This is a genomic window from Actinomyces ruminicola (assembly GCF_900103885.1).
Taxonomy (GTDB): domain Bacteria; phylum Actinomycetota; class Actinomycetes; order Actinomycetales; family Actinomycetaceae; genus Actinomyces; species Actinomyces ruminicola.
In genome coordinates this window covers 642,193-698,013 of sequence record NZ_FNIM01000001.1, presented here as the reverse complement: position 1 = coordinate 698,013, position 55,821 = coordinate 642,193, and the positions used below count along the sequence as shown (strand labels likewise).

The 55,821-nt window shown below is 69.7% G+C and carries 60 protein-coding genes (1 of these 60 only partly in view); 52 read left to right on the top strand and 8 right to left on the bottom strand.

Annotation, left to right across the window (positions count from 1 at the left end):
- The first annotated feature begins 868 nt into the window (after positions 1 to 868).
- The 35 genes from tpx to rplQ all read left to right on the top strand — a co-directional run bounded on the left by tpx (position 869) and on the right by rplQ (position 24,817).
- Positions 869 to 1,366, top strand: a complete 498-nt coding sequence (gene tpx / locus BLR49_RS03000; protein WP_092533035.1) for a thiol peroxidase — start codon at positions 869 to 871, stop codon at positions 1,364 to 1,366.
- Between the two features lie 365 nt (positions 1,367 to 1,731).
- Positions 1,732 to 2,106, top strand: coding sequence for a 30S ribosomal protein S12 (gene rpsL / locus BLR49_RS02995; RefSeq protein WP_073327562.1), 375 nt, complete (start codon positions 1,732 to 1,734; stop codon positions 2,104 to 2,106).
- The gene (gene rpsG, locus BLR49_RS02990) at positions 2,106 to 2,576 is read left to right on the top strand and encodes a 30S ribosomal protein S7 (protein WP_073327560.1); all 471 of its coding nucleotides are present in this window, start codon (positions 2,106 to 2,108) and stop codon (positions 2,574 to 2,576) included. Before rpsL ends, rpsG begins: the two co-directional genes overlap by 1 nt.
- A gap of 78 nt (positions 2,577 to 2,654) precedes the next feature.
- Positions 2,655 to 4,790, top strand: coding sequence for an elongation factor G (gene fusA / locus BLR49_RS02985; RefSeq protein ID WP_092533032.1), 2,136 nt, complete (start codon positions 2,655 to 2,657; stop codon positions 4,788 to 4,790).
- A gap of 201 nt (positions 4,791 to 4,991) precedes the next feature.
- On the top strand, positions 4,992 to 6,182 hold the full coding sequence (gene tuf, locus BLR49_RS02980; protein WP_092533030.1) for an elongation factor Tu: 1,191 nt from the start codon (positions 4,992 to 4,994) through the stop codon (positions 6,180 to 6,182).
- A gap of 422 nt (positions 6,183 to 6,604) precedes the next feature.
- Positions 6,605 to 6,913: a 30S ribosomal protein S10 gene (gene rpsJ, locus BLR49_RS02975; protein WP_003786051.1), complete on the top strand. Its 309-nt coding sequence runs from the start codon at positions 6,605 to 6,607 to the stop codon at positions 6,911 to 6,913.
- Between the two features lie 11 nt (positions 6,914 to 6,924).
- Positions 6,925 to 7,587 carry a 50S ribosomal protein L3 gene (gene rplC / locus BLR49_RS02970; RefSeq protein WP_092533027.1) on the top strand — a complete coding sequence of 221 codons (663 nt, stop codon included), beginning with the start codon at positions 6,925 to 6,927 and terminating at the stop codon, positions 7,585 to 7,587.
- Between the two features lie 4 nt (positions 7,588 to 7,591).
- Positions 7,592 to 8,239: a 50S ribosomal protein L4 gene (rplD, locus tag BLR49_RS02965; RefSeq protein ID WP_092533024.1), complete on the top strand. Its 648-nt coding sequence runs from the start codon at positions 7,592 to 7,594 to the stop codon at positions 8,237 to 8,239.
- Complete coding sequence (gene rplW, locus BLR49_RS02960; RefSeq protein WP_092533022.1) at positions 8,236 to 8,541, top strand: 50S ribosomal protein L23; 306 nt, start codon at positions 8,236 to 8,238, stop codon at positions 8,539 to 8,541. Before rplD ends, rplW begins: the two co-directional genes overlap by 4 nt.
- 21 nt (positions 8,542 to 8,562) lie before the next feature.
- A complete protein-coding gene (gene rplB / locus BLR49_RS02955) occupies positions 8,563 to 9,399 on the top strand; it encodes a 50S ribosomal protein L2 (protein ID WP_092533019.1) in 837 nt (278 codons plus the stop codon).
- Between the two features lie 11 nt (positions 9,400 to 9,410).
- A complete protein-coding gene (rpsS, locus tag BLR49_RS02950) occupies positions 9,411 to 9,689 on the top strand; it encodes a 30S ribosomal protein S19 (protein ID WP_092533016.1) in 279 nt (92 codons plus the stop codon).
- Positions 9,690 to 9,721: 32 nt separating this feature from the next.
- Positions 9,722 to 10,099 (top strand): 50S ribosomal protein L22, encoded by a 378-nt coding sequence (rplV, locus tag BLR49_RS02945; RefSeq protein ID WP_092533013.1) that lies wholly within the window; start codon positions 9,722 to 9,724, stop codon positions 10,097 to 10,099.
- Complete coding sequence (gene rpsC / locus BLR49_RS02940; protein ID WP_092533010.1) at positions 10,099 to 10,899, top strand: 30S ribosomal protein S3; 801 nt, start codon at positions 10,099 to 10,101, stop codon at positions 10,897 to 10,899. The genes rplV and rpsC overlap by 1 nt, the downstream gene beginning before the upstream one ends.
- A 3-nt stretch (positions 10,900 to 10,902) precedes the next feature.
- The gene (gene rplP, locus BLR49_RS02935; protein ID WP_092533007.1) at positions 10,903 to 11,322 is read left to right on the top strand and encodes a 50S ribosomal protein L16; all 420 of its coding nucleotides are present in this window, start codon (positions 10,903 to 10,905) and stop codon (positions 11,320 to 11,322) included.
- Entirely contained in the window at positions 11,322 to 11,570 is a 249-nt protein-coding gene (gene rpmC, locus BLR49_RS02930) for a 50S ribosomal protein L29 (RefSeq protein ID WP_092533004.1), read from the top strand. Before rplP ends, rpmC begins: the two co-directional genes overlap by 1 nt.
- Positions 11,567 to 11,872 (top strand): 30S ribosomal protein S17, encoded by a 306-nt coding sequence (gene rpsQ, locus BLR49_RS02925; RefSeq protein WP_092533000.1) that lies wholly within the window; start codon positions 11,567 to 11,569, stop codon positions 11,870 to 11,872. The genes rpmC and rpsQ overlap by 4 nt, the downstream gene beginning before the upstream one ends.
- Positions 11,873 to 12,713: 841 nt before the next feature.
- Positions 12,714 to 13,085 carry a 50S ribosomal protein L14 gene (gene rplN / locus BLR49_RS02920; RefSeq protein WP_092532997.1) on the top strand — a complete coding sequence of 124 codons (372 nt, stop codon included), beginning with the start codon at positions 12,714 to 12,716 and terminating at the stop codon, positions 13,083 to 13,085.
- Positions 13,086 to 13,088: 3 nt separating this feature from the next.
- The gene (gene rplX, locus BLR49_RS02915; RefSeq protein ID WP_092532994.1) at positions 13,089 to 13,433 is read left to right on the top strand and encodes a 50S ribosomal protein L24; all 345 of its coding nucleotides are present in this window, start codon (positions 13,089 to 13,091) and stop codon (positions 13,431 to 13,433) included.
- 2 nt (positions 13,434 to 13,435) lie between these two features.
- Positions 13,436 to 14,026: a 50S ribosomal protein L5 gene (gene rplE / locus BLR49_RS02910; protein WP_092532991.1), complete on the top strand. Its 591-nt coding sequence runs from the start codon at positions 13,436 to 13,438 to the stop codon at positions 14,024 to 14,026.
- 1 nt (position 14,027) lies between these two features.
- Positions 14,028 to 14,213, top strand: coding sequence for a type Z 30S ribosomal protein S14 (locus tag BLR49_RS02905; protein WP_092532989.1), 186 nt, complete (start codon positions 14,028 to 14,030; stop codon positions 14,211 to 14,213).
- Between the two features lie 58 nt (positions 14,214 to 14,271).
- Positions 14,272 to 14,670, top strand: a complete 399-nt coding sequence (gene rpsH, locus BLR49_RS02900; protein ID WP_092532986.1) for a 30S ribosomal protein S8 — start codon at positions 14,272 to 14,274, stop codon at positions 14,668 to 14,670.
- Positions 14,671 to 14,691: 21 nt separating this feature from the next.
- A complete protein-coding gene (gene rplF, locus BLR49_RS02895; RefSeq protein ID WP_092532983.1) occupies positions 14,692 to 15,231 on the top strand; it encodes a 50S ribosomal protein L6 in 540 nt (179 codons plus the stop codon).
- Positions 15,232 to 15,233: 2 nt separating this feature from the next.
- Complete coding sequence (gene rplR, locus BLR49_RS02890) at positions 15,234 to 15,608, top strand: 50S ribosomal protein L18 (RefSeq protein WP_092533447.1); 375 nt, start codon at positions 15,234 to 15,236, stop codon at positions 15,606 to 15,608.
- Positions 15,609 to 15,639: 31 nt separating this feature from the next.
- Positions 15,640 to 16,347 carry a 30S ribosomal protein S5 gene (gene rpsE, locus BLR49_RS02885; protein ID WP_092532980.1) on the top strand — a complete coding sequence of 236 codons (708 nt, stop codon included), beginning with the start codon at positions 15,640 to 15,642 and terminating at the stop codon, positions 16,345 to 16,347.
- A complete protein-coding gene (gene rpmD / locus BLR49_RS02880) occupies positions 16,347 to 16,562 on the top strand; it encodes a 50S ribosomal protein L30 (protein WP_092532978.1) in 216 nt (71 codons plus the stop codon). The genes rpsE and rpmD overlap by 1 nt, the downstream gene beginning before the upstream one ends.
- A gap of 1 nt (position 16,563) precedes the next feature.
- A complete protein-coding gene (gene rplO, locus BLR49_RS02875) occupies positions 16,564 to 17,037 on the top strand; it encodes a 50S ribosomal protein L15 (protein WP_092532975.1) in 474 nt (157 codons plus the stop codon).
- Positions 17,038 to 18,321: 1,284 nt separating this feature from the next.
- Positions 18,322 to 19,614, top strand: coding sequence for a preprotein translocase subunit SecY (gene secY / locus BLR49_RS02870; RefSeq protein ID WP_092532972.1), 1,293 nt, complete (start codon positions 18,322 to 18,324; stop codon positions 19,612 to 19,614).
- On the top strand, positions 19,611 to 20,195 hold the full coding sequence (locus BLR49_RS02865) for an adenylate kinase (protein ID WP_245690336.1): 585 nt from the start codon (positions 19,611 to 19,613) through the stop codon (positions 20,193 to 20,195). The genes secY and BLR49_RS02865 overlap by 4 nt, the downstream gene beginning before the upstream one ends.
- Positions 20,196 to 20,216: 21 nt before the next feature.
- On the top strand, positions 20,217 to 21,098 hold the full coding sequence (gene map, locus BLR49_RS02860; protein WP_092532966.1) for a type I methionyl aminopeptidase: 882 nt from the start codon (positions 20,217 to 20,219) through the stop codon (positions 21,096 to 21,098).
- Positions 21,099 to 21,507: 409 nt separating this feature from the next.
- Complete coding sequence (gene infA / locus BLR49_RS02855) at positions 21,508 to 21,729, top strand: translation initiation factor IF-1 (RefSeq protein WP_092532963.1); 222 nt, start codon at positions 21,508 to 21,510, stop codon at positions 21,727 to 21,729.
- Positions 21,730 to 21,762: 33 nt separating this feature from the next.
- Positions 21,763 to 21,876, top strand: a complete 114-nt coding sequence (gene rpmJ, locus BLR49_RS02850; protein ID WP_009748913.1) for a 50S ribosomal protein L36 — start codon at positions 21,763 to 21,765, stop codon at positions 21,874 to 21,876.
- 158 nt (positions 21,877 to 22,034) lie between these two features.
- The gene (rpsM, locus tag BLR49_RS02845) at positions 22,035 to 22,409 is read left to right on the top strand and encodes a 30S ribosomal protein S13 (RefSeq protein ID WP_092532960.1); all 375 of its coding nucleotides are present in this window, start codon (positions 22,035 to 22,037) and stop codon (positions 22,407 to 22,409) included.
- A 59-nt stretch (positions 22,410 to 22,468) separates the two neighbouring features.
- Positions 22,469 to 22,870, top strand: a complete 402-nt coding sequence (gene rpsK, locus BLR49_RS02840) for a 30S ribosomal protein S11 (RefSeq protein WP_092532957.1) — start codon at positions 22,469 to 22,471, stop codon at positions 22,868 to 22,870.
- A gap of 153 nt (positions 22,871 to 23,023) precedes the next feature.
- Positions 23,024 to 24,025 carry a DNA-directed RNA polymerase subunit alpha gene (locus BLR49_RS02835; protein WP_092532954.1) on the top strand — a complete coding sequence of 334 codons (1,002 nt, stop codon included), beginning with the start codon at positions 23,024 to 23,026 and terminating at the stop codon, positions 24,023 to 24,025.
- 30 nt (positions 24,026 to 24,055) lie between these two features.
- Positions 24,056 to 24,817, top strand: coding sequence for a 50S ribosomal protein L17, sunset domain variant (gene rplQ, locus BLR49_RS02830; RefSeq protein ID WP_092532951.1), 762 nt, complete (start codon positions 24,056 to 24,058; stop codon positions 24,815 to 24,817).
- Between the two features lie 79 nt (positions 24,818 to 24,896).
- Here the strand turns inward: rplQ and BLR49_RS02825 are convergent, their stop codons facing one another.
- Positions 24,897 to 25,655: an ROK family protein gene (locus BLR49_RS02825; RefSeq protein ID WP_092532947.1), complete on the bottom strand. Its 759-nt coding sequence runs from the start codon at positions 25,653 to 25,655 to the stop codon at positions 24,897 to 24,899.
- A gap of 240 nt (positions 25,656 to 25,895) precedes the next feature.
- Here BLR49_RS02825 and BLR49_RS02820 point away from each other — a divergent pair, with 240 nt between their 5' ends.
- From BLR49_RS02820 to BLR49_RS02795, 6 genes are all read left to right on the top strand, one after another.
- Positions 25,896 to 26,450: a hypothetical protein gene (locus BLR49_RS02820; protein ID WP_092532941.1), complete on the top strand. Its 555-nt coding sequence runs from the start codon at positions 25,896 to 25,898 to the stop codon at positions 26,448 to 26,450.
- A 119-nt stretch (positions 26,451 to 26,569) separates the two neighbouring features.
- A complete protein-coding gene (truA, locus tag BLR49_RS02815) occupies positions 26,570 to 27,517 on the top strand; it encodes a tRNA pseudouridine(38-40) synthase TruA (protein ID WP_218121287.1) in 948 nt (315 codons plus the stop codon).
- Positions 27,518 to 27,755: 238 nt separating this feature from the next.
- Entirely contained in the window at positions 27,756 to 28,199 is a 444-nt protein-coding gene (gene rplM, locus BLR49_RS02810; RefSeq protein WP_092532935.1) for a 50S ribosomal protein L13, read from the top strand.
- Positions 28,200 to 28,239: 40 nt separating this feature from the next.
- Positions 28,240 to 28,731 carry a 30S ribosomal protein S9 gene (rpsI, locus tag BLR49_RS02805; RefSeq protein ID WP_092532931.1) on the top strand — a complete coding sequence of 164 codons (492 nt, stop codon included), beginning with the start codon at positions 28,240 to 28,242 and terminating at the stop codon, positions 28,729 to 28,731.
- Between the two features lie 137 nt (positions 28,732 to 28,868).
- Positions 28,869 to 30,227 carry a phosphoglucosamine mutase gene (gene glmM, locus BLR49_RS02800; RefSeq protein ID WP_092532928.1) on the top strand — a complete coding sequence of 453 codons (1,359 nt, stop codon included), beginning with the start codon at positions 28,869 to 28,871 and terminating at the stop codon, positions 30,225 to 30,227.
- Positions 30,224 to 33,475, top strand: coding sequence for an AfsR/SARP family transcriptional regulator (locus BLR49_RS02795; RefSeq protein WP_092532926.1), 3,252 nt, complete (start codon positions 30,224 to 30,226; stop codon positions 33,473 to 33,475). Before glmM ends, BLR49_RS02795 begins: the two co-directional genes overlap by 4 nt.
- Positions 33,476 to 33,525: 50 nt before the next feature.
- Here the strand turns inward: BLR49_RS02795 and BLR49_RS02790 are convergent, their stop codons facing one another.
- From BLR49_RS02790 to BLR49_RS02775, 4 genes are all read right to left on the bottom strand, one after another.
- The gene (locus tag BLR49_RS02790) at positions 33,526 to 34,359 is read right to left on the bottom strand and encodes an ABC transporter permease (protein WP_245690335.1); all 834 of its coding nucleotides are present in this window, start codon (positions 34,357 to 34,359) and stop codon (positions 33,526 to 33,528) included.
- Positions 34,356 to 35,510 (bottom strand): ATP-binding cassette domain-containing protein, encoded by a 1,155-nt coding sequence (locus BLR49_RS02785; protein ID WP_092532923.1) that lies wholly within the window; start codon positions 35,508 to 35,510, stop codon positions 34,356 to 34,358. Before BLR49_RS02785 ends, BLR49_RS02790 begins: the two co-directional genes overlap by 4 nt.
- A gap of 442 nt (positions 35,511 to 35,952) precedes the next feature.
- A complete protein-coding gene (locus tag BLR49_RS02780) occupies positions 35,953 to 37,425 on the bottom strand; it encodes an NAD(P)(+) transhydrogenase (Re/Si-specific) subunit beta (RefSeq protein ID WP_092533441.1) in 1,473 nt (490 codons plus the stop codon).
- Positions 37,426 to 37,465: 40 nt separating this feature from the next.
- The gene (locus tag BLR49_RS02775) at positions 37,466 to 39,025 is read right to left on the bottom strand and encodes a Re/Si-specific NAD(P)(+) transhydrogenase subunit alpha (protein ID WP_092532920.1); all 1,560 of its coding nucleotides are present in this window, start codon (positions 39,023 to 39,025) and stop codon (positions 37,466 to 37,468) included.
- Positions 39,026 to 40,008: 983 nt separating this feature from the next.
- Here BLR49_RS02775 and BLR49_RS13220 point away from each other — a divergent pair.
- Positions 40,009 to 40,605, top strand: coding sequence for a hypothetical protein (locus BLR49_RS13220; RefSeq protein ID WP_176765745.1), 597 nt, complete (start codon positions 40,009 to 40,011; stop codon positions 40,603 to 40,605).
- 7 nt (positions 40,606 to 40,612) lie between these two features.
- Here BLR49_RS13220 and coaA read toward each other — a convergent pair whose 3' ends face one another.
- The gene (coaA, locus tag BLR49_RS02760) at positions 40,613 to 41,596 is read right to left on the bottom strand and encodes a type I pantothenate kinase (RefSeq protein WP_092532911.1); all 984 of its coding nucleotides are present in this window, start codon (positions 41,594 to 41,596) and stop codon (positions 40,613 to 40,615) included.
- 190 nt (positions 41,597 to 41,786) lie between these two features.
- Here coaA and glmS point away from each other — a divergent pair, with 190 nt between their 5' ends.
- From glmS to BLR49_RS02715, 9 genes are all read left to right on the top strand, one after another.
- Entirely contained in the window at positions 41,787 to 43,724 is a 1,938-nt protein-coding gene (gene glmS, locus BLR49_RS02755; RefSeq protein ID WP_092532908.1) for a glutamine--fructose-6-phosphate transaminase (isomerizing), read from the top strand.
- Between the two features lie 52 nt (positions 43,725 to 43,776).
- Complete coding sequence (locus tag BLR49_RS02750; protein ID WP_245690333.1) at positions 43,777 to 45,633, top strand: bifunctional ADP-dependent NAD(P)H-hydrate dehydratase/NAD(P)H-hydrate epimerase; 1,857 nt, start codon at positions 43,777 to 43,779, stop codon at positions 45,631 to 45,633.
- Between the two features lie 193 nt (positions 45,634 to 45,826).
- The gene (gene alr / locus BLR49_RS02745; RefSeq protein WP_425425747.1) at positions 45,827 to 47,170 is read left to right on the top strand and encodes an alanine racemase; all 1,344 of its coding nucleotides are present in this window, start codon (positions 45,827 to 45,829) and stop codon (positions 47,168 to 47,170) included.
- On the top strand, positions 47,167 to 47,733 hold the full coding sequence (gene tsaE, locus BLR49_RS02740; RefSeq protein ID WP_092532902.1) for a tRNA (adenosine(37)-N6)-threonylcarbamoyltransferase complex ATPase subunit type 1 TsaE: 567 nt from the start codon (positions 47,167 to 47,169) through the stop codon (positions 47,731 to 47,733). Before alr ends, tsaE begins: the two co-directional genes overlap by 4 nt.
- Positions 47,734 to 47,788: 55 nt before the next feature.
- Complete coding sequence (tsaB, locus tag BLR49_RS02735) at positions 47,789 to 48,604, top strand: tRNA (adenosine(37)-N6)-threonylcarbamoyltransferase complex dimerization subunit type 1 TsaB (RefSeq protein ID WP_092532900.1); 816 nt, start codon at positions 47,789 to 47,791, stop codon at positions 48,602 to 48,604.
- 53 nt (positions 48,605 to 48,657) lie between these two features.
- Complete coding sequence (rimI, locus tag BLR49_RS02730; RefSeq protein WP_092533437.1) at positions 48,658 to 49,125, top strand: ribosomal protein S18-alanine N-acetyltransferase; 468 nt, start codon at positions 48,658 to 48,660, stop codon at positions 49,123 to 49,125.
- Between the two features lie 299 nt (positions 49,126 to 49,424).
- On the top strand, positions 49,425 to 50,171 hold the full coding sequence (locus BLR49_RS02725) for a succinate dehydrogenase cytochrome b subunit (protein ID WP_176765763.1): 747 nt from the start codon (positions 49,425 to 49,427) through the stop codon (positions 50,169 to 50,171).
- Between the two features lie 17 nt (positions 50,172 to 50,188).
- Positions 50,189 to 52,189 (top strand): fumarate reductase/succinate dehydrogenase flavoprotein subunit, encoded by a 2,001-nt coding sequence (locus BLR49_RS02720; protein WP_092533435.1) that lies wholly within the window; start codon positions 50,189 to 50,191, stop codon positions 52,187 to 52,189.
- On the top strand, positions 52,186 to 52,959 hold the full coding sequence (locus BLR49_RS02715) for a succinate dehydrogenase/fumarate reductase iron-sulfur subunit (RefSeq protein ID WP_086614064.1): 774 nt from the start codon (positions 52,186 to 52,188) through the stop codon (positions 52,957 to 52,959). Before BLR49_RS02720 ends, BLR49_RS02715 begins: the two co-directional genes overlap by 4 nt.
- Before the next feature lie 47 nt (positions 52,960 to 53,006).
- Here BLR49_RS02715 and BLR49_RS02710 read toward each other — a convergent pair whose 3' ends face one another.
- Positions 53,007 to 53,525 (bottom strand): hypothetical protein, encoded by a 519-nt coding sequence (locus tag BLR49_RS02710; RefSeq protein WP_092532894.1) that lies wholly within the window; start codon positions 53,523 to 53,525, stop codon positions 53,007 to 53,009.
- A gap of 296 nt (positions 53,526 to 53,821) precedes the next feature.
- Here BLR49_RS02710 and BLR49_RS02705 point away from each other — a divergent pair, with 296 nt between their 5' ends.
- Positions 53,822 to 55,309 (top strand): L,D-transpeptidase family protein, encoded by a 1,488-nt coding sequence (locus BLR49_RS02705; RefSeq protein WP_092532891.1) that lies wholly within the window; start codon positions 53,822 to 53,824, stop codon positions 55,307 to 55,309.
- 326 nt (positions 55,310 to 55,635) lie between these two features.
- Here the strand turns inward: BLR49_RS02705 and BLR49_RS02700 are convergent, their stop codons facing one another.
- A protein-coding gene (locus BLR49_RS02700; protein ID WP_092533433.1) for a TetR/AcrR family transcriptional regulator crosses the window boundary here: on the bottom strand, positions 55,636 to 55,821 show its 3' end. The gene runs 531 nt beyond the window's last position; 186 of the gene's 717 nt are visible here — the last part of the coding sequence; its start codon lies beyond the right edge, outside the window; its stop codon occupies positions 55,636 to 55,638.

Below are 55,821 nucleotides of genomic sequence, written 5' to 3'. Positions count from 1 at the left end.
GCTGAGCTTTGGGGCCGGGCGCTCCTCGCGCCTGTGGTCGGTGTCGTCTACTACGCCGGAATGCGCTCTGGTACGCCACAAAGGTGTGTGCTGAAGGCCTCGGAAGCCTTCAGCACACACCTAACCGGCGTCGCAGACGTCGAAGTGGCGTCCCCAATGTCTTCCTGAGGGACCGTGTCCGAAAGGCCCCTCGGTAACGCCCCGGCTCAGCGCCCCGCCACCCACCGTATCCCCACATGCACGAAGAGCCGGGCACTAAGGATGTCTCCGGCTCCGCAGTAGCCACCACACTCTCACGCCAGAAGCGCCACATAAGCGGCTGCTTCGATTTGGGGGTGTGGTGGTGGAGGTTGGTGTTGTGCCTGGGGTGTGTGGGTGCTTGTGGTTCGGTCGGCCGGCCCGCGCCTGGTTCTAGTTGGACCGCCCAGCCCTGCTTGGACCGCCTGGCTCTGCTTGGACCGTCCTAGACGCTGTCTCAGGCGGTCCAACTGGAGGGACGGGGTCCATCCAGGCAAACGGGGTCCAACTGGAGGGACCCGGTCCAAGCAGGGGGCCGGGACGGGCACGGGCGCCGGGTCCCGAGGAGCTCCCCGCTGCCGGCCGCTGGCGCCTGCTCCCGTGCGCGTCGGCCCAAAGTGTCCGAGATCGGCACAAACGGCTCCGGCGCCGCCGCCAGCGGCAGGCAGAGCGTTGGTATCATGCGGTTTCTCGATCGGCACTAGGGGCTGCCGACAGCCTTTGTGCCGAACTCGGACACCCCCGCGGGCGCCTGGGCCCACACCCACCCCACCACGTCGGCAAACCTAAGGCGCCACATAAGCTGCATCGGGCACTGTTCGCAGAACCGAAAAGATGCCACTATTATTTCATGGCTACGATCACGCTTGAAGGCAACCCGATCAACACCGTGGGAACCCTGCCCGCGGTCGGGAGCAAGGCCCCTGACTTCGAACTCGCCGGCGCGGACCTGGCTCCGGTCACCTCGGCGCAGCTCGCCGGTCGCCGCGTAGTGCTCAATATCTTCCCGTCGGTGGACACCGGCATCTGCGCCACCTCCGTGCGCCAGTTCAACCAGCTGGCCGCGGGCCTGGGGAACACGACCGTAGTGTGCGTCTCTGCCGATCTGCCCTTTGCCGCCGCCCGCTTCTGCGGCGCCGAGGGCCTGGACAATGTGATCACCGGTTCCACCTTCCGCTCCAGCTTCGGCACCGACTACGGCGTCGCCCTGGCGGACGGACCCATGGCCGGCCTCATGTCCCGCGCGGTCATCGTGCTCGACGCCGACGGCACCGTCCTGTATGCGCAGCAGGTGCCTGAGATCCGCCAGGAGCCCGACTACGACGCCGCCGTCGCCGCACTCGCATAGCGCTGCCACAGCTACCGATCTGGGCGCGTGACTTCTACCGATGTCGGCGTACGTGGCCGGGAACACCCTCGCAAGGGATGGCGACGAGCACTGCGGCCCGGTAGGCTTCACCCTCGGTGCCCGCGTGCGGGCCACCGTTCTCCATTCCGTTCCCAGCCGGTCGGCGTCCAGATGCCGGTCAGGTGACGCGGGTCTGCCGCGGCGGGAACCGACGGGCCCCGTCACGGGGCTCCGGACGCATCGCCGTCGGCCGCGCCGACGCCGGGCGGGCCGGCCCTCACCGTGGCGGTCTGCGCCGTCTCGGGGGAGCGGGCCGGCACGTGGGCAGCGATAGCCCGCAAGCACTTCAAGATGGAGAATCAGTAGTGCCCACGATTCAGCAGCTGGTCCGCAAGGGCCGCTCGACCAAGCGCGCAGCGTCCAAGACGCCGGCGCTCAAGTCCAGTCCGCAGCGCCGTGGCGTATGCACCCGCGTGTACACCACGACCCCGAAGAAGCCGAACTCCGCCCTGCGTAAGGTCGCCCGTGTGCGCCTGTCGACCGGCATCGAGGTCACGGCGTACATCCCCGGTGAGGGCCACAACCTCCAGGAGCACTCGATCGTGCTCGTCCGCGGCGGTCGTGTGAAGGACCTTCCCGGTGTCCGCTACCACATTGTGCGCGGCTCCCTCGACACCCAGGGTGTCAAGGGGCGTCAGCAGGCACGCTCCAAGTACGGCGCCAAGAAGGAGAAGAACTAATGCCCCGTAAGGGTCCCGCCCCCCGGCGCCCCCTGGCCGTCGACCCGGTCTACGGCTCACCGGTCGTCACCCAGCTCGTCAACCGCGTACTGCTCGATGGCAAGAAGGCGACCGCTGAGCGCATCGTCTACGGCGCCCTCGAGGGCGTGCGCTCCAAGACCGACCAGGATCCGGTCTCGGTGCTCAAGCGCGCCCTGGACAACATCCGCCCCTCCCTGGAGGTCCGTTCCCGCCGCGTCGGTGGTGCGACCTACCAGGTTCCGGTCGAGGTACGTCCGAACCGCGCCACCACTCTCGCGCTGCGCTGGCTCGTCGACTTCTCCCGCCAGCGGCGTGAGAACACCATGACCGAGCGGCTCATGAACGAGATCCTGGACGCCTCCAACGGCCTCGGCGCCGCCGTCAAGCGGCGCGAGGACATGCACCGAATGGCCGAGTCCAACAAGGCCTTCGCTCACTACCGCTGGTAATCATCCGCACGCCGTCCGGGCCCCGCCGGGTCCGGACGGAGCCCATCTCCCTCACCACACGAACGAAGGACATCTCTAGTGGCACTAGACGTGCTGACTGACCTCACCAAGGTCCGCAACATCGGCATCATGGCTCACATCGATGCCGGCAAGACGACCGTGACCGAGCGCATCCTGTTCTACACGGGCATCAACTACAAGATCGGCGAGACGCACGACGGCGCCTCCACGATGGACTGGATGGAGCAGGAGCAGGAGCGCGGTATCACCATCACCTCCGCGGCCACCACCTGCTTCTGGAAAGACAACCAGATCAACATCATCGACACCCCCGGCCACGTCGACTTCACGGTCGAGGTCGAGCGCTCGCTGCGCGTGCTCGACGGCGCGGTCGCCGTCTTCGACGGCAAGGAGGGCGTCGAGCCCCAGTCCGAGACGGTGTGGCGCCAGGCGGACAAGTACAACGTGCCCCGCATCTGCTACATCAACAAGATGGACAAGCTGGGCGCGGACTTCGACTTCTCCGTGCAGACGATCCGCGACCGGCTCCACGCCACCCCGATCGTCGTGAACTTCCCCATCGGTGCCGAGAACGAGTTCTCCGGCGTCGTCGACGTGCTGGAGATGCGGGCGATCCGCTTCCCCGAGAAGGACGCCGACGGCAAGGAGACCCGCGGCAGCGTCGTCGAGTACGAGGAGATCCCGGCCGAGCTCGTGGCCAAGGCCGAGCAGCTGCGGAGCGAGCTCATGGAGACGGTCGCCGAGGCCGACGACGAGCTGATGGAGAAGTACCTGGAGGGGGAGGAGCTGTCGGTCGCCGAGCTCAAGCGCGGCATCCGCAAGCTCACCATCGCCGGGCAGGCCTTCCCGGTCTTCGCCGGGTCCGCCTTCAAGAACAAGGGCATCCAGCCCGTCCTCGACGGCGTGCTCGACTACCTGCCCTCCCCGCTGGACGTGCCGGACGTCGAGGGCCACGCCCCCGGCGATGAGGAGAAGGTGCTCACCCGCAAGGCGGACGAGAGCGAGCCGTTCTCCGCGCTGGCCTTCAAGGTCGCCACGCACCCCTTCTACGGCAAGCTGGTTTACGTACGCGTGTACTCCGGCAAGGTCTCGCAGGGCGACACGGTCTTCAACGCCACCAAGGCGCGCAAGGAGCGGGTCGGCAAGCTCTTCCAGATGCACTCCAACAAGGAGAACCCGGTCGAGCAGGCCCACGCCGGACACATCTACGCGTTCATCGGGCTGAAGGACGTCACCACCGGTGACACCCTGTGCGCCCAGAGTGATCCGATCATCCTGGAGTCGATGACCTTCCCGGACCCCGTGATCCACGTGGCCATCGAGCCCAAGACCAAGGGCGACCAGGAGAAGCTGGGCGTCGCCATCCAGAAGCTCTCCGAGGAGGACCCGACCTTCACGGTCGAGCTCGACGAGGAGACCGGCCAGACCGTCATCGGCGGTATGGGCGAGCTGCACCTGGACGTGTTCGTCGACCGCATGCGGCGCGAGTTCAAGGTCGAGGCGAACGTCGGCAACCCGATGGTCGCCTACCGCGAGACCATTCGCAAGAAGGTCGACAAGGTCGAGTACACGCACAAGAAGCAGACCGGTGGCTCCGGCCAGTTCGCGAAGGTGCTCATGTCCTTCGAGCCGCTGGTGGCCGATGAGACGGACGAGGAGAGCGAGAACAAGCACTACGAGTTCGTCAACGCCATCACCGGCGGTCGCGTGCCCCGTGAGTTCATCCCCAGCGTCGACGCCGGCGTGCAGGAGGCCATGACCACCGGCGTGCTCGCCGGCTACCCCATGGTGGACGTCAAGGCGACGCTGATCGACGGCGGCTACCACGAGGTCGACTCCTCCGAGATGGCCTTCAAGATCGCCGGGTCCATGGCCTTCAAGGAGGGCGCGAAGAAGGCCAAGCCGGTTCTGCTCGAGCCGGTCATGGCCGTCGAGGTGCGCACCCCCGAGGAGTACATGGGCGACGTCATCGGCGACCTCAACTCCCGTCGCGGCATGGTTCAGTCCATGGAGGACGCGCAGGGCGTCAAGGTCATCCGGGCCTCCGTCCCGCTGTCGGAGATGTTCGGCTACGTCGGCGACCTGCGTTCCAAGACGCAGGGCCGCGCCGTGTACTCCATGGAGTTCGACTCCTACGCCGAGGTTCCCAAGAACGTCGCCGACGAGGTCATCGCCAAGGCCAAGGGCGAGTAGCCCGCAGGCCACCGGGCCCGGGGGCGTGGCGGCCGCTGCCGACTCGCTCCCGGGCCCCCAGGCCCCGGAATTGCACCCGGGGCATCCCATCCAAGTAAGATTTCCAACAATTCACCCGTAGACACTCTGGCAGTCGGTACGGCTAACATGTGCTAGTCGACTCCCGACGAAGAGAACTACCCGAGTCCCAGGAGGACACCAGTGGCCAAGGCCAAGTTCGAGCGGACCAAGCCGCACGTCAACATCGGAACGATCGGTCACGTCGACCACGGTAAGACGACGCTGACCGCCGCGATCTCCAAGGTCCTGCACGACGAGTACCCGGACCTCAACCCCTTCACCCCCTTCGACGAGATCGACAAGGCTCCCGAGGAGCGCCAGCGCGGTATCACCATCAACATCGCGCACGTCGAGTACGAGACCGCCAAGCGTCACTACGCGCACGTCGACGCCCCCGGTCACGCCGACTACATCAAGAACATGATCACCGGTGCCGCGCAGATGGACGGCGCCATCCTGGTGGTCGCCGCCACCGACGGTCCCATGGCCCAGACCCGCGAGCACGTGCTGCTCGCCCGCCAGGTCGGCGTCCCCGCCCTGCTGGTCGCCCTCAACAAGTCCGACATGGTCGACGACGAGGAGCTCCTCGAGCTGGTCGAGATGGAGGTCCGCGAGCTGCTGTCCTCCCAGGACTACGACGGCGACGAGGCTCCGGTTGTGCGCGTCTCCGCCCTCAAGGCCCTCGAGGGTGACCCCGAGTGGACCGCCAAGATCAAGGAGCTCATGGACGCGGTCGACGAGTACATCCCGACCCCCGAGCGCGACATGGACAAGCCGTTCCTCATGCCGATCGAGGACGTCTTCACCATCACCGGTCGCGGCACCGTGGTCACCGGCCGCGTCGAGCGCGGCAAGCTGCCGATCAACTCCGAGGTCGAGATCCTCGGTATCCGCGAGCCGCAGAAGACCACCGTCACCGGCATCGAGATGTTCCACAAGTCCATGGACGAGGCCTGGGCCGGTGAGAACTGCGGTCTGCTGCTGCGCGGTACCCGCCGCGAGGACGTCGAGCGCGGACAGGTCGTCTGCAAGCCCGGCTCCATCACCCCGCACACCGAGTTCGAGGGCCACGTCTACATCCTGACCAAGGACGAGGGTGGCCGCCACAACCCCTTCTACTCGAACTACCGCCCGCAGTTCTACTTCCGCACCACGGACGTCACCGGCGTCATCACGCTGCCCGAGGGCACCGAGATGGTCATGCCCGGCGACACCACCGAGATGTCGGTCGAGCTGATCCAGCCCATCGCCATGGAGGAGGGCCTCGGCTTCGCCATCCGTGAGGGTGGCCGCACCGTCGGCTCCGGCCGCGTCACCAAGATCATCAAGTGACTCGGCTCCAGCGCCCCGTGCGCTGACCTCCCGGCGGGCTCCGGCCCGCGGTGAGGCTCGCAGGAGGCCCGCCACCCGACCGGTGGCGGGCCTCCTCGCTTGTGTCTCGGCGCGTGGGGCGGTCGCCGCGAGCGCGACACGCCCGAGCGCGTGGACCGGGTGCGCGGTCTCACAGTCCCGGGGGCCCGGTTCGGCTTTCACCGGCGGGCGGGGCGCTGATAACGTAGGCCAGCCGACGGGCGCCAGCCCGCCCGGCCGCACCGGGGGCCCACCCCGGAATCCAGTCTGACGGACCCGATCGCCATCGGGCTTCCGTGTGTCCAGACCGGCTCACCAGCCCTTCACCGGGCCGAGGTGCGCGTCGCCAAGCGACACGCCCGAGCGCGTGGACCGGTCACCGAAAGCAAGAGAGGTTAGGCGCCATGGCGGGACAGAAGATCCGCATCCGGCTCAAGTCCTACGACCACGAGGTCATCGACTCCTCGGCGCGCAAGATCGTCGACGTCGTGACCCGCGCGGGCGCGACGGTCGTGGGCCCGGTGCCGCTGCCGACCGAGAAGAACGTGTTCTGCGTCATCCGGTCGCCCCACAAGTACAAGGACAGCCGCGAGCACTTCGAGATGCGCACCCACAAGCGGCTGATCGACATCGTCGACCCGACGCCGAAGGCCGTCGACTCGCTCATGCGGCTCGACCTGCCGGCCGACGTCAACATTGAGATCAAGCTCTGAGGACTGAAGCCATGACAACCAACCAGCGGTCCGCCGCGCCCACGAAGGCGCTGCTCGGCACCAAGCTCGGCATGACTCAGGTCTGGGACGAGAACGGCGTCCTGCGCCCGGTCACGGTCGTGCGCGTCGACACCAACGTCGTTACCCAGGTCCGCACCGTCGAGAACGACGGCTACGAGGCCGTCCAGCTCGCCTTCGGCGACATCGACGAGCGCAAGGTCACCAAGCCGCTCGCCGGCCACTTCGCCAAGGCCGGGGTCACTCCCCGCCGCCACGTCGCCGAGGTCCGCACCTCGCTCGCCGGAGACTTCACTCCCGGCCAGGAGTTGAACGTCGACACCTTCGAGGTCGGCCAGCTCGTCGACGTCACCGGCACCTCCAAGGGCAAGGGCTTTGCCGGCACCATGAAGCGTCACGGCTTCTCCGGCGTCGGCGCCTCCCACGGTGCCCACCGCAACCACCGCAAGCCCGGGTCCGTCGGCGCCTGCGCCACTCCGGGCCGCATCTTCAAGGGCCTGCGCATGGCCGGCCGCATGGGCCACGCCACCACGACCGTACAGAACCTGAAGGTCCGCGGTGTAGACACCGACAAGGGCGTGCTGCTCATGGGCGGCGCCATCCCTGGCCCCAAGGGCTCGGTGGTCGTCATCCGCACCGCCGTGAAGGGAGCCTGACACCATGGCCGAGACCATCACCGTCGACATCGTCGACTCCAAGGGCGCCAAGACCGGCACTGCCGAGCTCCCCGGCGAGATCTTCGACGTCGAGCCCAACATCCCCCTGATGCACCAGGTCGTCGTCGCCCAGCTGGCCGCGGCCCGCCAGGGCACGCACGCGACCAAGACCCGCGGCATGGTCCGCGGCGGTGGCCGCAAGCCCTACCGTCAGAAGGGCACCGGCCGCGCCCGTCAGGGCTCCATCCGCGCTCCGCAGTTCGCCGGCGGCGGCACCGTGCACGGCCCGCAGCCGCGCGACTACTCCCAGCGCACGCCCAAGAAGATGAAGGCCGCCGCCCTGCGCTCGGCCCTGTCGGACCGCGCCCGCAACGGCCGGATCCACGTCATCACCGAGTTCGTCACCTCCGAGAAGCCGTCCACCAAGTCGGCCCTCGCCGCCCTGCGCAACCTCACGGACCGGCCCCGGTCCCTGATCGTGGCCACCAGGGCCGACGAGCTCACCCGCCTCAGCCTGCGCAACGCCCCCGAGGCGCACGTGCTCCAGGCCGACCAGCTGAACACCTACGACGTCCTCAACTGCGACGACGTCGTCTTCACCGCCGCTGCCCTGGACGCCTTCCTCGGCAAGGGTGAGGAGGAGTCCAAGTGAGCCTCGAGAAGAGCAAGAACCCCCGCGACGTCATCGTCGCCCCGGTCGTATCCGAGAAGTCGTACACCTGCATGGACCGTGGGCAGTACACCTTCCTGGTCGACCCGGCGGCCAACAAGACCGAGATCAAGATCGCCATTGAGGCCATCTTCGGCGTCAAGGTCGGGTCGGTGAACACGATCAACCGCCGCGGCAAGACCCGCCGCACCCGCACGGGCATCGGCAAGTCGAAGGACACCAAGCGCGCGATCGTAACGCTGCGCGAGGGCACCATCGACATCTTCGGCGACGTGACGGAATGACACGGAAGGTAGAAGATCGACATGGGAATCCGTAAGTACAAGCCGACGACCCCCGGTCGTCGCGGCTCCTCCGTCGCCGACTTCAGCGAGCTGACCCGCAACCGGCCCGAGAAGTCGCTGGTGCGGCCGCTGAGCAAGTCCGGTGGGCGCAACTCCTCCGGGCGCATCACCACCCGCCACAAGGGCGGTGGCCACAAGCGCGCCTACCGGCTGATCGACTTCCGCCGGCACGACAAGGACGGCGTGCCCGCCAAGGTCGCGCACATCGAGTACGACCCCAACCGCACCGCCCGCATCGCGCTGCTGCACTACCTGGACGGCGAGAAGCGTTACATCCTCGCCCCCAACGGGCTGCGTCAGGGCGACCGCATCGAGTCCGGCCCCGGGGCCGACATCAAGCCCGGCAACTGCCTGCCGCTGCGCAACATCCCCACCGGTACCGTGGTGCACGCCGTCGAGCTGCGCCCCGGCGGCGGTGCGAAGATCGCCCGCAGCGCCGGCACCTCGGTGCAGCTGGTCGCCAAGGAGGGCAAGTACGCGCAGCTGCGCATGCCCTCCGGCGAGATCCGCAACGTGGAGGCCGCCTGCCGCGCAACCGTCGGCGAGGTCGGCAACGCCGAGCAGTCCAACATCAACTGGGGTAAGGCCGGCCGCATGCGCTGGAAGGGCGTGCGCCCGACCGTCCGCGGTGTGGTCATGAACCCCGTCGACCACCCGCACGGTGGTGGTGAGGGCCGTACCTCCGGCGGTCGCCACCCCGTCTCGCCCTGGGGCAAGCCTGAGGGCCGTACCCGCCGTCCCAACAAGTCCAGCGACCGGCTCATCGTGCGTCGTCGTCGGACCGGCAAGAAGCGCTGATAGGAGCCATCATGTCGCGAAGCCTGAAGAAGGGCCCCTTCGTCGACGACCACCTGCAGAAGAAGGTGGACGTCCAGAACGAGAAGGGCACCAAGAACGTCATCAAGACCTGGTCCCGTCGTTCGGTCATCACGCCGGACTTCATCGGGCACACGTTCGCTGTCCACGACGGCCGCAAGCACGTCCCGGTGTTCGTCACCGAGTCGATGGTGGGGCACAAGCTCGGTGAGTTCGCCCCCACCCGGACCTTCCGTGGGCACGTCAAGGACGACCGCAAGGCGCGTCGCTGACGGGCGCCGGAGAGTTTGAGAGGCTGAAGAACATGGAAGCCAAGGCGCAGGCCAAATACGTGCGCTGCACGCCGATGAAGGCACGCCGGGTCGTGGACGTCGTCCGCGGCAAGCGCGCCGTCGACGCCGTGGGCGTGCTGCGTTTCGCACCGCAGGCCGCTGCGGTGCCCGTCCGCAAGGTCATCGAGTCCGCCATCGCCAACGCCCGGTACCAGGCCGAGCGTGACGGCGAGCGCTTCGACGAGAACGACCTGTTCATCACCGAGGTGTACGCAGACGAGGGCCCGACCCTCAAGCGGTTCCGCCCGCGCGCCCAGGGGCGCGCCGGCCGGATCCTGAAGCGCACCAGTCACATCACCGTCGTCGTCGGCGACAAGGCCGACGCCCAGAAGCAGGAAGGAGCCCGGTAATGGGGCAGAAGGTCAACCCGACCGGGTTCCGCCTGGGCATCACCACGGACCACCGTTCGCGCTGGTTCGCCGACTCCACCAAGCCCGGTCAGCGCTACCGCGACTTCGTGGACGAGGACGTCAAGATCCGCCGCCTCATGGAGGACGGCATGGAGCGTGCCGGCATCTCCAAGGTCGACATCGAGCGCACCCGCGACCGGGTCCGCGTCGATCTGCACACGGCGCGCCCCGGCATTGTCATCGGCCGTCGCGGTGTCGAGGCCGAGCGGCTGCGCGGCTCGCTGGAGAAGCTGACCGGCAAGCAGGTCCAGCTCAACATCCTCGAGGTCCGCAACCCCGACCTCGACGCCCAGTTGGTCGCCCAGGGCATTGCCGAGCAGCTCGCCAGCCGCGTGTCCTTCCGCCGCGCCATGCGCCGCGGACTGCAGTCGGCCATGCGCGCCGGCGCCAAGGGCGTGCGCGTGCAGTGCTCCGGCCGTCTTGGCGGCGCCGAGATGAGCCGCAGCGAGTTCTACCGCGAGGGTCGCGTGCCGCTGCACACCCTGCGGGCGAACATCGACTACGGCTTCTACGAGGCCAGGACCACCTTCGGCCGCATCGGCGTGAAGGTGTGGATCTACAAGGGCGACATGACCGAGCGCGAGTTCGCCCGCCAGCAGGCCGAGTCCGCCCCGCGCGGCCGCGGTCGTGGCGAGCGCCGCGGTCGTCGTGGCGAGCGCGCCCCGCGCCAGAACGAGCAGCAGGCCGAGCAGGCGCCGGCCACCGAGAACGCTGCCCCTGATCAGGGAACGGAGGCCTGAGCCGTGCTCATCCCCCGCCGGACCAAGTACCGCAAGCAGCACCGTCCGCACCGTTCGGGCATGTCCAAGGGCGGCAACCAGATCGCCTTCGGTGACTACGGCATTCAGGCCCTCGAGCCGGCCTACGTCACCAACCGGCAGATCGAGGCGGCCCGTATCGCCATGACCCGCCACATCAAGCGTGGCGGCAAGGTGTGGATCAACATCTTCCCGGACCGCCCGCTGACCAAGAAGCCCGCCGAGACCCGCATGGGTTCCGGTAAGGGTGCACCGGAGTGGTGGGTCGCCAATGTCAAGCCCGGACGCGTCATGTTCGAGCTGGGCGGCGTTGACGTCGACCTCGCTCGTGAGGCCATGCGACGCGCTCAGGCCAAGCTTCCGATGAAAACCCGTTTCGTGACTCGTGAGGGTGGTGACGTCTGATGGCTATCGGATCCAAGGGGCTGACCCCCGCCGACCTCGACGCCATGGACAATGAGCGACTCGCAGAGGAGCTCTCCAAGGCCAAGGCGGAGCTGTTCAATCTCCGGTTCGCTTCCGCGACCGGGCAGCTCGAGGACCACGGCCGTCTGAAGGCCGTGCGTCGCGACATTGCCCGCATCTACACCATCGTGCGCGAGCGTGAGCTCGGTATTCGCACCGCGCCGAGCACTCAGGAGGAGGCCAAGTGAGCGAGCAGACCACTCAGAACGAGAACGTCGAGACCCAGACCGGTGCGCCCGAGCGCAACCACCGCAAGGTGCGCCGCGGCTACGTGGTCTCGGACAAGATGCAGAAGACCATCGTCGTCGAGGTCGAGGAGCGCTACAAGCACTCCCTGTACGGCAAGGTGCTGCGTCGTTCGAAGAAGTACAAGGTGCACGACGAGCACAACGACGCCCACCCCGGCGACCTCGTGCTCATCATGGAGACCCGCCCGCTGAGCGCCACCAAGCGCTGGCGGCTGGTGGAGATCATCGAGAAGGCCAAGTGACCTCTCGCCGGATCCGGCAGGTCGGCTGATCCGGTCCGCCGAAACCGAGTACGACGACGCCGCAGCCCGGGTTCGCCCGCGACTGCGGCGTCGTCGTTTGCCGTGAAGGCGGCGGATCCAGGGGGACAGCGGTGCGAAATCCCCGGCTGGACCGCCGTAGCCGTCGGTTACAGCGGTCGGTGCGCGCAAGGGGTTCGAGTAGGGATACGCGGTTGTCCCGGTTTGGGTTGTGTTGGCGGGGCGGACGGGGCGGTGTAGTACGCCGGTTCGTCGTCTAATACGCCGGTTGGCGGTTGGTTGTATGGCTGCTGGGCGTTCAATCAACTGCTAACCGGCGTACCCAACGTCGAAGTGGCGTAATAGAGGAAGCGGACTACGAGACCCGCCCGGCGCAAGTGTGCCCCGCCACCTGACAAGGGCGAGGCACCCCCGCTGACTGACATCGCGGTCCGAGGCATTGAGCGGAAGCTCCGGCCCCCAGCGACCGGTCGACTGATTCTGCTGTGGCCGGGGCCTTGAGGACGCGGGGCGGTACGCGCAGAACATCTCACCCTCGGGATCGGTTTCGATGTCGTCCCTCGTCGTGGTGAGCAAAGGCACAGGGGTGGGGATCCCGCTCGACTACCGGCGATTCCCCGCGTTGCACTAGGGTTGGGGAGTTGCGCGCGCCCTCGGTGCGCCCGACAGAGACCTCGCGCCCGTGCGCCTGTGTCTGTCGGGGCCCGCGTGCCGGGGTCGGCTCGCCGTCGGCGGCCCGTGCGCACATGAAGAAAGAACGTTCGGCCAGGCTCGCGTCGCCCAGTGCGGGGTGAGAACCGGCTCGACGACAGGAGAACACTCAATGATCCAGCAGGAGTCGCGACTAAAGGTCGCCGACAACACCGGTGCCAAGGAGATCCTGTGCATCCGTGTGCTCGGCGGCTCGGGTCGGCGCTATGCGGGCATCGGCGACCAGATCGTCGCCACTGTCAAGGACGCCATCCCCGGCGGCAGCGTCAAGAAGGGCGAGGTCGTCAGGGCGGTCGTCGTGCGCGCCGCCAAGGAACGTCGCCGCCCGGACGGCTCGTACATCCGCTTCGACGAGAACGCGGCCGTCATCATCAAGAACAACGACGGCGAGCCGCGCGGTACGCGCATCTTCGGCCCCGTCGGCCGTGAGCTTCGTGACAAGAAGTTCATGCGCATCGTCTCACTCGCCCCGGAGGTGATCTGACCCATGGCTCGCGTCAAGAAGGGTGACCAGGTCATGGTCATCGCCGGCAAGGACAAGGGCAAGACCGGCCGCGTCCTGCGGGTTATCCCGAAGGAGGACCGCGTCGTGGTCGAGGGCGTTCAGCGTGTCACCAAGCACACGCGCCCCCGCCAGACCGCCCAGGGCGCCCGCGCCGGCGGCATCGAGACCGTCGAGGCCCCCATCCACATCTCCAACGTCATGCCGATCGACCCCAAGACCAAGCAGCGCACCCGCGTCGGCTTCCGGGTCGAGGAGGGCGTGCGTCCCAACGGCCGCAAGCGCACCGTCCGTGTGCGCTACGCCAAGAAGTCCGGGGAGGATCTGTGACCATGGCTGAGAACGCTGAGAACACAGCCGCCACCACCGGGGTCGCCGTTGCCCCCCGGCTGAAGGCCAAGTACAACGAGGAGGTGCGCCCCGCCCTCCAGGAGGAGTTCAACCACTCCAACGTCATGGAGGTCGGGCGCGTCGTCAAGGTCGTCGTCAACATGGGAGTGGGTGAGGCCGCCCACGACTCCAAGCTGATCGAGGGCGCCGTCCGCGACCTCGCGGCGATCACCGGCCAGAAGCCGCAGATCACTCGGGCCCGCAAGTCGATTGCTCAGTTCAAGCTGCGCGCGGGCCAGCCCATCGGTGCCCACGCCACGCTGCGCGGTGACCGCATGTGGGAGTTCCTCGACCGGCTCATCTCGATCTCGCTGCCGCGTATCCGCGACTTCCGCGGGCTCAGCCCCAAGCAGTTCGACGGCAACGGCAACTACACCTTCGGTCTCACCGAGCAGTCGGTGTTCCACGAGATCGACCCCGACGCCATCGACCGCGTGCGCGGCATGGACATCACCGTTGTAACCACGGCCAAGACCGATGAGGAGGCCCGCTCGCTGCTCAAGCAGCTCGGCTTCCCCTTCAAGGAGAAGTGACATGGCAAAGACCTCTCTGATCGCGAAGGCGAACCGCAAGCCCAAGTTCGGCGTCCGGGCCTACACGCGCTGCCAGCGCTGCGGCCGGCCGCGCTCGGTGTACCGCAAGTTCGGCCTGTGCCGCATCTGCCTGCGCGAGATGGCCCTGAGCGGCCAGCTCCCCGGCGTGAGCAAGTCCAGCTGGTAAGAACTTACGTCGCAGGTCCGAGGAGGAAACCGCGACGAGGAAGGGCGCAGGCCCACTAATGACAATGACAGACCCGATCGCAGACATGCTGACTCGTCTGCGTAACGCAAACAACGCATACCACGAGACCGTCTCCATGCCCTCCAGCAAGCTCAAGGTGAACATCGCCAAGATGCTGCAGTCCGAGGGCTACATCGACGGCTACGAGGTCACCGACGCACAGGTCGGCAAGACGCTCACCCTGAACCTGAAGTACGGTGCCAACCGGCAGCGTGCCATCCAGGGCCTCAAGCGCGTCTCCAAGCCCGGTCTGCGCGTGTACGCGAAGTCCACGAACCTGCCCAAGGTCCTCGGCGGCCTGGGGGTGGCCATCCTGTCCACCTCCTCCGGCCTCCTGACCGACCGGCAGGCGGAGTCCCGGGGCGTAGGCGGCGAAGTGCTCGCCTACGTCTGGTGAGAGAAGGAGCGGAGGAGAACCATGTCTCGTATTGGACGCCTTCCCGTTCCGGTCCCCGCCGGAGTGGACGTCACCATTGAAGGAAACGAAGTGACGGTCAAGGGCCCCAAGGGCACCCTGACCCGCACCATCGCCCAGCCGCTGACGGTCGCCCGCCAGGAGGACGGCTCCATTCTGGTGTCCCGTCCCGACGACGAGCGCCGCTCGCGCTCGCTGCACGGCCTCTCCCGGACGCTGATCCACAACATGGTTGTCGGCGTCACCGATGGCTACTCCAAGCAGCTGGAGATCGTCGGCACCGGTTACCGGGCCATGCAGAAGGGCAGCAGCATCGAGCTGTCGCTCGGCTTCTCCCACACCGTCGTCGTCGACGCCCCCGAGGGCATCGAGCTGAAGGTGGACGGTCCCTCCAAGGTGATCGTCTCGGGCATCTCCAAGGAGCAGGTCGGCGAGGTCGCCGCGAACATTCGCAAGATCCGCCCGCCGGAGCCCTACAAGGGCAAGGGCGTGCGCTACGCCGGCGAGAACGTGCGCCGCAAGGTCGGAAAGGCTGGTAAGTGACCATGGCTTACGCGATCAAGAGGGACAAGACCAAGAGCGTCGCCCGCAAGATCCGCCACCAGCGCGTGCGCAAGCACGTGTCCGGTACGGCCGAGCGCCCCCGGCTGGTCGTCAGCCGCTCCAACCGTCACATGGTGGCGCAGGTTATCGACGACACCATCGGGCACACGCTCTGCTCCGCCTCCACCCATGAGGCCGCGCTTCAGGGCGTTGAGGGCCACAAGGTCGGCGCGGCCCGCCGCGTCGGCGAGCTGGTTGCCGAGCGCGCCAAGGCGCTGGGCATTGACAAGGTCGTGTTCGACCGCGGCGGCCACAAGTACCACGGTCGCGTCGCGGCCGTAGCCGAGGGCGCCCGCGAGGGCGGCCTGGAGTTCTGAGCCAGACGACGAGAAAGCTAAGGAGTTTCTGATGGCTGCACCGCAGCGAGACAGGTCCGCGTCGTCCGACGGCTCGGCCCGGCGCGAGAGCGACCGCGGCGAGAGCCGCGGCCGCCGTGACCGCAACACTGACCGCCGCGACCGCAACGGCGGTCGGGGCAACGACGACAAGTACATCGAGCGCGTCGTCACCATCAACCGCGTGTCCAAGGTCGTCAAGGGCGGCCGCCGCTTCACCTTCACCGCGCTGGTCGTGGTTGGTGACGGTGAGGGCACTGTCGGCGTCGGCTACGGCAAGGCGAAGGAAGTTCCCGCCGCCATTGCCAAGGCCGTCGAGGCGGCGAAGAAGGAGTTCTTCCACGTCCCGATGATCCGCCGCACCATCCCGCACCTGGTGCAGGGCGAGGACGCCGCCGGCGTGGTGCTGCTGCGCCCGGCCTCACCCGGTACCGGTGTTATTGCCGGCGGCCCGGTGCGCGCCGTCCTCGAGTGCGCGGGCGTGCACGACATTCTGTCGAAGTCGCTCGGCTCCTCGAACGCGATCAACATCGTCCACGCGACGGTGGCCGCGCTCAAGCAGCTCGAGCAGCCCGAGTCGGTCGCGGTCCGCCGTGGCCTGCCCCTGGAGGAGGTCGCGCCGCAGTCGCTGCTGCGCGCCCGCGCCGAGGGTGAGGCCGCCAAGCGCGCCGAGGCCGAGAAGAAGGAGGCCGAGAAGGCCGCTGAAGGAGTGGGTGCGTGATGGCTGACGCCGCTACCGACAAGACACAGCAGGACGCGGGGCAGATCAAGGTGACCCAGGTTCGCTCCGGTATCGGGGGCACGCGCCGTCAGCGCGAGACCCTGAAGGCCCTCGGCCTGCGCCGGATCCGCCAGTCCGTGGTCCGCGAGGACAACCCGTCCGTGCGCGGCATGATCGCCAAGGTGGCGCACCTCGTCACCGTTGAGGAGGCCTGAGATGGCTGACACGAAGAAGCACGAGGAGGCCGGCCAGATCATTCGCCTGCACGACCTCCGGCCCGCCCCGGGCGCCAAGAAGGCCAAGACCCGCGTCGGCCGTGGTGAGGCCTCCAAGGGCAAGACCGCCGGCCGCGGTACCAAGGGCACCAAGGCCCGTTACCAGGTCCGCCCCGGCTTCGAGGGTGGCCAGATGCCGCTGCACATGCGTCTGCCCAAGCTGCGCGGCTTCCGCAACCCGAACCGGGTCGAGTACCAGCCCGTGAACGTCGGCCGCATCGCCGAGCTGTTCCCGGCCGGTGGTGCCGTTACGGTCGAGGACCTGGTTGCCAAGGGCGCGGTGCGCAAGGGCCACCTGGTCAAGGTCCTGGGCGGCGGCGAGGTCTCGGTCAAGCTCGACCTCACCGTCGACGCCTGGTCCAACTCCGCCAAGGAGAAGGTCGAGGCCGCGGGCGGCACGATCATCGGCCGCTGAGCACGTCCGCGCCGCGGTGGTCTCGGGGTTATCTCCGCAACCGCCGGGAGGGTGTGCACGGTCAATGCAACGGCTCCGGCCGGGCAGGGTAGTGGCCCTGCCCGGCCGGAGCCGTCGTCATGGTTGGCCTCGGTCGGTACTGCCGGGTGGACCGGTGTCGGGCGATGGCGCCCAACTTTGCGCGCGCGCCTCACGCATTCCGGCTTGCCATCGGGTGCGCGGGATCCACCTTGAGCGCCAGCTCACGCCCTCGAGCGCGCGGGTCTGGACAGCTGTGTTGTCTCCACGGTGCTGGGGCAATTCGAGTCTCATGAGTTCTTGGGACTTGTGGGTCTGAAGGGTGCGGGGGTGCCGGTGCATCCATTATCGCCAGGACCTCGCGCCACCCTCGCGACGCCGGCGGCCCCGCATTGAACGGGCGCTCTCGGCGTCCGCGCACGGTTGGACCGTCTGCCGCTAGTTGGACCGCCTGCCGCCGTTTGGACCGTCTGCCGCCGTTTGGACCGTCCAAGACGCGCTCTGAGGCGGTCCGAGTGGACACGCGCGGTCCAAGTGGAGAATGGGGGTCCGAATGGAGAAAGGGGGTCCGATCGGCACGTCCCAAGACCCGAGGGGTCGGATGTTGCCCGTCGCATGCCCTGGTTGTCACTCCTCGCACAACCACGCCCCCTGGTCCGGGCCGACTGGTCCCGGCCGACTGCGGCGTCTCCTCAGCAGGCACCCCCGTAGTGCCAGCGCCAGAGTCTCACGACCTCCGAGGCCCCAGAATGCACGAGACTCAGTAGTCCCAGACGCCATCAGACGACACGCGTCGACGCAGGGACCTCCTCGAGGCGAGCCGCCGCCCTGGCGGGCTCGTGGGCGTCCTCAAGGGGTGGTGGATGCTGCAGCTCGCGGGCTTGCCGGTGATGCTCGCAGAGCCGTGCCCGGGAGGGGGAGGTGGGCGGAGTGTAGCGGTGCGCTCCGCCACGGACTGACGGAGCCTGGCTTGAAAGCCGAATCGCACCTGGGCTCGCACATCCTCTGGGGCTGGGTTAGCCGGGGGCTGATGCGGTCTCGGGGTGGAAGCCGGGGGCCATTCGTGCGGGGTGCGTGACCGATACCCCGCCGGCTTGGCGCCCCGGCGGCTGGCGCCACCGGCCGAGCGGGGTAGGGTAGCCCAGGGAATATGCCCGGGAAGGTGCGGTACGTGCTTCCCCGGGCAGCCTCGGTAGTCGGCGCACGAGCCGCGTCGGCGCCCGCCTTATCCCACATTCATCACCAGCCGCCCACAGGAGACACCGAGTGTTCAGTGCGTTCGTCCAGGCGTTCAAGACGCCGGATCTGAGGAGAAAGCTCCTGTTCACCCTGGGCATCATGGCGCTGTTCCGGTTCGGTTCGGTGCTGCCGACCCCGGGCGTGGACCTGGCCAACGTCCAGATCTGTGTGGGGGAGAGCCAGGACGAGGGCCTGCTCGGCCTGATCAACGTCTTCTCCGGCGGTGCCCTGCTGCAGCTGAGCGTATTCGCGCTGGGCATCATGCCCTACATCACCGCCTCCATCATTATTCAGCTGTTGCGCGTGGTGATCCCCCGCTTCGAGGAGCTGTACAAGGAGGGGCAGGCGGGCACCGCCAAGCTCACCGAGTACACCCGCTATCTGACCATCGGCCTGGGCGTGCTGCAGTCCGCCACCATCGTGGCCACAGCGGCAAACGGCAACCTGTTCACCGGTTGCTCGGTGGACGTCATTCCGAACGACTCGCCCCTGAACCTGGCCCTGATGATCGTCACCATGACCGCCGGCACCGGCCTGATCATGTGGCTGGGCGAGCTCATCACCGAGCGCGGCATCGGCAACGGCATGTCGCTGCTGATCTTCACCTCGATCGTGGCCCGCATGCCGCAGAACCTGTTCTCCGTCCTGGGCGGTTCCGGGGGCGTGTCCCGCTTCCTGGCGGTGATCGCCGTGATCCTGGTGGCGACGCTCGCCGTGGTGTTCGTAGAGCAGGCCACCCGCCGCATCCCGGTCCAGTACGCCAAGCGCATGGTGGGGCGGCGCCAGTACGGCGGCTCCACCACCTACATCCCCATCAAGATCAACACCGCCGGCGTCATCCCGGTCATCTTCGCCTCCTCCCTGCTGGCCATGCCGCAGCTGGTCGCCCAGTTCGGCTCGCCCACCAGCTCCTGGGTGCAGTGGATCGCCACCAACCTGCGGCAGACCGACACGGTCTACCTAGTGGCCTACGCGCTGCTGGTGTTCGCCTTCACGTTCTTCTACACCGCGATCACCTTCAACCCCGAGGAGATCGCCGACAACATGAAGCGGTACGGCGGGTTCATCCCCGGCATCCGCGCCGGAGAGTCGACCGCTCGCTACCTCAGCTATGTCATCAACCGGGTCACCGCGGCGGGCGCCGTGTACCTCCTGATCCTGGCCCTGCTGCCGACGCTCGCCGTCATGTGGCTGGGCGTGTCCCAGAATCTGCCGTTCGGCGGCACGACCATCCTGATCATGGTGGGGGTCGGGCTGCAGACGGTCAAGGAAATCAACTCCCAGCTGCAGCAGCGGCACTACGAAGGGTTCCTCTCATGAGCGCACGCATGGTCATCCTCGGTCCTCCCGGAGCGGGCAAGGGCACCCAGGCCGCCCGCATCTGCGAGCGCCTGGGCATTCCCGCGATCTCCACCGGAGACATCTTCCGCGCGAACGTCGCCGGCGGCACTGAGCTGGGTCGCCAGGCCAAGCAGTACATGGACGCCGGCGAGTACGTGCCCGACTCGGTCACCAATGCCATGGTCGCCGACCGGCTGGCCGCCGACGACGCCTCCGCCGGCTTCCTGCTGGACGGATACCCCCGCACCGAGGCGCAGGTGCACGAACTCGACGCCATGCTCGCCCGCGCCGACCTCGCCCTGGACGTGGTCCTGGAGATCACCGCCGACGCTGAGGTGGTGGTGAAGCGTCTGCTGGGCCGCGCCGCGGAGCAGGGCCGCGCCGACGACACCGAGCCGGTGATTCGTCGCCGCCTGGAGGTGTATGCCGAGCAGACCGAGCCGCTGGCCGCCCTGTACGAGCAGCGCGGTCTGCTGGTGCGCGTAGACGGAGTCGGTGCGCTGGACGAGGTCACCGACCGCATCATGGCGGCGCTGGCCACGCGCGGCGTGACCGCCTGACTCCTTCCGAGGCGGATCGCGATGCTGACGCGAGAGCGCATCCAGTTCAAGACCCCCGACCAGGTGCGCCTGATGCGCCGGGCCGGGCTGGTTGTCGCCGATATCCACGCCGCGCTGCGTGAGGCGGTACGACCCGGCATCACCACCGCCGAGCTGGACGCCGTCTCCGCCGACGCCATCGCCCGCGCCGGTGCCCACTCCAACTTCCTGGGGTACTACGGCTATCCGGCCACCGTGTGCGTCTCCGTCAACGAAGAGGTGGTCCACGGCATCCCGGGCGAGCGGGTGCTCCAGGCCGGCGACCTGGTCACCTTCGACTGCGGCGCCTACATCCTCGACGACGACGGCACCCAGTGGCACGGCGACGCCGCCTTCACCACGGTGGTAGGCGGCAGCTACGCCACCGAGTCCGACCGGGTGCTGGACACCACCACCCGGCAGGCCCTGTGGGACGCCATCGCCGCCGTGGCCCGCGCCGTGGCCGGCCGGGCCGAGGGCCGGTCGGGGCGGCTGAACACGGTCGGCGACACGGTGGAGGCCACGGTTTCCGCCGCGGTCGCCCGTGAGGGCGTGCACCTGAGCATCCTGCAGGAGTATGTCGGTCATGGCATCGGCACCGCCATGCACATGGCTCCCGACGTGCTCAACTACTCGGTCAAGCGCAAGGGCCCACGGCTGCGGCCGGGCATGGTGCTCGCCATCGAGCCCATGCTGACCGCCGGCGGCCCCGAGGTGGATGAGCTCGACGACGGCTGGACCGTGGTCACCAGGGACCACTCCCGCGCCGCCCAGTGGGAGCACACGGTGGCGCTCGTGCCCGGCGGCGTATGGGTGCTGACCGCCCCCGATGGGGGAGTGGAGGGGCTGGCCCCCTACGGCCTCACGCCCCGGCCCCCGGGCTGACTGGTCGGCCGCCTGGCGGCGTCGACCATCTCGCCGAGATCGGTAGAACTTACGTGCCGAGATCGGTAGAACTTACGTGCCGAGATCGGTAGAACTTACGTGCCGAGATCGGTAGAACTTACGTGCCGAGATCGGTCGGGACCGCCCTCAGCAGCTGAAACCGGCGACGCGCCGGGGCCGAGATGCGCAGTGTGTCGGGAAACACCGCTGGATAATGCCCCTCCGCGGTGGTCAGACGTGGCAGGTTTGCCGTATCGTTGGCGGGCGGCGCGCCTGAGATCCGGCGTCCGGCAGTTTTGCCCGCCGATTGAGCGGCACCGGGCAAGGCGAGGGCGTCCGGTCGAGCGCGCCAGGCCGGCGGCGTCGTCGTCGGCTGGAGTATCCAGCGAGAAAGCACCGACGGAGGAACATGGCTAAGAAGGACGGCGTCATCGAGGTCGAGGGATCGGTCGTCGAGGCCCTTCCGAACGCGATGTTCCGGGTTGAGCTGAGCAACGGGCACATCGTGCTCGCACACATCTCGGGCAAGATGCGGCAGCACTACATCCGCATCCTGCCGGAGGACCGTGTGGTTGTTGAGCTCAGCCCCTACGACCTGTCCCGGGGCCGCATCGTCTACCGGTACAAGTGACAGTCCTCCCCACCGGGAGGACGGAGGAACATCATGAAGGTCAAGCCGAGCGTCAAGAAGATCTGTGACAACTGCAAGGTGATTCGTCGCCACGGCCGTGTCATGGTCATCTGCGACAACCCGCGGCACAAGCAGCGTCAGGGCTGACACCCGCGCGCCGTCGGCCTTGCGTCGGCGGCAAGAACAACAGCACTCACCCCAGTGGCGCAGCGCGCCACCACCCCCGGTTCCTGGAGGCCGGGGCCATCGGAAGGCGATGGAGGGGATGGGTGACGACCTCCGGGAGCACACAGGAGAACCACACAGTGGCACGCATTTCCGGCGTCGACCTGCCTCGCGAGAAGCGAGTCGAGGTCGCGCTCACCTACATCTACGGGATCGGACGCACCCGCGCCCTCAAGACCCTCGAGGCCACCGGGGTCAACCCGGACACCCGCGTCAAGGACCTCACCGAGGCCGAGCTGGTTGCGCTGCGCAACCACATCGACTCCAGCTATCAGGTTGAGGGTGACCTGCGTCGTGAGGTCCAGGCGGACATCCGCCGCAAGATCGAGATCGGCTGCTACCAGGGCCTGCGCCACCGTCGGCACCTGCCGGTCCGCGGCCAGCGCACCAAGACGAACGCCCGCACCCGCAAGGGGCCCAAGCGCACCGTGGCCGGTAAGAAGAAGGCCAAGTAATCGCCAGCTCATCCGGGCGCTGTAAGCCCGGGCAATAGACCTCACCCGAAGAAGGAAGCATGCCCCCCAAGACTCGTTCGACCGCGCGCAAGCCGCGGCGCAAGGACCGTAAGAACGTTACCCACGGTCACGCCTACATCAAGTCCACCTTCAACAACACCATCGTGTCCCTGACGGACCCCGCCGGCTCCGTCATCGCCTGGGCCTCCTCCGGCCAGGTCGGCTTCAAGGGCTCGCGCAAGTCGACGCCGTACGCCGCCCAGCTCGCCGCCGAGGCCGCCGCCCGGCGCGCCCAGGACCACGGCATGAAAAAGGTCGACGTCTTCGTCAAGGGACCCGGCTCCGGCCGCGAGACCGCGATCCGCTCCCTGCAGGCCGCCGGCCTCGAGGTCGGCTCCATCACGGACGTCACCCCTCAGGCCCACAACGGCTGCCGTCCCCCGAAGCGGCGCCGCGTCTGACAACACGGTCGGCGCCCGACCCCGCGCGAGCGGGGAGGGCCGCACCCATTGGCTCCGCCCCGACGCGGCGGGCCGGCCGTCGGCGCGTGCCGGCGGCCAATACCATGAGGAACGGCGTCATATAGCGGGCGCCGCGACGAAAGGAAACCCCTAGTGCTTATTGCACAGCGACCCACACTCTCCGAGGAGGTCATCGAGGAGGACCGCCGCTCGCGGTTCATCCTGGAGCCCCTCGAGCCCGGCTTCGGCTACACGCTCGGAAACTCCCTGCGGCGCACGCTGCTGTCGTCCATCCCGGGCGCGGCCGTGACCTCGGTCCGCATCGAGGGCGTGCCTCACGAGTTCCGCACCATCGCCGGGGTCAAGGAGGACGTCGCCCAGATCATCCTGAACATCAAGGAGATCGTCCTGTCGTCGGAGAACGACGAGCCAGTGGTCATGTACCTGCGCAAGTCCGGCCCGGGCGTCGTCGTCGCCGGCGACATCACCCCGCCGGCGGGCGTGGAGATCCACAACCCCGACCTGGTCATCGCCACCCTTAACGAGAAGGGCAAGCTGGAGATCGAGCTGACGGTCGAGCGCGGCCGCGGCTACGTGTCCGCCAACCAGAACAAGGACCCCAACGCCGAGATCTCCCGGATCCCGGTTGACTCGATCTACTCGCCGGTCAAGAAGGTCTCCTACGCGGTGGAGGCCACCCGTGTTGAGCAGCGCACCGACTTCGACCGGCTGGTGGTGGACGTGGAGACCAAGGCCTCCATGACCCCGCGCGACGCGCTCGCCTCCGCCGGCAAGACGCTGGTCGAGCTGTTCGGGCTGGCCCGGGAGCTCAACGTTGAGGCCGAGGGCATCGAGGTCGGCCCCTCGCCGATGGACCAGGCACTCCAGCAGGACCTGGCGATGATGATCGATGAGCTGGACCTGCAGGCCCGCTCCTCCAACGCCCTCAAGCGCGAGGGCATTCACACCGTCGGCGAGCTCGTCGCGCGCAGCGAGGCAGACCTCCTCGACATCCGCAACTTCGGTGCCAAGTCGATCTCCGAGATCAAGGACAAGCTGGCCGAACTCGGGCTGTCCCTCAAGGGGTCCCCGGTCGACTACGCCCCGGAGGGCGACTACACCAACCCCACCTTCAGCGACGAGCAGCAGGCCTGACGCCGGCTCGCCATTCCACTAGGAGACAACATGCCTCGCCCCACCAAGGGTCCCCGGCTGGGTGGATCCCCCCAGCACGAGCGCCACATGCTGGCCAACCTGGCCACGCAGCTCATCGTCCACGAGTCGATCACGACCACGGAGGCTCGCGCCCGGCGCCTGCGCCCCTACGTCGAGAAGCTCATCACCAAGGGCAAGCGCGGCGACCTCCACGCCCGCCGCACCGTGATGAAGAAGGTGACGGACAAGTACGCCGTCTACCGCCTCTTCGACGAGATCGCCCCACAGATGGCCGACCGCGACGGCGGTTACACCCGCATCATCAAGACCGCGCCGCGCCGGGGCGACAACGCCCCCATGGCGGTGATCTCGCTGGTGCTGGAGCCGGTCGCCAAGAAGGAGGTCGTCAACGACGCCGTGCAGACCGCCAAGCGCGCGGCTGAGCGGGCCGTGGCCGAGGTCGAGGAGGCCGCCGCCGAGGTCGAGGCCGAGGAGACCCCCGCCGACGAGGCCGCGGAGGCCGCCGTCGAGGAGGCTGAAGAGGCTGCGGAGGACGCGGCCTCCGGCAAGCCCGTCTACGCCGGCTCGGTGCGCCTGGAGAAGGGCTCCACCGAGGCTCCCGACGCCGACCACGAGGTCAAGGGCAACGAGGACTCCATGAAGTACCACGTGCCCGGGTCCCGCTGGTACGACAACACGGTGGCCGAGGTCTGGTTCGCCTCCGCCGAGGATGCCGAGGCCGCGGGCTTCGCCCCGGCCGGTGGCGCCGCCGCGCAGAAGGTCAAGAAGTGAGCCGGACCCGCTAAGGGTCACGCGTTACGACGCGCACGGGAGGGCCGGTCACCTGCGGGTGACCGGCCCTCTCAGCGTCTCAGGGCCGCGCCATCTCCCAGCAGCGGGCGCCGCCGGTCATGCCGGCCTCGTTGGGGACGACGACCACGTCGTCGCCGATCTTGCCCAGCTGGAGGGCGGTGATGCGGCGGGAGTTGCCGCCGCCGAGGTAGAGGCGGTCCCACAGGTACATGGGGCGCAGCGCCTCGACCACGCGCCGCACCCGTCGCGACCAGTGGGCGTCGCCCAGGCGCAGCCGCTCGTGCTCGCCGATGTAGTCGTCGTAGGTGAGCCCCCAGCGCACCGGGCCCTGGGAGACCTCCACGTGGGGGGCGAGCACGCCGTTGTCGAAGACGGCGTTGCCCAGGCCCGTGCCCAGGGTCACGATCATCTCCAGGCCGTGGCCGGTGACGACGCCGGCGCCGGCGACCTCGGCGTCGTTGAGCACCAGCACCGGGCGGCCGAGGACGGCCTCGAGGCGGCCGCCCATGTCGAAGCGCGCCCAGGCCTCCGCCAGCTCGGGCAGGACGCGGGAGCGGGGGCCGTCCCTGGTGATGTAGTGGGGGGTGGCGATGACGACGCCGTGCCGGATCATGCCGGGCATGCCCACGGTCACCCGGTCGGCCGGCGGGAGCTGGTCGGCCAGGTCCTTGATGGTGTCCACCAGCAGCTCGGGCGGCAGCGGGTAGGGGGTGGGGGTGCGCAGGGCGCGGGAGATGATGGCGCCGTCGGCGTCGAGCACGGAGGCCTTGATGCCGCCGCCGCCGCAGTCGACGCTGAGGGTGGTCGTAGTGCTCACGCCCCGACGCTACCGCCTCGGGCGGTCGAGGAGCGGTATGTCGCCGACCAGGGGAGCTTGGGCTAGGCCCAGCCTTTGAGGGAACGGCGCAGGTGCCGTCACCGCTCGGGCGGATGCCGGACCCACCGAGATGATTGATTCCAAGGGGTGGCTGTCGGCGTGAGGGCTGGGATGTTGGGCGAGGGCTTCGCAGGATCGGTGCTGTAGAAGCGTTTCCTCACGCACTGGTGCCTGAGAAGAATGGACACCGACCCCTTTGTGGAGGCGCTGCCCGGGAATGCGGGCGTGGTCCGCGTCGGCATGGTTGATGGGAACGAACAGTTGCAACAGGAGGCGGTGAGGCTCAGCGCCAACTGCACCACGCTGGAGGCCCTGGAACTCACGTGTCCCGCCGGGGAGGCCGAGCGCGTCACCCTGACCACGGCTCGCCAACGCTACGTGGCCGGAGCGTTCCTGGCGGATGTCACCGCCGGTGATAACGTCTTCTGGGTTTCAGAGGATCAGACCTTGGTGCTCATCTCTTTGGGCGGCAGTGATCTGGACATCAACCAGCTGCAGACGCTGGCCAGCGAGCGCATCCCGGGTGCGGTGGTTGGCCTCCGCTCCGAGTGGATCGTCTCCGGCGTGGACACCCTCCTCAAGGCCAACTGGGTGATCACGCTCGCCATCGTGGGGCTCACGGGGGTGTTCGTGGCGCTGGCAGGTGGTCGCCGCCGCCGAGCTGCGCGCCTAGAGCCTTCGCAAGGCGGGGCGACTCGCGCTACAACGGCCCGGCCTGACTGCGCGGTCGAGTGACCCAGGGGACGACCAAACTCCCTGCCCACCGTCATATCGACCGATCTCGGCACGTAACTTCTACCGATCTCGGGGAGGGGACGCGGCGGGCGCTCCCCGGCTGTGGTGTCATGGTGCCCATGAGCAACGCCCCCGACTCGACACGCCCCGAGTCGGTGCGCGTGCGCCTGGACCTGGCCTACGACGGCACCGGCTTCCACGGCTGGGCGGCCCAGCCCGGACAGCGCACCGTCGAGGGCGTGCTGACCGATGCCCTGGCCACCGTGCTGCGCGCCCCGGTGCGGCTGACGGTGGCCGGGCGCACGGACGCCGGCGTCCACGCCGCCGGACAGGTCGCCCACCTGGACGTACCCACCGCCGCCTGGCTGGCCCTGCCCGGACGCTCCACCCGCAGCCCCGAGCAGGCCCTGCTGGAGCGGCTCGCCGGCGTGCTGGCCCGCGAGGCCCAACACGGGCCCGTCCCGGCCCCGCGCGGCGCCGGTGACCTGGTGGTCCACGGTGCGCGCCAAGTCCCCGCTGCCTTCGACGCCCGCTTCTCCGCCCTGACCCGCCGCTACTGCTACCGGATTGCCGACGGCGGCCCCGCCGGTGCCCCGCGCGACCCCGCTCGCCGCGGCCAGGTCCTCTGGCTGAACGAGACCCTCGACGTCGCCGCCATGCAGGCCGCCGGCCGCCCCCTGCTGGGGGAGCACGACTTTCTGTCCTACTGCCGCCCCCGCGAGGGCGCCACCACCATCCGCACGCTGAAGGAGCTCTCCTGGCGGCGCCTGGCCCCGGACGCCCCCGGCCCCGACGGCGGCCTGGTGGTCCTCACCGTCGTCGCCGACGCCTTCTGCCACTCCATGGTGCGCTCCCTGGTCGGCGCCGCCCTCGCCGTCGGGACCGGGCGGCGCGATGCCGACTGGCCCGCCCGGCTGCTGGCCGCCCGCAGCCGCCAGCTGGCCGCACCCGTCGCCCCCGCCCACGGCCTCACCCTGAAGGAGGTCACCTACCCGGCCGATGCCGACCTGGCGGCCCAGGCCGAGCGGGCCCGCATCCGGCGCCGGTCACCGGGCTGCTGCGAGTGACCGGGCGGCGTGTCAGGTCTCACGGCCGCGGCGGCGCCACCGGCTTTGACCGTCCCCGACGCCTGCCGGTAGGGTGGGGCCTCGTCGTGCAGCACGCGATCACGTTCGTGGTGCCATCCCACTCGCCACTTGCGGCCGGTGCTCCGACCACCTCATCTGACCATGGCGGTCCCGCAGGATGCCAGCGCCCGCGCTGCGTCCGCGTGCCCGCCCGCCAAGAGAAACGAAGGCAACGCCCGTGCGCACGTACACACCGAAGCCCGGCGACGTCGAGAAGAACTGGTACGTCATCGACGCCAGCGACGTCGTTCTCGGCCGTCTCGCAGCCCAGGCTGCAACCCTGCTCCGTGGGAAGCACAAGCCGCAGTTCGCGCCGAACGAGGACTGCGGCGACTACGTCGTCATCATCAACGCCGACAAGGTCGTCCTCACCCGCGGCAAGGCCGACAAGAAGTTCGCCTACCGCCACTCCGGCTACCCGGGCGGCCTCACCGCCGTCTCCTACCGGGAGCTGCTGGCCAACAACCCCGAGCGCGCAGTCCTCAAGGCTGTCAAGGGCATGCTGCCCCACAACAAGCTGGGCCGCGCCCAGCTGAAGAAGCTCAGGGTGTACGCGGGCGCCGAGCACCCGCACGCCTCCCAGAACCCGCAGACCTTCGAGATCACCCAGGTCGCCCAGTAAGCGCTCCAGCGCTCGGCACCCGACAAGCAAAGGACACATCGTGGCTGAGACCACCGTCGACATCGACGCGCTGGACGAGGACAACGCCCCCGCCAGCTACACCACCGAATCCACCCCCACCGAGGGCCGCGGCCAGTCCATCACCGCCCCCGGCATGGGGCTCGGCCGCCGCAAGGAGGCCGTCGCCCGCGTCCGCCTCATCCCCGGCACCGGCCAGTGGAAGATCAACGGCCGCACCCTGGAGGACTACTTCCCCAACAAGCTGCACCAGCAGCTCGTGCGCGCCCCCTTCACCCTGCTCGAGCTCGAGGGCCGCTTCGACGTGATCGCCCGCATCAACGGCGGCGGCATCTCCGGCCAGGCCGGCGCCCTGCGCCTGGGCATCGCCCGCGCCCTGAACGAGATCGACCGTGAGGCCAACCGCCCGGCCCTGAAGAAGGCCGGCTTCCTCACCCGCGACGCGCGCATCGTCGAGCGGAAGAAGGCCGGTCTGCACAAGGCCCGCCGCGCCCCGCAGTACTCCAAGCGCTGACCGCGGCGGCGCCGTCCGTTCGGACCCGCGCCGACCCGCACCTTTCTCACCGGCGGCCACCTCCTTCGCGGAGGTGGCCGCCGGATTACGTTCCGGCGTGAAATGATGGGGCCGCTGTCAACCAACAGGAGGATCCCATGACACGACTCTTCGGCACCGACGGCGTCCGCGGACTCGCCAACGAACTGCTCACCCCTGATCTCGCAGTCAACCTCGGCCGTGCTGCCGCGAGCGTACTGGTCGGCACGGACGACTCCCCCCACCGGCTGGGCCGTCGCCCGCGCGCGGTCGTCGGCCGTGACACCCGTGCCAGCGGCGAGTTCCTCGACCACGCCATCAGCGCCGGCCTGGCCGCCTCCGGCATGGACGTCACCCGCGTGGGCGTCCTGCCCACCCCCGCCATCGCCCACCTGACCGCCAGCCAGGACGTCAGCCTCGGCGTGGTCATCTCCGCCTCCCACAACCCCTTCCCGGACAACGGCATCAAGTTCTTCGCCCGCGGCGGCTACAAGCTGGAAGACGCCGTCGAGGACCGCATCGAGGCGGCCCTGGCCGAGGACCTGCCCCGCCCCACCGGCGCCGCCGTCGGGCGCGTCATCAAGGGCGAGACCGTTGCCGACCAGACCTACATCAACCACCTGGTGGACTCCGTGGCCACCGACCTGTCCGGGCTGCGCATCGTGGTGGACGCCTCCAACGGCGCCGCCAGCAACGTCGGCCCCGCCGCCCTGCGCAACGCCGGCGCCGAGGTGATTGCCATCAACGCCTCCCCGGACGGGCTGAACATCAACGCCGACTGCGGCTCCACCCACCCCGAGCAGCTGCAGGCATACGTGCGCAGCGTGGGCGCCGACATGGGCGTCGCCTACGACGGCGACGCCGACCGCTGCCTGGCCGTGGACGCCGAGGGCAACCTTGTTGACGGCGACCAGATCATGGGCCTGCTGGCCGTGGGCATGAAGGCCGACGGCACCCTCGGCTCAGACACCCTCGTCGTCACCGTCATGAGCAACCTGGGCCTGATCCTGGCCATGCGCGAGCACGGCATCCGCATCGTGCAGACCGGCGTGGGCGACCGCTACGTGCTGGAGAAGATGCTGCAGGGCGGCTACACCCTCGGCGGCGAGCAGTCCGGGCACGTCATCGACACCCTCCACGCCACCACTGGGGACGGCGTGCTCACGTCCCTGCGTGTGGCCGCCCGAATGAAGCGCACCGGCAAGTCCCTGGCGGAGCTGGCCAGCATCGTGCAGCGCCTGCCGCAGACGCTCATCAACGTCCGTGGAGTGGACAAGGCCGCCGCCGGCACCAACCGGGCGGTGCAGGACGCCGTCGCCGACGCCGAGAAGCAGCTGGGGCAGACCGGCCGGGTGCTGCTGCGCCCCTCCGGCACCGAGCCGCTGGTGCGGGTCATGGTGGAGGCCGCCAGCCAGGAGGAGGCCGACCGCGTCGCCGAGGGCCTGGCCGCCGTCGTCAAGGACAACCTCGCGCTGTGACCCGGTCCGACGCCGCCGGCGCCGGGCTGCGGCTGCTGGACGACGCACCGAGCTGGAACGGCGAGCCGCTCAGCGGGCGGGTTCTCGACCTGCTCTGCGTGCTCGCCGCTCTGCCCGGCGCCCGCGGCGGCGAGGATCAACTGATCGCGGGGCTATGGGACTGCTCGCCGCCGTCTCGACCTCGCCAGGCGCTGCAGGTAGTCGTCTCCCGCACACGTAACCGCCTGGGGGCCGAGGCTCTGCAAAGACACGGTGAGGGGTACGCCCTGACCCTGCCACGCTCGCAGGTGGATCACCTGGACCTGGTGCAACGCCGTCGTCGGGCCGAGGCCGCGGCCTGCGCCCATCGCCCGGCCGATGTGGTCGACCTGACCGAGGGCATGGGGGAGATCAGCGGGGCGGGCGTGAGCCCGCCGCACCGTCGGCTCTTGGAGCAGGCAACGGCCCTTAGTGCCCGTGCCCTCCGCCTGCGCGCACTCGCACTCGGAGAGCTGGGGCGTTACGCGCAGGCCATGGAGCTGCTTCCGTCCCTGGCCGAGCAGAATCCCTCCGATGAGGCGGTGCTCGCCGCCCTGATTCGCAGTGAGGCCTGGACCCGTTCACCGGCTGCGGCGTTGGCGCGTTACGAACGGTACCGACGTCGTCTGCGCCAGGCCGGCGCCGTGCCCGGGCCGCTGCTACGTGCCGCGCACGAGCATGCGCTGGCCGCTGAGCACCCGGTTCGGCAGGGCCTGCGGGCGCCCATCGGCCTGATAGGGCGGGAGCACGACCTGCGGGTGGTGGAGGACGCGGTCGCCACCAGCCAGCTGGTGACCATCACCGGACCGGGAGGGGTCGGCAAGACGGCTCTGGCGCAGGCGCTCGCCTCACGCAGCCCGTTTCCCACGATCAGAGTGCTGTCCATGACGGAGGTCGCCCCACGTGGGCACGACCCGGTGGCTGCGGACGCCTCCGACGGCGCGGCGCCCGTGGATCGGCTCGCCCGCGAGCTGCTGGCCGCCATCGGGCGCAGTGGCTCGGCCGCGCAGCCGGCCCGCGTCGCCCTGGCGCAGGCGCTCGCGGCTCCCGGCACGCTGCTGGTGCTGGATGACTGTGAGCACGTGGCCGGTGCGCTCGCCGATCTGCTCGGGCCCATGCTCGCCTCATTGCCGGGGCTGCATGTGGTGGTGACGTCCAGGAGCGTCCTGGAGCTGTCGGCCGAGTACGTGCATCGGCTGGCGCCGCTTACGGGCACGGCGGCGGCCGCCCTGTTCCGTGACCGGGCACTGGCGGCCAGGCCGCACCAGGCCCTCGACGACGACGACCTGGCTCGGCTACTGCCCGCCCTGGAGGGGCTGCCACTCGCCATCGAGTTGGCCGCGGCGCGCACCCGCGTCATGTCGGTGCGGCAAGTGGCGCAGCGCTTCCCACGCGACCTGAGGACCATGACCGGTCCGCGGGATCTGCCGGAGCGTCAGCGCACCCTCAGCGCCGTCATCGAATGGTCCTGGTCGCTGTTGGACGATCCGCAGCGACGCGCCCTGACGCGCGCCGCACTGCTGGCCGACGGCTTCACCCTGGAGACAGCCGAGGCCGTGATCGGTCCCGCCGCGGCCGTCATGCTTGATCAGCTCGCGGCGCAGTCGCTCCTGACCGCGGACGGGGACGATCCGCCCCGCTTCCACATGCTCTCCTCCGTGCGTGCGCTGGTTCGTGAGCGCGTCGCCGGCACCTTAGATGCGGCGGAGGCTCAAAGTGCCGTGCGCCGCTGGGCGCTGGGCCTGGCTCGCCCGGTGCTGGCCGTGATGGATGGCAGCCGTATGGATGAGGTCGCTCCTGCCGTTGACGCCCTGCTTGCGGAGGAGCGCGGGGTGGCCGCCGAGCTGGGACGAGCACTGGGCGACGACGATGGGCATCAGGCTCCTGAGGCCGCCCTGGTGCTCGGTGCGGCGCTGCTGACCGCCTGGTCCACGAGCTGGGGCTACAGCCAGACCGCCGCCTGGGTGCCGCGGCTCCTGGGGCATGCGGTGACTGCGGCGTCGGACTCCGTTGGAAACATCGCCCGGATGCTGGTGCTCCATCGTGCGGTGGCCAACTCCTGGCTGCTGGGCCCCCTCCCGGAGGAGCTCCGGCTCCGTATTCCGGCGTCATTCCCGTGCGAGAGCGCCTACGTCGCCGCGATTCGCCGGCTGGTCCGCACCCGGCACGAGGAGTGGGGCGGGCTGCTGGAGGATCCAGACCACTGGACCGCCTGGGCCGCAGGTAGTTGCGTGGTCACGGAGCTTGAGAACCGCGGTGACGTGACCGGTGCCCTGGAGCTCAATCGCAGTCTGCGGCGACGGCTGCGCGCCTCGGATCTGCCGCCCGTCCGCCTGCTTGAGCTTGACGTCGACGGTTTGCGCCTGCTGCTGGAAATGGGGGACTACCGCGGCGGGCTGAGCGAGTGCACCCGTCTGCTGCAGGTGGCCGACCGCCATCCGCTTCAAGATGCCCTCCGCAGCGCTCTGCGCCTGCAACGGGACTGCTGCAGGGTCTATCTGGCGCCGTCACCGGAGCGCGCTGCCGCCCTACTGGCGGACGCCGAGAGCATGCCGGTGCCCGGAATGGCGATGTTCATCACCGGGTTCCTCGGCGGTGAGATGGAGCTTCTGCGCGGCTGCCCGGAGGAGGCCTTCACGGCGGCGCGGGGTCTGCTTGAGCGCATGGCCGGTGCCGACGTGCCCGCGGGTAACCCGTGGGAGCTCTACGGCCTGGCGACCTGCCTGCTGATCGACGTGGAGATCGCCAGGTCTGGTGCGGCGGCGCCGGACACGCGAGGCGACTCACTGCGGGATCATGCCCTGGAGGCGACCGCCATGCTGCGGCGGGGGCTGCAGGCACTGACGCAGGCCTTGCAACAGGCCAGCGCCACCCGCTTCGATCTGCCGACGACGGCGTCGTTTGCCTGCGCCGTCGGCCTGTCTGCGGCGCAGGCCGCGGACGGTGGGCAGTGGGGAGATGCGGGCGTGCCCGCGTTGGTCGGGGAGGAGCCCGGCGATGTGGATTCCGCCCGGGTAGTTGGGCTGGGGCTGGAACTGTTCTGTGCGGCCCTGGCCTGCGGCCCCAATCAGACCTCACGGCTGTTGTCACGACCCCGCCTGCTGGAGGCGGCGCGCGGAATCGACCCCGGCCGCGTCGACGAGATGCTGAGGCAAGCTCATTCCTCCGATCCCGAGGCGCTCGTAGAACACATGGTGACGTTGACCGGCTCACTGGCTGAGCTGTTGTGAGCAAGGTGGTCTCCCCGGCCGCTCGACCGGGGAGACCACCGGCTCCCGCCTTAGGCGACGGAGCGCTGGTAGCGCGTGACGGTTATCGGCGCCGCCACGGCCACGATTAGTACACAACCCAGCAGGGCCCAGCCGGCGTCGGCGGCCGTTCCCGTCCCGGCGGTTCCGTCGAGCAGGTAGCGCAGCCCGCTGACGGCATAGGACACCGGATTGTGCTCGGCGAAGATCTTCAGCCAGTGCGGCAGCGTATCAACGGGCACTAGCGCATTGGACAGGTAGCACAGGGGGAACAGAATGATGATGTTGAATGAGGTCACCGCCTGCGCCGAGCTGAACAGGGTGCCCAGCATCAGGAACACCCAGGAGATCGCCCAACCGCATGCGGCGGCCGCCAGCACGACTCCAACGGCTCCGATCCAGCCGTTCTCCGGTCTGTACCCGAGCGCGACGCCGGTCGCCACCGTCAGCGCGGCGCACACCGCGTACCGCAGCAGGTCGGTGGCCATTGGGCCCAGCAGCGGCGCCAGTCGGGACATGGGCAGCGACCGGAAACGGTCGAACACGCCCTTGGACATGTCCTCACGCAGGTCAACACCGACGCTCTGGCAGGTGGACAGCACATTGGTGATGACCAGCCCCGGAACCAGGATCGGCAGGTAGGAGCGCACGTCCCCCGAGATGGCGCCGCCAAGCAGTTCCCCGAACATGACGGTGAACAGGACCGGCTGAATGAGCACGTCGAAGAACTCCGCCGGATTGCGCAGCATGGTCAGTGCCGAGCGCCACGCCATCGCGGCGGCGTCCGGTATTAGCCGAGACTCGCTGAAGCGTCGGGGAACGGACAAGGCGGGGGATGAGTTGAGGGAAGCGGATGCGGTGGTCACAGGTCCTCCTCGGTATTCAGGTCGGTGTTATTCAGATTGGTGTTGTGGTGCGTGCTCAGGCCTGCGGCGTGAACCGGCTCGGCGGTGGTGGGCCCGGCGGTGGTGGGCCCGGAGGTGGTGGGCCCGGAGGTGGTGGAGCGGTCGGTCGCTTCTCGGGTCGGCCCGTGGTTGCCGGTCAAGGTGAGGAAGACGGAATCGAGGCTGGGGCGGTCGACCGATATCGCCGCCGGAGACAGCCCCTGCTCGCGGAGCGCCACGAGGATCTCCGTGGCATCCGCGGTCTGCCTGATGGGTGCGTATATGCGCCCTGCGCGAGTGGTCGGTGTACCGCCTGGGGAAAGCACCCGGGTGATGGCATCGCGGATGGCGGGCACGTCCGCGCGATTCGCGGGAGTGATCGCCAGGGCCGAGGTGCCGATCCGGTCCTTAAGCTGATCGGGACTGCCTTCGGCTACCTTGCGCCCGTGGTTCATGATGCCGATCCTGTCGGCAAGGCGATCGGCCTCATCCAGGTACTGGGTGGTCAGCAGGATCGTCGTCCCGTGTGACACCAGGTCCTCGACGACCTGCCACATCTGCTGGCGGGTGCGCGGATCCAGCCCCGTCGTCGGCTCATCGAGGAACAGCAGCGGAGGCGTGGCGACCATCGAGACGGCGAGGTCGAGGCGCCGCCGCATTCCACCCGAGTACCGGCCCACGCGCCGCCCGGCGGCGTCGGCGAGGCTGAAGGCCTCCAGCAGCTCGTCGGCGCGGCGCCTGCTGTCGGTGCGGGACATTCCGGTCAGACGCGCGAACAGTCGCAGGTTCTCGCGTCCGGTGAGCGTCTCATCGACGCTTGCGTACTGACCGGCGACGCCGATTACGGAGCGCACCCGGTGCGGGGCGTGAGCCAGGTCGTGTCCCATGATGGTCGCGCTGCCGGAGCTGGGGCGCAGCAGCGTCGTCAACAGCTTGACCACGGTGGACTTGCCGGCCCCGTTGGGGCCGAGTAGTCCGTAGACGCTGCCGGCGGCGATGTCCAGGTCCAGGTCGTCGACGGCTCTCAGGGAGCCGAAGTCGCGGCGCAGGCCGGTGGCGTGGATGGCGGGGACGTCTCCTGCCTGGTGATGCGCTCTTGGGGTCGGAGGGTGTGGCGATGAAGCAGTGCTCATGCAGGCAGGCTGGCAGCCGCCGCTTTCACGACGCTTTCGGGGTGGTATCACCGTGTGGTCCAGCGGCGCCGTGGTGCGGACACGTCGAAAGCGCGTCGCCTCGCCCCGGTGGGCGCGCACGACGTCCGTGCCTGTCCCGGGCGCACGCTCGCGTTGTTGGGAGCGTCTTCCCGGAGCCGGGTTGTCGGTGCGGGTGCCTGTGGGCGGGCGGGCCCGTGTACTCGGTGAGGATCCTTGTGTGCAGTCGGGCCTGCGGGGCTGTTCCCGTGGTGCCGGGGGCCTGGTTGCCGGCAGCCGAGGGGGTGGGCGGGGTCTTGCGCCGCCCTGGTTGGACCGCTCACGCCCCGTTGGACCGCTGTAACCAGCGGCTACGGCGGTCCAACGGGGGCACAGGGGTCCAACGGGGGCACAGCGGTCCACTCACTCTGCGCCCCCAACGTGCTCACTCCATGGCGCGGATGACCGCCTCCACGGTCTCCTTCGCGTCGCCGAAGAGCATGGAGGTGTTGTCCTTGAAGAACAGCGGGTTCTGCACCCCGGCGTAGCCGGAGGCCATGGAGCGCTTGAAGACCACCACGCGCCGGGCGTCCCACACTCGCAGCACCGGCATGCCGGCAATGGGGGAGCCGGGCTCCTCCGCGGCCGGGTTGACCGTGTCGTTCGCACCGATGACCAGGACGATGTCGACGTCGGAGAAGTCGTCGTTCACCTCGTCCATCTCCAGCACGAGGTCATAGGGGACCTTGGCCTCGGCCAGGAGCACGTTCATGTGCCCAGGCAGGCGGCCGGCCACGGGGTGGATGCCGAAGGTGACGTCCACGCCCTCCCCGCGCAGCATCTCCGTGAGCGTGGCCACGGGGTACTGGGCCTGGGCCACCGCCATGCCGTAGCCGGGGGTGATGATCACGCGGCGGGCATCCTGCAGGGCGCGGGCCACCGCGTTCACGTCGGTCTGCCGGATGCTCCCCTCCTCGGCCTCGGCGGGAGCCACCACCGCGCCCTCGGTGCCGTAGCCGCCCAGCAGCACGGACATGAAGGAGCGGTTCATCGCCTGGCACATCAGGTAGGACAGGTAGGCGCCGGAGGAGCCCACCAGGGCGCCGGTGATGATCAGCAGGTCGTTGTTGACCATGAACCCGGTGAAGGCCGAGGCCCAGCCGGAGTAGGAGTTCATGATGGCCACGACCACCGGCATGTCACCGCCGCCGATCGCCACCACCAGGTGCACGCCCAGTGCCAGGGCGATGACCGTCATCACCGCCAGGCACACCCAGGCGGCCGTAGAGCCGACGGGCAGCAGGATGAAGGCGACCATTAGCACGAGGCTGACGAGCAGCGCGGCAAGGTTGATCCGATTGCGGCCCGGCAGGGTGAGCGGCCGGCCCGGCACCCGCCCGGCCAGCTTCAGTGCCGCCAGCACCGACCCGGTGAAGGTCACCGCCCCCACGAACACGCCCAGGAACACCTCGCCCAGGTGGAAGGCGCCCAGTGATTGGGCCAGAGCGTCGGGGGAGGCGTAGGAGCTGAAGCCCACCAGCACGGCGGCCAGGCCGACCAGCCCGTTGAGGACGGCGATCAGCTGCGGCATGCCGGTCATGGCGACCCTCCCGGCGAGCAGCATGCCGATCACGGCGCCGATGCCCAGGGCCAGGGCGATCAGGATCGCGGTGGTGACCACGCCCTGGCCGGGGTCGGAGACGAGCGCCAGGCCGATGGCGGCTGCGACGGCCACCCCCATGCCGACGGCGCCGGCGATGTTCCCGGCTACCGCCGTCTCATGACGGGACAGTCCGGCCGCGGCCAGGATGAACAGCACGGCCGCCGCGATGTAGGCCAGGGCGACCGGGGAGGGCAGAGTCAGCCCGACGGTGTCGGCCGCGGCCGGGGGAAACACGGCGGGCGGCGCCGCTGACATGGATGCGGGCAGGGAGAAAACGGCTGCGCCAGACATGCCCTCACTCCTTCCTGAACATGGCGAGCATGCGGTGGGTGACCGCGAAGCCGCCGAAGACGTTGATGGATGCGAGCATGATCGCGATGAAGGCGACGCCGCTGATCGCCGGGTTGGCGTTGCCGACCTGGGAGATGGCGCCCAGCAGGATGATGCCGGAGATGGCGTTCGTCACCGACATCAGCGGGGTGTGCAGCGCCGGGGTCACATTGGAGATCACGTGGAAGCCCAGGATGATCGCCAGGGCCAGCACTATGTAGTGGCTGGTTGCCGCAGCGGGCGTGACCAGCACGAGTGCCGCGGCGGCCGTGGCAGCGAGCGCGATGCCGATGGTCTTCCGCCGTCGCGAGCGGGCCTGGGCGGCGGCCTCGGCCTCGGCGTCGGCGGCCGCGTCGGAGGCGGACTGCGGGGGAGCGGCGGCGGTCGGTGCCTTGGGAGCGGCCGAGACGGACACGGGCGGCGGCGGCCACAGCAGTTCACCTGCCTGGCACACGGTGATCGCTCGCACCACCTGGTCCTCCAGGTCCAGGGCCAGCTCACCGTCCTTGCCGGGGGTCAGGAGGGTCAGCAGGTTGAGGATGTTCCGGCCGTACAGCTGGGAGGCCTGGGCGGGAAGGCGCTCGGCCAGGTCGGTGTAGCCGACGATGGTGACGCCGCCCGGGGTGGTGACCACCTCGCCGGGCACGGTCAACTCCGTGTTGCCGCCGTTGGCGGCGGCCATGTCCACAATCACCGAGCCGGGGCGCATGGCCTCGACGGCGGCGCGGTCCAGCAGCAGGGGGGCGCGGCGGCCGGGGATGTTCGCCGTGGTGACCACGATGTCGGCGGCGGCGGCCTGCTCGGCGTACAGGGCGTTGGCCAGGGCGGCCTGGTCGGTGCTCATCTCCTTGGCGTAGCCGTCGGCGGAGACCTCCTGGGCGGTGGGCACGGGCACGAACTCCGCCCCCACGGACTTGACCTGGTCGGCCACTTCCGGGCGCACGTCGGTGCCCCTGACGACGGCTCCCAGTGAGTAGGCGGTGCCGATCGCCGCCAGGCCCGCCACGCCCGCGCCGATCACATACACGGAGGCGGGCGGGAACTTGCCGGCGGCGGTCACCTGGCCGTTCAGCAGTCGGCCGAAGTGCCCGGCGGCCTCGATGACGGCCCGGTAGCCGGCCAGGTTCGCCTGGGAGGAGAGCACATCCATGCTCTGCGCCCGGGAGATGCGCGGCACCGTGTCGATCGCCAGGGCGGTCAGGGAGTGGTCCTGCAGCTTTTGCACGAAATCGGGGTGACGGGCTGGGTCTAACCTACCGATGAGGGTGGCGCCGGGGTGCATCAGGTCGAGTTCGGCGTCGTCGGGAGCGTAGGCGGTGACCACGATGTTGCAGGCCCAGACCTCGGCGCGGTCGGCGAGCTGGGCGCCGGCCTCCTCGTAGGCGGTGTCGGGGAAGTGAGCCGGCGCTCCGGCGCCGCGCTGGACGACGACGTCGTAACCCAGGCGGATCAGCCGCTCGACGGTCTGCGGGGTGGCCGCGGCCAGGGAGCGGTCCGGAGGCTGACAGGGGATTCCAAGACGCATAGAAACTCCTTTCAGCGGGCGCGCCCGCGACCTCGGCGCAGGTGCGCGTTTCGGGAGGGATGGGCGTGGGTGCCTCGCGTAACAGTAGAACGCTGCGCGGAGAGTGTCACGTGGTGTCTCACCGGCAAACGTTTCGGCACGGATGTGGCGGCTCTGCTACGCTCCAAAATAACGGGATGGATGCGGTGGCGCGCGTCGCGGGCGGCCTTGGCCTCGCCGCGCCCCAGTCCGTGTCCTGACCCCTCAGCCAAGCGAAGGAGTCGACATGCCGGCACCCGCTGCTCGCCACCCGTACGGCTCTCACGGCGACGCTCCCGGGGCCGTCGCGTCGGTGCAGGCCCCGGCGTCGTTCCAGGGACCGGAGTCCCTGATGCGTCGGCAGGATGCCTCCAGCAGGATCGCAGGCTTCGCCTTCCTGCTTGCCGGTCCGATGCTGCTGTACGTCGGCTTCATGCTGCACGTCCTCGATCCCGGGCTGGAGGTCGCCGCGCCCCTGTGCGCGGCCGGCACGCTGGTGCTGATCCTCGGCGTCGCGGTGCTGCGGCGCCGCACCGTATTCGACGCCCGCGGCATTCACTCCCGCGGTCTGTTGCGGACGGTTCACCTGCCCTGGCCCGATTCCCGTGCTGGATTCATGGTCGTCCTAGCCGGTGGTGGCAGGGGAGGCCCGGTGGCTCTGGTCGAGGTGGGAGCGGCGGGCCACAGGGTGCGACTGTCCGCTCCACGCCTGTCGTCCCGGAGAGCCAAGGATCTGCGTTTGCGGCTCGAGGCCGAGGTCGACGGCATCTGGGCCTGGGCGCTGGCCCGCGGCTACGCCCGCGAGACCATGCCCGTCCCGCCCGCCCGGCAAGGCGCGGATCCCCGGGCCGCGCAGGCCGTCCCCCCAACTGGGAGCGGCACCGCGCGCCCTGCCCGTCGACCAGACACTGCTCGCCCACGAGCCCCTAATCCTCAAGGAGCGGCCGAACTGGTACGGGCTCGCCGTGAGCATCGCCATCCTGGTGGTCCTATGCGGTGCTGCCGGAGCGCTGGCCGTACTCGGCCCGGAGCGGGCACCGCAATCCTTCTCCGGATCATTCGGCGCGGACGGGGCGCTACGACTTAACAGCGGATTCTGGATGCTCCTGGTGGTATCCGCGGGCAGTCTCCTGGGCAACCTGCACCGTATTGTGCGGGAACGCACGACCGTATCCCGGGAGGGCCTGGTGCTGGCTGGGCGGCGAACCCGCCGGGTGGCGTGGCCGCCGTCGCGCTCGTACTTCTTCCTGCGAACTCGGCGTCACCTCGGGCATGCCGAGGCCTGCGCGTGGCTGCTTGACCCAGCCGGGACGGCCTTGCGGGTGCCCGGCACGCGACGTCTTTCCAAGGACGAGGATCGGGCCCTGCTCGCCGCCGCGGCCGCGGTGCAGACCATCTGGGAGTGGGGCGTGACCCGCGCAGTCGCCTACGACGACGGCAGCTACTGTCCGGCCCCCAACGATGCGATCGAACAGGAACGCCGCGCCAGCGACCGGAGAGTCTCCTATCTCACGTCCTGCGGCATCGTGCCGGGCACGGGCGCTCACCCGGGTGCCCTTTGAGGAGCGCTCAGGCCTTGCGCAGCAGCATCCGGCTCATGTGGTGGTTGGAGTCCTTGCGCAGCACGATCGTGGCCCGGCCGCGCGTGGGGGCGATGTTCTCCCGCAGGTTCGTCAGGTTCACGCTCTCCCACACCTCATTCGCGGCCGCCAGCGCGATGTCGTCCGGGATGGCCGCGTAGCGCCGGAAGTAGGAGTCGGGGTCCCTGAACGCCGTGTGCTTCAGAGTCAGGAATCGGTCCAGGTACCAGCGGCGGATGTCCTCCGGGTCGGCGTCCACGTAGATGGAGAAGTCGATGAAGTCGCTCACCGCCAGCGCCGACGCCACCGGGCGGCCGCCGTCGCGAGCAACCCGCCGTCCTCGAGGCGCCGGCTGCAACACGTTCAGCCCCTCCAGCACCAGCACGTCGGGGTGCTCCACCACCTTCTTGGCTCCCGGCACGATGTCGTAGACGGTATGCGAGTACACCGGCGCCTCCACCCGGGGCGCCCCGGACTTCACCGCAGTCACGAACTCCAGCAGCGCCCGCTGATCGTAGGACTCCGGGAACCCCTTGCGGGCGGTCAGCCCGCGCTCCTCCAGCACGGCGTTGGGCAGCAGGAAGCCGTCGGTGGTCACCAGGTCCACGCGCGGAGTGTCGGGGAAACGTGCCAGCAGGTGGGCGAGCAGCCGCGCCGTCGTCGACTTGCCGACCGCCACCGAGCCTGCCACGGCCACGACGAACGGCGTCGGCCGCTCATCCACCCCCAGGAAGGCGGCGGTGCGGCGGGCCCGCTCGCGGGCGGTGGTGATGAAGTGCTCCAGCAGCGCCGTCAGCGGTCGGTAGACCACGTCGACCTCCGGCAGGTCGATGGGGTCGCCCAGACCACGCAGCTTCTCAAGGTCCGCCTGGGTCAGCGGCAGCGGCGCGGAGGAGGCGAGCGCACGCCACTGGTCGCGGCGCAGCTCGATGTACGGCGAGGCGTCTGCTCCGGACTGGGCCGCAGGGGACATGGGACTGTTCACCACACCAGTGTGACGCATTGTCTCCTCGCCGGCGCCCGGGGCCGCCTCCCGGATACTGTGACGCTGCACTTCTCAGGACTTCTCGGGTCCCGCTGCATATCAGTTTCCACCTGTTGATTCCGCCGGTTCGCGGCGCGGACGTTGATCCCGGAGGGGGAATGGTGGTTCTATCGGGCACATGTGTGGAATCGTCGGCCACGTCGGCCCCCTGAACTCAACCAGCCCCGCAGGCACCCCCGGCTCCGGCCGCTCCCTGGAAGTACTGCTGGACGGGCTGTCCCGCCTGGAGTACCGCGGTTACGACTCCGCCGGCATCGCCCTGGTGCGCCCCGACGGCGCCGAGCGGCTCACCACCGTCAAGGCCGCAGGCAAGCTCGACAACCTGCGCACCGCCCTTGATGAAGCGGCACCCGCGCCGGCCACCGCCGGCATCGGCCACACCCGCTGGGCCACCCACGGCGGCCCCACCACCGAAAACGCCCACCCGCACCGGGCCGGCCGCCTGGCGGTCGTCCACAACGGGATCATCGAGAACTTCCGCTCCCTGCGAGCCGAGGTCGAGGCCGCCGGCCGCACCCTGGTCTCCGCCACCGACACCGAGGTCGTCGCCCACCTGCTCGACCTCGACTTCACCGCCAGGCTCGCCGACGCCGGCCAGGACACGGACGCCGTCGACCCGGGCTCTGCCACCACGACACTGGTGGAGTCCATGCGCGCCGTCACCGCCCGCCTGGAGGGCACCTTCGCCCTGCTGGCCGTCACCGAGCTCGCCCCCGGCGCGATCGTCGCCGCCCGCCGCTCCAGCCCGCTGGTGATCGGCCTGGGCGAGGGGGAGAACTTCCTCGGCTCTGACGTAGCCGCCTTCGTCGCCTTCACCGCCCGCGCCGCCGAGGTCGACGACGACCAGGTGCTGCTGCTCACCGCCGACTCCGTCACCGTGTGGGACGCGGACGGCAAGGTGGTTACGCCGCGCGAGTGGGAGGTCTCCTGGGACGCATCGGCTGCCGTCAAGGGCGGGTACGAGACCTTTATGGACAAGGAGATCCACGACCAGCCCACCGCCGTCGCCGATACGCTGCTCGGACGCGTGAACGACCGCGGCGAACTGGTCCTTGACGAGATGCGCATCGACCCGTCCGTGCTGCGCAGCGTCGACAAGATCATCGTGGTCGCCTGCGGCACCGCCGCCTACGCCGGGCACGTGGCCAAGTACGCCATCGAGCACTGGTGCCGCATCCCGGTGGAGATCGAGCTCGCCCACGAGTTCCGCTACCGCGACCCGATCGTCTCGGAGAAGACCCTGACCGTGGCCATCTCCCAGTCGGGGGAGACCATGGACACCATCCAGGCCATCCGCCACGCCCGTGAGCAGGGCAGCCGGGTGCTGGCCATCGTCAACACCTACGGCTCCACCATCGCCCGCGAGGCCGACGCCGTCCTGTACACGCACGCCGGGCCGGAGGTTGCCGTCGCCTCCACCAAGGCCTTCCTAGCCCAGATCACCGCCTGCTACCTGCTGGGCCTGTACCTCGCGCAGCTGCGCGGCAACAAGTGGCCCGACGAGGTCGCCGACTACCTGGAGAACCTGGGGCAGATGCCCGCCAAGCTCGAGCGCCTGCTGGCCGAGCAGGAGGACATGGTGCGTGAGCTCGGCGCCCAGATGGCCGACCAGACCTCCTTCCTGTTCCTGGGTCGGCACGTCGGCTACCCGGTGGCCCTGGAGGGGGCCCTGAAACTCAAGGAGGTCGCCTACGTGCACGCCGAGGGCTTCGCCGCCGGCGAGCTCAAGCACGGCCCCATCGCCCTGGTGGAGGAGGGGCTGCCCGTGTTCGTCATTGTTCCCACCCCGCGGCGCCCCGTCCTGCACGACAAGGTCATCTCCAACATTCAGGAGGTGCGCGCGCGCGGAGCCCGCACCATCGTCATCGCCGAGGAGGGCGATGAGGCGGTCACTCCCTTCGCCGACACGGTCATCCGCATCCCCGCCACCCCGACCCTGATGTGGCCGCTGCTGACGGTGGTGCCGCTACAGATCTTCGCCGCCGCCCTGGCCAAGGCCAAGGGCCTGGACGTCGACCAGCCGCGCAACCTGGCCAAGTCCGTAACCGTGGAGTGAGGGCGTAGGCGATCCTGGGCGCGTGGGCGCTCGGCGGGGCGATGATGGAACGGTGAGTTTCGCGAACCCTCCATACGACCCGCACCCGCCCGGCGACGGCAACCGTGAGGCGTCCTCCGGCCGCACCCTCGCGGCCGAAGCGGCCTACCCGGCCCGCGCTGTCGCCGCCGCCGAGGCGCCGCTGACCGTCGGCACCGACCGCTACATGCATGCCGCCGCCCATGCCCTGGCGCGGGCGGCGGTGGCGGAGCTGCGGGATGCGCGCGGCGTGGTGGCCGGCGCGCGCGTACTGCTGCTCGTGGGCGGCGGGCACAACGGCGGCGACGCGCTGCTGGCCGGTGCCCTGCTGGCCCGCCGCGGCTGCGCCGTTACCGCCGCCCCGGCCACCGAGGCCTCCCGGCTGCATGCCGCGGCCCTGGAGGCCGCGCGCCGAGCGGGCGTGCGCCTCGCCGCCGACCCACTGGCTGCCGTGCAGGCGGCGGCCGGGGGAGCGGGCGCTGGGGAACCGGGCCTCCGGGGCGCGGACGGAGCGGACCTGGTGGTTGACGGTCTCACCGGCATCGGCGCCACCGGCCCGTTGCGCCCCGCCGCGGCCGCGCTCATCGCCCCGCTGCATGCTGCCGGGCTGCCGGGAGAGCGCCCCTTCCGGGTGCTGGCCGTGGACCTGCCCTCGGGCGTCGGCGTGGATGACGGCACTCTGCCCGGCCCGGTGCTGGCCGCCGACCGCACCGTAACTTTCACCTGCCTCAAGGGCGTCCACCTGCTGCCGCCGGCCGCGCCACTGTGCGGGCGTGTTGAGGTAGCGGACCTGGGGCTGCCGGTGCCGGACGGGGCGCCGCTGGCAGTTCGGCCCGCGGACGGGGAACTCGCCGAGCTGCTGCGCGTGCCCGGGGCGAGCGACCACAAGTACACGCGCGGCGTGGTCGGCCTGTGGGCCGGCAGCCAGACCTACCTGGGAGCCGCGGTGCTGGCCGCCTCCGCGGCGGTGCGCACCGGCGCCGGCATGGTGCGGCTGGCGGCGCCGCAGCGGGTGATCGAGCTGGTGCTGGGCCGCCGTCCCGAAGTGGTGCCCGGTGACGGGCGCTGCCAGGCGCTGGTGATCGGCCCCGGCACCGACCCGGCCGACGCCCCGCGTGCCGCCGAACTGGATGCCGCATTGGGCCGGGCGCTTGGCGAGGGCGGGGAACCCATTGACGCGGTGATTGACGCCGGGGCGCTGCCCCTGCTGGCCGCGCGCATTGCCGCCGGTTGCCGCTGCGGCCCGCAGCATGTGCTCACCCCGCACGCCGGCGAGGCCGCCGCCCTGCTGACCGCACTGGGGGAGCAGGCCGGGAGAGAAGCCGTGGAGGCCGCCCCGGCCGCCGCGGCGTGCCGCCTGACGGAGCTCACCGGGGCCACGGTGCTGCTTAAGACCACCCCCACGCTGATTGCCTGTCCGGGCGGGGTGCTGCTGTCGGTTGACTCCGGTCCGGGGTGGCTGGCCACCGCCGGCAGCGGGGACGTACTCGCCGGAATCATTGGTGCGCTGCTGGCGGCCGCCCGCGCCGATGCGGAAATCGGCGGGGATGCCCGGGGTGAGGCCGCGGATGCAGCAGCGGATATGGCCGCCCGCCGCGCTGACGGGGAAGTGGCCGCCCGCTGTGCGGCCCTGGGCGTGCGCCTGCACGCGCTCGCGGCGGTGCGGGCGGCCGGGCTGGATGGAGCCGCATCCGTTGCGTGCGCGGCCACTGCTGTGGCCGGTCATCCGTTTGAATCACCAGGTCATCCCATTGCTGCGCTGGACGTGGCCGAGGCGGTCCCGGCTGCTTGGGAGCAGCTCTGGAGGGCCGGCGTGCACCGAGTCTCGAGCTCGCAGCCTGGCAGTGCCGCACTTGGGCCTGCCTCCCTCAGGAAGAATGTCCATCGGTGACCAGTTTGCCGTTGCCGCGGCTGCTCAGCCTCCGAGCCGACCCGAGATTTCCCTGCTCTGGAGCCGTTTGTTCGCAGCGCATCAAGGGGCTTGTTTCTGAAAGTGGTCACCGATGGACACTTTTCGCAGCCAGAACTCCCTCCACCGGCTTCCCACCGCCGCATCCCCGCACCGAGCCCCAGGGAGTGGAACAATCGCCACCGTGAACGCGTCAACCGGCACTCCGCTTCCAGCGACGACCTCCCGTGCGGTGGTCGACCTAGACGCCATCGCGCACAACGCCCACGTGCTCGCCGCGGTGGGCGGCGTGCCCTGGATGGCCATCGTCAAGGCCGACGCCTACGGCCACGGCATCGGCCAGGTATCCACCACCTGTCTGCGGGCCGGCGCCACCTGGCTCGGTGTCGCCCAACTGGCCGAGGCCCTGCGCCTGCGCGCCCGGCTGGACCACGTCGGCATCGCCCGCCCGTCGCGCAACCCAGACTCGGTCCCCACCTCCACGCGCCCCCGCCTGCTGTGCTGGCTCCTGCCCGTGCTCACGCCCGACCAGGCCGCCGCCCCCGGCTCCCCGCTGCGCGCCGCGCTCGCCGCCGACCTCGACCTGTCGGTGTCCACCCGCACCCAGCTCGACGCCATCGTGGCCGCCGCGCGCGCCGAGCTGGCCGACTCCCCGGATGCCGCTGCGGCGCCGGCGCGCATTCACCTCAAGGCTGACACCGGCATGTCCCGCGGCGGCTCCACGCCCGCCGACCTGCCCGCCCTCGCTGCCGCCGCCAAGGCCGCCGAACAGGACGGCACCATCGCCGTCGTCGGCCTGTGGAGCCACCTGTCCCGCGCCGACGAGCCCGCCTGCGGCTCCACCGAGAAGCACCTGTCCCGCTTCCTGGCCGCCGAACGCGTCGTAACCGAGGCGGGGTTGGAGCCACGCGTGCGGCACCTGGCCGCCACCGCCGGCCTGCTGTGGCACCCCGACACCCGCCTGGACCTGGTGCGCATCGGCATCGGCCTGTACGGCCTGTCTCCGGACCCGGCCGTGGCCACCTCCACCGCCCTGGATCTGCGCCCGGCGATGCGCCTCGAGGCGCCGCTGACCCAGGTCAAGTGCATCCCCGCGGGCCAGGCCGTCTCCTACGGCGGCACCTGGCGCGCCCCCACCGACCGCTGGCTCGGCCTGGTTCCGCTCGGGTACGCCGACGGCATCCCCCGCGCCGCCTCCAATGGCGGCCCCGTGGCCGTGAACGGCCTGCGCGCCGCCATTGTCGGCCGAGTGTGCATGGACCAGGTCGTCATCGACCTCGGCCCCGCCACCACCCCCGAGGGGGCCCCACTGGATCCGCCCGCCGCCCCCGGCGACACCGCCGTGCTGTGGGGGGCACCCGACGACGCTGTCACGCCCACCGCCGACGACTGGGCCGAGGTCTGCTCCACCATCAACTACGAGATCGTCACCCGCCTGGGCGAGCGCGTCCCCCGCGTCTTCACCGGCCGCGACGCCGCCCGCATCCCGGCCTCACCCGACCAGGAGACGCCCGCATGACCGCCGACGCCACCCGCCCCGCCCGCCCGGCCGCCGTGATCAGTGTTCCCACCGACTCCGCCGACGCCACCCGGGCACTCGGCGCCCGCCTGGCCGCGCTGCTGCGCGCCGGCGACGTCGTGGTGCTGACCGGTGGGCTCGGCGCCGGCAAGACCACCCTCGCCCAGGGCGTAGGTGCGGCCATGGGCGTGCGCGGGCGGATCTCCTCCCCGACCTTCGTGATCGCCCGCGTCCACCCCGCCACGGGTGACGGACCGGACCTCATCCACGTCGACGCCTACCGGATCTCCTCCCTGGAGGAGCTCGACGCCCTCGACCTGGACTCCTCCGTGGCCGACTCGGTCACGCTCATGGAATGGGGCGAGGGCAAGGCGGAGGCGCTTTCGGACAACCGCCTGGAGATCGCCGTCGCGCGGCCCCACGGCGGACTGGCCGCTCACACCGGCCCCGGGGCCGGCACGGTTACCGACCTGGAGCAGGCCGACGACGGCCGCCGGACCATCACCATCACCGCCGTCGGCCCCCGCTGGGCAGGCGTGGACCTCGGCGTGCTCACCGGCTGAGGCACCCCGCCCACGCGGGAGTCATGCCAGCGGCCACTCATCTAGGCTTGCGCCCGTGCGCATCCTATCCATCGACTCCTCGCTGGGAACCCAGCTGTTGATCGTCGACGTCCCGGACGCCCGCACGGACGTCGCCGGGGCGGTATCCATCGACCTGAACGTCCTGGTCTCGGCCCAGCAGGACAGCCCCCGCCGCCACGCCGAGTCGTTAGGACCAATGCTGGCCGACGCGCTTGCCCACCCGGCGGTGGCTGCCGCCCCGCTCGATGCCGTTGTGGCCGCTACGGGACCGGCGCCCTTCACCGGCCTGCGCGCCGGCCTGATCACCGCCCGCGCCGTCGGCCGCGCCCGCGGCATTCCCGTGTACGGCGTGCCCAGCCTCGACGCCGTGGCCCGCGCCGCCCTGGACCGGCTCGCCGAGCAGGGCGGGGAAGCCGCGGATACAGGCCATGCCGGGGACGAGGTGCCGTCGGCCACCGTCCTGGTGGCGACCGACGCGCGCCGCAAGGAGGTCTACGCCGCCCGCTTCCGCGCCCGCGGCAGCGACGACGTCGAGCGCCTCGGCGATTACGAGGTGCTGTCCCCCGTCGCCCTGCGCGAGCACGAGGAGAGTGGCGTGCAGCCGCCCGCCGACGCCGTGGCCGGCTCCGGCGCCGCGCTGTATCCCGGACTGGCGGCAGGCCGCGAGGTGCTGGCCCCGGTCTCCGGCGACGCCGCCACCCAGGTGCGTATCGCCCTGGCCCGCCTGCGCGCCCTGACCGGCGCCTGGGAGAACCTGGAGGGCGACGCGCTGCGAGAGGCCGGCTTGGACACGCGGCCGCTGTACCTGAGGCGGCCCGACGTGCATATGCCTGCGGGGCGCGCCCGGTGAATCCGTCCGCCTCCGCCGCCGCCCCCACCCCGCAGGGGGTGCGGCTGCGTCCCATGACGCCGCGCGACCTGGAAATGGTCTCCCGCCTGGAGCCGGAGCTGTTCGGTGCGGAGGCCTGGAGCCCGGCCACGCTCGCCGCCGAGCTGGATCGCACCACGGGACCGGGCGCCGACCGCGCCTACCTGGTCGCCCACCTGGAGGATGCTGGACCAATAGTCGGCTACGCCGGGCTGTGGTACGGGGACGGTCGCGGGGACGCCGACCTGCTGACCATCGCCACGGTTCCGGCCGCTCGGCGACGGGGCGTGGCCACCGCCCTGCTGACCTCCCTGCTGAGCACGGCCGCCGACGTCGGCTGCCGCGCCGTCCTGTTGGAGGTGCGTGCCTCCAATGAGGGCGCTCAGCGCCTGTACGCCGCCCACGGCTTTGCCCCGGTGGGGCGCCGGCGGCGCTACTACCTGGCGCCGGTGGAGGACGCCGTGGTCATGCGCCGAGTCCTGCGGCAGCCTGCAGCCTCCTGAGACTGGCGGGATCCGTGAGAACTATGGGGGCCGGTTCAAGGCCCTGACATTTGTCTGACAATGATGTGACGAAATGGTGGCGCCTGAAGCCGTCGACGGGCTCGCGGCGATGGGCTGACTCAAGTCGAGCTCCGTCGATGGAGCCCCGGTTTTCCGCGGCACGGAAGGGGTTCGCTAATCAGCGCGGAGGGGCGCCCGCACATCTGGGACCATCGGCCGAGGGGCGTTCGTAAACTGCCCTCGTGGTGAAAACGTCTGCTCCCCCCAAGAAGAAGGCCGCTTACACGACGACGGTCTTTATGAAGCGTCTGATGGCCTGGTCGGGCATCATCTTCATCGTCTACCTCCTGTTCCATGCCTATGGGAACACGCACTACCTCCAGGGCGAGATCGCTTACGACCACTACGCGGTCTGGCTGCGCTCGCTGCTGGAGCCCCTGCTTCCCTATGAGGGTGTGCTGTGGATCCTGCGCATCGTCCTGATCGCGCTGATCCTCGCCCACGTGGTCAGTGCCCTGTACCTGTGGTGGCGCAACCGCAAGGCCCGCGGGAACGACAAGTACGAGGTCAAGAAGGCCAATGCCGAGTACTTCGCCTCCCGCTACGCCATGCGCACCATGCGCTGGGGCGGCATCGCCCTGGCCCTGTTCATCATCTGGCACCTGCTGCAGTTCACCACCCTGTCGCTGACCCCCGGTGGCGAGTACATCCACGGGCGCGCCTACTCCAACATGTACTACGGCTTCCAGCTGTGGTGGGTGTACCTGATCTACGCCGTCGCCCTCGCCTGCCTGTGCCTGCACGTGTGGCACGGCGTCTGGTCCGCCCTGCAGACCCTCGGCGCCACTCGCGGCAACACCATCCCGTTCATCCGCCTGATCGCCTTCATCGTCGCCTTCGGCCTGTTCTTCCTGTTCATGATCGTGCCGACGGCGATCCTGTTCGGCTGGGTCGACGCCCCGATGGCCGCGGCCGACTACTACCCCCAGTTCTGCGACGCGATCGGCTCGTCCGCCGAGCAGTTCGCCGAGTGCGCTGCCCACTGATCGAGAGCGAGTGAATGATGACTGAACTCATCGACGGCCTATACCTTGAGGGCGAGAAGATCGCCGACACCAAGGCACCGCACGACGTCCCCATCGCACAGCGCTGGGAGCAGCGCAAGTTCAACGCCCAGCTGGTCAACCCCGCCAACCGGCGCAAGCTCGACGTGATCGTGGTCGGCTCCGGCCTGGCCGGCGGTGCTGCGGCTGCCTCGCTCGGGGAGCAGGGCTACAACGTCAAGTGCTTCTTCTACCAGGACTCCGCCCGGCGCGCCCACTCCATCGCCGCCCAGGGCGGTATCAACGCCGCGAAGAACTACCGCAACGACGGCGACTCCGTCTACCGGCTCTTCTACGACACCGTAAAGGGCGGCGACTACCGCGCCCGTGAGGACAACGTCTACCGGCTGGCCGAGGTCAGCGCGGCCATCATTGACCAGTGCGTCGCCCAGGGCGTCCCCTTCGCCCGCGAGTACGGCGGCCTGCTGGACAACCGCTCCTTCGGCGGCGTGCAGGTCTCCCGTACCTTCTACGCCCGCGGCCAGACCGGCCAGCAGCTGCTGATCGGCGCCTACCAGGCCCTGGAGCGGCAGGTCCACGCCGGCACCGTCAAGGAGTACCGGCGTCACGAGATGGTCGAGCTCATCGTGATCGACGGCCGCGCCCGCGGCATCGTCACTCGTGACATGGTCACCGGCGAGATTGAGACCCACCTGGCCGACGCCGTCGTGCTGTGCACCGGCGGCTACGGCAACGTGTTCTTCCTGTCCACCAACGCCATGGGCTGCAACGCCACCGCCATCTGGCGGGCGCACCGCAAGGGCGCCTACTTCGCCAACCCCTGCTACACGCAGATCCACCCGACCTGCATCCCGCAGTCCGGCGACTTCCAGTCCAAGCTGACTCTGATGAGCGAGTCGCTGCGCAACGACGGCCGCATCTGGGTGCCCAAGAAGGCCGAGGACTGCGACAAGGACCCGCGTGACATCCCCGAGGAGGATCGCGACTACTACCTGGAGCGGATCTACCCCGCCTTCGGAAACCTGGTCCCGCGCGACATCGCCTCCCGGCAGGCGAAGAACATGTGCGACGAGGGCCGCGGCGTGGGCCCCGCCATCAAGGAGCGCGACCCGCAGGGCAACGAGCGCATGATGCGCCGTGGCGTCTACCTGGACTTCTCCGAGGCCATCGGTCGGCTCGGCCGGGATGCCGTGTCCGCCCGCTACGGGAACCTGTTCGAGATGTACCAGCGCATCACGGGAGACGACCCCTACGAGGTCCCCATGCGCATCTACCCGGCCGTGCACTACACCATGGGTGGCCTGTGGGTCGACTATGACCTGGAGTCCAACATCCCGGGCCTGTACGTGGCCGGCGAGGCCAACTTCTCCGACCACGGCGCCAACCGCCTCGGTGCCTCCGCCCTCATGCAGGGCCTGGCCGACGGCTACTTCGTGCTGCCGGACACGCTTAACGACTACCTGGCGGACATGCTTCGCGAGGGCAAGGTCGACCCGGACGCCCCGGAGATCGCAGAGGCCCGCAAGAGCGTCGAGGACCGCATCGAGCGGCTCATGGCGCTGCGCGGCACCCGCTCCGTGGACGACTTCCACATGGCGCTGGGCCGCATCATGTGGGAGTACTGCGGCATGGAGCGCCGCGACGAGGGACTGCGCGAGGCCATCCGCCAGATCCGCGACCTCAAGGAGGAGTTCTGGCGGGACGCCCGCGTCACCGGCGAGGCCATGGAACTCAACCAGGCGCTGGAGAAGGCGGGCCGTCTGCTCGACTTCTTCGAGCTGGCCGAGCTGATGTGCATCGACGCCCTGCACCGCCGCGAGTCCTGCGGCGGCCACTTCCGCGCCGAGTCCCAGACCCCCGAGGGCGAGGCGCTGCGCCACGACGACGAGTTCCTCTACGTGGCGGCCTGGGAGTGGGGCGGCGAGGACCAGCCCCCGATCCTCCACAAGGAGGACCTCATCTACAAGGACATCGAGCTCAAGCAGCGGAGTTACAAGTGAACATCAAGCTGAAGATCTGGCGCCAGAAGAACCAGAACTCGGAGGGTCACTTCGAGGAGTACTCGATGACCGGCATCGAGGAGCACATGAGCTTCCTCGAGGTGCTCGACCTGCTCAACGAGCAGCTCTTCGCCGAGGGCAAGGAGCCCGTCGCCTTCGACTCGGACTGCCGTGAGGGCATCTGCGGGCAGTGCGGCGTGGTCATCAACGGACAGGCCCACGGGCCGATCCGCTCCACCACCTGCCAGCTGCACATGCGCCACCTGGCGGAGGACCCCTCCTTCAAGGACGGCTCCACCATCACCATCGAGCCTTGGCGCTCCACCGGCTTCCCGGTGCTCAAGGACCTGATCGTGGACCGCTCCGCCCTGGACCGCATCGTGCAGGCCGGCGGGTACATCTCCGTCAACACCGGTGCCGCCCCGGAGGCGCACTCCGTGCCCGTGCAGAAGGACAAGGCCGACGCCGCCTTCGAGGCCGCCGCCTGCATCGGCTGCGGCGCCTGTGTGGCCGCCTGCCCGAACGCCTCCGCCATGCTGTTCACCGGCGCGAAGATCTCCCACCTGGGCCTGCTCCCGCAGGGCCAGCCGGAGCGCCTCGCCCGCGTGGTCAACATGCTCAACCAGCACGACGCCGAGGGCTTCGGCGGCTGCACCAACATTGGTGAGTGCGCCGCCGTGTGCCCCAAGTCGGTGCCGCTGGAGGTCATCACCCGGCTCAACCGCGACCTGGGCCACGCCCTGTGGAAGGGCCAGAAGGCCACCGCCTGAGGCCAGGCCTAAGTCTTCCGCAAGCGCGCGCCGCGCAGCAGCTTCGCTCAGAGCTGCTGCGCGGCGTCGTATACCTTCCGGGCCTTCTCTTCCGGGTGCCCGCTGCCGCGCCTGATACGCCCGTCTTCCATGTCATAGGAGACGCGGCTCGGGGAAGAGTACAGCCCATATTCGGCGCGCAGTTCGGCCTTGGCGAAGTAAGCGGTTCCATCGATGGCGGCGAGGACCGGGGCAGCGTGCCTAGCCTCCAGGACGTCGTCGTCACCTGCCGGCAGGAACCGGATGCACCAACTGCTCAGGGAGAAGTTGTCGGTAATGACTGTCGTTTCGCTGTTGTCGCTGAAGGGCCGGAATGCGAGCAGGCTCGTGGGAACGGCCTCCACCGCGCCGCGCTCCACCTCGATCGAGTTCCGGGCGACATCCACCGGCTCAACGCCCTCCTCGGCTAATCCGGTGGCGACGTCGAGCAGCTCCAGCCGGCGTGTCCGGGCCTCGGGCGTGAGGTCGTAGTCGCTTGTGCTCGACGTGAGCGTCTTGCACCGCCGCCTGGTCGCCGAGCCAGGCACGCATGGTGCGTCCTCCGTTTATCGCCGCGCAGCCGGCGAGGGGAAGCGCGGCAAGCGCCAGTGCGAGCACTGATACGGCGATTCCGGTGCGGCGTCGTCGGGAGGAGCAGGTGGTGGGAGCCGTCTCGTGCGCGTGAGTGGGCATGCTGAGGTGGTGCGCGTTGCGTCGGCGCCCGGCCAGGCGCAGGACTACCCATCGGCGTGTGCCACAGCGGCTGCCGGTGGTCTCTCACAGGTGACGGCGGTATCGTGACCTTCTCCCCGTCAGGCTCCGTTACACTTCCTTGACCGGAGGTATGGTGAAGAGGTTCCCGCAGTGGCAACGTGATGACGCCGCGCATACGCCCAGGCATGCAGCAGACAGTGTGCGTGCGCGCAGGCTGCGGCTGTCGCTGCTGCTCGCGCTCGTGCTGGCCGTCCCGCTGGCTGGTGTCTCCGGGCGCGCCGCCTACGCTGCCGACCTGGCCCCCGCCGGAGCCAGCATCGGCGGGCAGAGCGTGGCCGGCATGACTCGTGAAGAGGTTGCTGCCGTCGTCACCGCTCGGGCCGCCGATACGACCGTGTCCATCACGGTCGATGGGCAGACCATAGAGTCTTCGCTGGAGCAGGCCGGCGGCCGGGTCGATGCGTCCGCCCTGGCGGACGTCCTGGTCGACGGTGCCGATATCGCGCAGTCGACGCCGTCCGCCGTCGGGGACCAGGGTGGGCAGACCCCGGCTGTCTCCGTAGATGCGCAAGCCGTGACCGCGCTCGCCGAGCGCATTGACGCCCAGGTAGGCACGCCGGCGGTCAACGCCGCGATCCAGCCCACCGCCGACGGGGACGCCTTCGAAGCGGTAGCCGGCAGCGACGGGCGGGGCGTGGATCTGGCTTCGCTGACGGCCGTCGTCGAAAACGCCACCGTCACCCTCACCTCCCAGAGCGTCGAACTGGCCCTGACCGGCACCGCCCCGGCCATCTCCGACGCTGCCGCCGAGGCCGCCGCCAGCGACGCCGACGCGCTGATCGCCTCGGAGGTGACGCTCAGCGGGGCGGGGGAGACTCTGACGGCGGACGCCGCCACCCGTGCCTCCTGGGTGGGCACGACCGTCGTCGGCGGGACGCTCAAGACGACGCTGCTGGAGGAGAGCGTCGCCGCCTGGGTTGACCAGGCGGCCGCCTCGATCGAGCTGGACCCGATCAGCGCCATCGACAACGTCGACGCCGACGGCAACCTGCTTGAGCCCGCCCGCCCGGCCCAGGAAGGACTGGAGGTCACCAACCGGGAAGCAGTCACCGATGGCATCATCGCAGCGCTGGATGCGCACGAGCCCTACAGCGGAGAGCTAGACACCCAGGCGCTCACCGCCGATGCCGAGCAGCGGGTCGTCTCCTCCGGCACCGACCGCTTCGCCTACGCCGCCGAGGCGGGCGAGAAGTGGATCGACATCAACCTCACCGACTCCACCATCACCGCCTACGAGGGCTACCAGCAGGTGCATGGCCCAGTCCTCATGAACCACGGCGGCCCCGGGAATGAGACCATCACCGGCACCTACCAGGTGTACCTGACCTACGCGAAGCAGGACCTGGGCTGCAGTGCCGGCTGGTCGTACTGCCAGCGGGACGTCGCCTGGGTGACGTACTGGCAAGGCAACTACGCTATCCACTCCGCGCCCTGGGCCAAGCACTTCGGGGTGGGGTCCGACGCCGGCTCGCACGGCTGCATTAACCTGCCGGAGGAAGAGGCCCACTGGTATTACGACTGGGCCGATATCGGCACCACCGTCGTCAGCCACTACTGAGCTGTGGTGGCTCGGCTAGCTGTTCGGCCCGTTGGCCGCTCGTTGGCTGCTCGGCATCACGAGCTCTTCATATGTGTGGGTGTCGTGGTTGGTGGCCGGGGCTGCGATGTGCTGGTCATGTTCGGGTGTAGAAGGTCGTATTCAGGTTTGTGATGTCTCAGGACATCGCACCCGCGAACCGAAGCGGCAAGTAGCGAATCGTAGACCGGAACGTGCGAACTGTCGGGCGAACGCACGAACTGCGACGCCTGGTCGACCGTGCGCACACCGGGACGCGCCCACCAACCATGGTCCGGCGAACCGCAGCCTGTCAGCTCGCCACACCTTCAACCACGATGAGCCGTATTGCTCGCGATGCCGCGGATAATGACCTCGATTTTGCGGTCCAGCCAACCACGGTCGATCCAGGCGCTGGAGGGGGCCAGCTCGGCGGGCAGCTGCGTCGCCCGTCCATCCGCCTCGAAGCGCCTGCGTGCCGCCTCCAGACCGCTCGGACTGCTGAGGCCGCCCTG

Excerpts from the sequence above, each read along its gene's own strand:
- tpx (WP_092533035.1), top strand. The coding sequence starts at position 869 with ATGGCTACGATCACGCTTGAAGGCAACCCGATCAACACCGTGGGAACC.
- rpsG (WP_073327560.1), top strand. The coding sequence starts at position 2,106 with ATGCCCCGTAAGGGTCCCGCCCCCCGGCGCCCCCTGGCCGTCGACCCG.
- rpsJ (WP_003786051.1), top strand. The coding sequence starts at position 6,605 with ATGGCGGGACAGAAGATCCGCATCCGGCTCAAGTCCTACGACCACGAG.
- rplC (WP_092533027.1), top strand. The coding sequence starts at position 6,925 with ATGACAACCAACCAGCGGTCCGCCGCGCCCACGAAGGCGCTGCTCGGC.
- rplD (WP_092533024.1), top strand. The coding sequence starts at position 7,592 with ATGGCCGAGACCATCACCGTCGACATCGTCGACTCCAAGGGCGCCAAG.
- rplB (WP_092533019.1), top strand. The coding sequence starts at position 8,563 with ATGGGAATCCGTAAGTACAAGCCGACGACCCCCGGTCGTCGCGGCTCC.
- rpsS (WP_092533016.1), top strand. The coding sequence starts at position 9,411 with ATGTCGCGAAGCCTGAAGAAGGGCCCCTTCGTCGACGACCACCTGCAG.
- rplV (WP_092533013.1), top strand. The coding sequence starts at position 9,722 with ATGGAAGCCAAGGCGCAGGCCAAATACGTGCGCTGCACGCCGATGAAG.
- rpsC (WP_092533010.1), top strand. The coding sequence starts at position 10,099 with ATGGGGCAGAAGGTCAACCCGACCGGGTTCCGCCTGGGCATCACCACG.
- rpmC (WP_092533004.1), top strand. The coding sequence starts at position 11,322 with ATGGCTATCGGATCCAAGGGGCTGACCCCCGCCGACCTCGACGCCATG.
- rplN (WP_092532997.1), top strand. The coding sequence starts at position 12,714 with ATGATCCAGCAGGAGTCGCGACTAAAGGTCGCCGACAACACCGGTGCC.
- rplX (WP_092532994.1), top strand. The coding sequence starts at position 13,089 with ATGGCTCGCGTCAAGAAGGGTGACCAGGTCATGGTCATCGCCGGCAAG.
- rplE (WP_092532991.1), top strand. The coding sequence starts at position 13,436 with ATGGCTGAGAACGCTGAGAACACAGCCGCCACCACCGGGGTCGCCGTT.
- BLR49_RS02905 (WP_092532989.1), top strand. The coding sequence starts at position 14,028 with ATGGCAAAGACCTCTCTGATCGCGAAGGCGAACCGCAAGCCCAAGTTC.
- rpsH (WP_092532986.1), top strand. The coding sequence starts at position 14,272 with ATGACAATGACAGACCCGATCGCAGACATGCTGACTCGTCTGCGTAAC.
- rplF (WP_092532983.1), top strand. The coding sequence starts at position 14,692 with ATGTCTCGTATTGGACGCCTTCCCGTTCCGGTCCCCGCCGGAGTGGAC.
- rplR (WP_092533447.1), top strand. The coding sequence starts at position 15,234 with ATGGCTTACGCGATCAAGAGGGACAAGACCAAGAGCGTCGCCCGCAAG.
- rpsE (WP_092532980.1), top strand. The coding sequence starts at position 15,640 with ATGGCTGCACCGCAGCGAGACAGGTCCGCGTCGTCCGACGGCTCGGCC.
- rpmD (WP_092532978.1), top strand. The coding sequence starts at position 16,347 with ATGGCTGACGCCGCTACCGACAAGACACAGCAGGACGCGGGGCAGATC.
- rplO (WP_092532975.1), top strand. The coding sequence starts at position 16,564 with ATGGCTGACACGAAGAAGCACGAGGAGGCCGGCCAGATCATTCGCCTG.
- BLR49_RS02865 (WP_245690336.1), top strand. The coding sequence starts at position 19,611 with ATGAGCGCACGCATGGTCATCCTCGGTCCTCCCGGAGCGGGCAAGGGC.
- map (WP_092532966.1), top strand. The coding sequence starts at position 20,217 with ATGCTGACGCGAGAGCGCATCCAGTTCAAGACCCCCGACCAGGTGCGC.
- infA (WP_092532963.1), top strand. The coding sequence starts at position 21,508 with ATGGCTAAGAAGGACGGCGTCATCGAGGTCGAGGGATCGGTCGTCGAG.
- rpmJ (WP_009748913.1), top strand. The coding sequence starts at position 21,763 with ATGAAGGTCAAGCCGAGCGTCAAGAAGATCTGTGACAACTGCAAGGTG.
- rpsK (WP_092532957.1), top strand. The coding sequence starts at position 22,469 with ATGCCCCCCAAGACTCGTTCGACCGCGCGCAAGCCGCGGCGCAAGGAC.
- rplQ (WP_092532951.1), top strand. The coding sequence starts at position 24,056 with ATGCCTCGCCCCACCAAGGGTCCCCGGCTGGGTGGATCCCCCCAGCAC.
- BLR49_RS02820 (WP_092532941.1), top strand. The coding sequence starts at position 25,896 with ATGGACACCGACCCCTTTGTGGAGGCGCTGCCCGGGAATGCGGGCGTG.
- truA (WP_218121287.1), top strand. The coding sequence starts at position 26,570 with ATGAGCAACGCCCCCGACTCGACACGCCCCGAGTCGGTGCGCGTGCGC.
- glmM (WP_092532928.1), top strand. The coding sequence starts at position 28,869 with ATGACACGACTCTTCGGCACCGACGGCGTCCGCGGACTCGCCAACGAA.
- BLR49_RS02785 (WP_092532923.1), bottom strand. The coding sequence starts at position 35,510 with ATGAGCACTGCTTCATCGCCACACCCTCCGACCCCAAGAGCGCATCAC.
- BLR49_RS02780 (WP_092533441.1), bottom strand. The coding sequence starts at position 37,425 with ATGTCAGCGGCGCCGCCCGCCGTGTTTCCCCCGGCCGCGGCCGACACC.
- BLR49_RS02775 (WP_092532920.1), bottom strand. The coding sequence starts at position 39,025 with ATGCGTCTTGGAATCCCCTGTCAGCCTCCGGACCGCTCCCTGGCCGCG.
- coaA (WP_092532911.1), bottom strand. The coding sequence starts at position 41,596 with ATGTCCCCTGCGGCCCAGTCCGGAGCAGACGCCTCGCCGTACATCGAG.
- glmS (WP_092532908.1), top strand. The coding sequence starts at position 41,787 with ATGTGTGGAATCGTCGGCCACGTCGGCCCCCTGAACTCAACCAGCCCC.
- tsaE (WP_092532902.1), top strand. The coding sequence starts at position 47,167 with ATGACCGCCGACGCCACCCGCCCCGCCCGCCCGGCCGCCGTGATCAGT.
- rimI (WP_092533437.1), top strand. The coding sequence starts at position 48,658 with ATGACGCCGCGCGACCTGGAAATGGTCTCCCGCCTGGAGCCGGAGCTG.
- BLR49_RS02725 (WP_176765763.1), top strand. The coding sequence starts at position 49,425 with ATGAAGCGTCTGATGGCCTGGTCGGGCATCATCTTCATCGTCTACCTC.
- BLR49_RS02720 (WP_092533435.1), top strand. The coding sequence starts at position 50,189 with ATGACTGAACTCATCGACGGCCTATACCTTGAGGGCGAGAAGATCGCC.
- BLR49_RS02705 (WP_092532891.1), top strand. The coding sequence starts at position 53,822 with ATGGTGAAGAGGTTCCCGCAGTGGCAACGTGATGACGCCGCGCATACG.